Annotated in this window: 50 protein-coding genes (1 of these 50 running past the window's edge); 15 read left to right on the forward strand and 35 right to left on the reverse strand. The window is 60.4% G+C overall.

All coding sequences use genetic code 11. From position 1 onward, the window contains the following. Positions 1 to 121: 121 nt before the first annotated feature. Both EAY64_RS14750 and acpA read right to left on the reverse strand, forming a co-directional pair. A complete protein-coding gene (locus tag EAY64_RS14750; protein WP_226034211.1) occupies positions 122 to 1,537 on the reverse strand; it encodes a DHA2 family efflux MFS transporter permease subunit in 1,416 nt (471 codons plus the stop codon). A gap of 172 nt (positions 1,538 to 1,709) precedes the next feature. Further along, positions 1,710 to 3,326 carry an acid phosphatase gene (gene acpA / locus EAY64_RS14755; RefSeq protein WP_103525504.1) on the reverse strand — a complete coding sequence of 539 codons (1,617 nt, stop codon included), beginning with the start codon at positions 3,324 to 3,326 and terminating at the stop codon, positions 1,710 to 1,712. 305 nt (positions 3,327 to 3,631) lie between these two features. On the opposite strand from acpA, the gene EAY64_RS14760 reads away from it, so the two are divergent. After that, positions 3,632 to 4,783 (forward strand): cytochrome-c peroxidase, encoded by a 1,152-nt coding sequence (locus EAY64_RS14760; RefSeq protein ID WP_226034210.1) that lies wholly within the window; start codon positions 3,632 to 3,634, stop codon positions 4,781 to 4,783. Between the two features lie 10 nt (positions 4,784 to 4,793). Here the strand turns inward: EAY64_RS14760 and EAY64_RS14765 are convergent, their stop codons facing one another. From EAY64_RS14765 to ndk, 17 genes are all read right to left on the reverse strand, one after another. Then, the gene (locus EAY64_RS14765) at positions 4,794 to 5,285 is read right to left on the reverse strand and encodes a heme-degrading domain-containing protein (RefSeq protein WP_103525506.1); all 492 of its coding nucleotides are present in this window, start codon (positions 5,283 to 5,285) and stop codon (positions 4,794 to 4,796) included. Continuing rightward, positions 5,282 to 6,334: an oxidoreductase gene (locus tag EAY64_RS14770; protein WP_103525507.1), complete on the reverse strand. Its 1,053-nt coding sequence runs from the start codon at positions 6,332 to 6,334 to the stop codon at positions 5,282 to 5,284. The genes EAY64_RS14765 and EAY64_RS14770 overlap by 4 nt, the downstream gene beginning before the upstream one ends. Positions 6,335 to 6,480: 146 nt before the next feature. Beyond that, the gene (locus tag EAY64_RS14775; RefSeq protein ID WP_103525508.1) at positions 6,481 to 7,776 is read right to left on the reverse strand and encodes an adenylosuccinate synthase; all 1,296 of its coding nucleotides are present in this window, start codon (positions 7,774 to 7,776) and stop codon (positions 6,481 to 6,483) included. Positions 7,777 to 7,808: 32 nt separating this feature from the next. Next, on the reverse strand, positions 7,809 to 8,960 hold the full coding sequence (locus EAY64_RS14780; RefSeq protein WP_103525509.1) for an ATP phosphoribosyltransferase regulatory subunit: 1,152 nt from the start codon (positions 8,958 to 8,960) through the stop codon (positions 7,809 to 7,811). 111 nt (positions 8,961 to 9,071) lie between these two features. Continuing rightward, on the reverse strand, positions 9,072 to 9,941 hold the full coding sequence (hflC, locus tag EAY64_RS14785) for a protease modulator HflC (protein ID WP_309545434.1): 870 nt from the start codon (positions 9,939 to 9,941) through the stop codon (positions 9,072 to 9,074). Between the two features lie 13 nt (positions 9,942 to 9,954). Continuing rightward, on the reverse strand, positions 9,955 to 11,157 hold the full coding sequence (gene hflK, locus EAY64_RS14790) for an FtsH protease activity modulator HflK (RefSeq protein WP_103525511.1): 1,203 nt from the start codon (positions 11,155 to 11,157) through the stop codon (positions 9,955 to 9,957). Continuing rightward, positions 11,144 to 12,274, reverse strand: coding sequence for a GTPase HflX (gene hflX / locus EAY64_RS14795; RefSeq protein ID WP_103525512.1), 1,131 nt, complete (start codon positions 12,272 to 12,274; stop codon positions 11,144 to 11,146). Before hflX ends, hflK begins: the two co-directional genes overlap by 14 nt. Before the next feature lie 141 nt (positions 12,275 to 12,415). After that, positions 12,416 to 12,673, reverse strand: a complete 258-nt coding sequence (gene hfq / locus EAY64_RS14800; RefSeq protein ID WP_045844760.1) for an RNA chaperone Hfq — start codon at positions 12,671 to 12,673, stop codon at positions 12,416 to 12,418. Between the two features lie 89 nt (positions 12,674 to 12,762). Then, on the reverse strand, positions 12,763 to 14,175 hold the full coding sequence (der, locus tag EAY64_RS14805) for a ribosome biogenesis GTPase Der (protein ID WP_059287277.1): 1,413 nt from the start codon (positions 14,173 to 14,175) through the stop codon (positions 12,763 to 12,765). Between the two features lie 11 nt (positions 14,176 to 14,186). Next, a complete protein-coding gene (gene bamB, locus EAY64_RS14810) occupies positions 14,187 to 15,326 on the reverse strand; it encodes an outer membrane protein assembly factor BamB (RefSeq protein WP_103525513.1) in 1,140 nt (379 codons plus the stop codon). A 3-nt stretch (positions 15,327 to 15,329) separates the two neighbouring features. Beyond that, on the reverse strand, positions 15,330 to 15,959 hold the full coding sequence (locus tag EAY64_RS14815; protein ID WP_103525514.1) for a YfgM family protein: 630 nt from the start codon (positions 15,957 to 15,959) through the stop codon (positions 15,330 to 15,332). An 18-nt stretch (positions 15,960 to 15,977) separates the two neighbouring features. Then, positions 15,978 to 17,249, reverse strand: coding sequence for a histidine--tRNA ligase (gene hisS, locus EAY64_RS14820; RefSeq protein ID WP_103525515.1), 1,272 nt, complete (start codon positions 17,247 to 17,249; stop codon positions 15,978 to 15,980). 56 nt (positions 17,250 to 17,305) lie between these two features. Then, on the reverse strand, positions 17,306 to 18,586 hold the full coding sequence (ispG, locus tag EAY64_RS14825; RefSeq protein ID WP_103525516.1) for a flavodoxin-dependent (E)-4-hydroxy-3-methylbut-2-enyl-diphosphate synthase: 1,281 nt from the start codon (positions 18,584 to 18,586) through the stop codon (positions 17,306 to 17,308). A 14-nt stretch (positions 18,587 to 18,600) separates the two neighbouring features. Then, a complete protein-coding gene (locus EAY64_RS14830) occupies positions 18,601 to 19,554 on the reverse strand; it encodes a RodZ domain-containing protein (protein WP_103525517.1) in 954 nt (317 codons plus the stop codon). A 2-nt stretch (positions 19,555 to 19,556) separates the two neighbouring features. Beyond that, the gene (gene pilW / locus EAY64_RS14835; protein ID WP_226034209.1) at positions 19,557 to 20,300 is read right to left on the reverse strand and encodes a type IV pilus biogenesis/stability protein PilW; all 744 of its coding nucleotides are present in this window, start codon (positions 20,298 to 20,300) and stop codon (positions 19,557 to 19,559) included. Next, a complete protein-coding gene (gene rlmN, locus EAY64_RS14840) occupies positions 20,297 to 21,391 on the reverse strand; it encodes a dual-specificity RNA methyltransferase RlmN (protein ID WP_103525518.1) in 1,095 nt (364 codons plus the stop codon). Before rlmN ends, pilW begins: the two co-directional genes overlap by 4 nt. A gap of 68 nt (positions 21,392 to 21,459) precedes the next feature. Continuing rightward, entirely contained in the window at positions 21,460 to 21,885 is a 426-nt protein-coding gene (gene ndk, locus EAY64_RS14845; RefSeq protein WP_103525519.1) for a nucleoside-diphosphate kinase, read from the reverse strand. A 139-nt stretch (positions 21,886 to 22,024) separates the two neighbouring features. Between ndk and EAY64_RS14850 the strand changes: the two genes are divergently transcribed. After that, entirely contained in the window at positions 22,025 to 22,858 is an 834-nt protein-coding gene (locus EAY64_RS14850; RefSeq protein ID WP_103525520.1) for an SPOR domain-containing protein, read from the forward strand. A gap of 151 nt (positions 22,859 to 23,009) precedes the next feature. Here EAY64_RS14850 and EAY64_RS14855 read toward each other — a convergent pair whose 3' ends face one another. From EAY64_RS14855 to EAY64_RS14870, 4 genes are all read right to left on the reverse strand, one after another. After that, positions 23,010 to 24,503 carry a CoA-acylating methylmalonate-semialdehyde dehydrogenase gene (locus EAY64_RS14855; RefSeq protein WP_103525521.1) on the reverse strand — a complete coding sequence of 498 codons (1,494 nt, stop codon included), beginning with the start codon at positions 24,501 to 24,503 and terminating at the stop codon, positions 23,010 to 23,012. Between the two features lie 105 nt (positions 24,504 to 24,608). Continuing rightward, on the reverse strand, positions 24,609 to 25,406 hold the full coding sequence (iolB, locus tag EAY64_RS14860) for a 5-deoxy-glucuronate isomerase (RefSeq protein WP_103525522.1): 798 nt from the start codon (positions 25,404 to 25,406) through the stop codon (positions 24,609 to 24,611). Further along, on the reverse strand, positions 25,403 to 26,320 hold the full coding sequence (gene iolE, locus EAY64_RS14865; RefSeq protein ID WP_103525523.1) for a myo-inosose-2 dehydratase: 918 nt from the start codon (positions 26,318 to 26,320) through the stop codon (positions 25,403 to 25,405). The genes iolB and iolE overlap by 4 nt, the downstream gene beginning before the upstream one ends. A gap of 17 nt (positions 26,321 to 26,337) precedes the next feature. Continuing rightward, positions 26,338 to 28,284: a bifunctional 5-dehydro-2-deoxygluconokinase/5-dehydro-2-deoxyphosphogluconate aldolase gene (locus EAY64_RS14870; RefSeq protein ID WP_226034208.1), complete on the reverse strand. Its 1,947-nt coding sequence runs from the start codon at positions 28,282 to 28,284 to the stop codon at positions 26,338 to 26,340. 226 nt (positions 28,285 to 28,510) lie between these two features. Here EAY64_RS14870 and EAY64_RS14875 point away from each other — a divergent pair, with 226 nt between their 5' ends. After that, positions 28,511 to 29,377, forward strand: coding sequence for a MurR/RpiR family transcriptional regulator (locus tag EAY64_RS14875; protein ID WP_103525524.1), 867 nt, complete (start codon positions 28,511 to 28,513; stop codon positions 29,375 to 29,377). Here EAY64_RS14875 and EAY64_RS14880 read toward each other — a convergent pair. The 6 genes from EAY64_RS14880 to EAY64_RS14905 all read right to left on the reverse strand — a co-directional run bounded on the left by EAY64_RS14880 (position 29,307) and on the right by EAY64_RS14905 (position 37,494). Beyond that, positions 29,307 to 30,218, reverse strand: coding sequence for a DMT family transporter (locus EAY64_RS14880; protein WP_103525525.1), 912 nt, complete (start codon positions 30,216 to 30,218; stop codon positions 29,307 to 29,309). The two genes, EAY64_RS14875 and EAY64_RS14880, sit on opposite strands and share 71 nt — an antisense overlap. A gap of 167 nt (positions 30,219 to 30,385) precedes the next feature. After that, positions 30,386 to 31,411, reverse strand: coding sequence for an ABC transporter permease (locus EAY64_RS14885; protein ID WP_103525526.1), 1,026 nt, complete (start codon positions 31,409 to 31,411; stop codon positions 30,386 to 30,388). A 51-nt stretch (positions 31,412 to 31,462) separates the two neighbouring features. Further along, positions 31,463 to 33,010: a sugar ABC transporter ATP-binding protein gene (locus EAY64_RS14890; RefSeq protein WP_103525527.1), complete on the reverse strand. Its 1,548-nt coding sequence runs from the start codon at positions 33,008 to 33,010 to the stop codon at positions 31,463 to 31,465. A gap of 57 nt (positions 33,011 to 33,067) precedes the next feature. Further along, positions 33,068 to 34,006, reverse strand: a complete 939-nt coding sequence (locus EAY64_RS14895; protein WP_103525528.1) for a sugar ABC transporter substrate-binding protein — start codon at positions 34,004 to 34,006, stop codon at positions 33,068 to 33,070. A 386-nt stretch (positions 34,007 to 34,392) separates the two neighbouring features. Beyond that, positions 34,393 to 36,249: a 3D-(3,5/4)-trihydroxycyclohexane-1,2-dione acylhydrolase (decyclizing) gene (gene iolD / locus EAY64_RS14900; RefSeq protein WP_226034207.1), complete on the reverse strand. Its 1,857-nt coding sequence runs from the start codon at positions 36,247 to 36,249 to the stop codon at positions 34,393 to 34,395. Positions 36,250 to 36,438: 189 nt separating this feature from the next. Beyond that, entirely contained in the window at positions 36,439 to 37,494 is a 1,056-nt protein-coding gene (locus tag EAY64_RS14905; RefSeq protein ID WP_103525530.1) for a LacI family DNA-binding transcriptional regulator, read from the reverse strand. Positions 37,495 to 37,701: 207 nt separating this feature from the next. Here EAY64_RS14905 and EAY64_RS14910 point away from each other — a divergent pair, with 207 nt between their 5' ends. The 6 genes from EAY64_RS14910 to EAY64_RS14935 all read left to right on the forward strand — a co-directional run bounded on the left by EAY64_RS14910 (position 37,702) and on the right by EAY64_RS14935 (position 44,136). Beyond that, positions 37,702 to 38,604, forward strand: coding sequence for a sugar phosphate isomerase/epimerase family protein (locus EAY64_RS14910; RefSeq protein WP_103525531.1), 903 nt, complete (start codon positions 37,702 to 37,704; stop codon positions 38,602 to 38,604). A 30-nt stretch (positions 38,605 to 38,634) separates the two neighbouring features. Beyond that, on the forward strand, positions 38,635 to 39,459 hold the full coding sequence (locus EAY64_RS14915; RefSeq protein ID WP_103525532.1) for a TIM barrel protein: 825 nt from the start codon (positions 38,635 to 38,637) through the stop codon (positions 39,457 to 39,459). Between the two features lie 40 nt (positions 39,460 to 39,499). After that, the gene (iolG, locus tag EAY64_RS14920; RefSeq protein WP_103525533.1) at positions 39,500 to 40,507 is read left to right on the forward strand and encodes a bifunctional inositol 2-dehydrogenase/D-chiro-inositol 1-dehydrogenase; all 1,008 of its coding nucleotides are present in this window, start codon (positions 39,500 to 39,502) and stop codon (positions 40,505 to 40,507) included. A 200-nt stretch (positions 40,508 to 40,707) separates the two neighbouring features. Continuing rightward, complete coding sequence (iolG, locus tag EAY64_RS14925) at positions 40,708 to 41,694, forward strand: inositol 2-dehydrogenase (protein ID WP_103525534.1); 987 nt, start codon at positions 40,708 to 40,710, stop codon at positions 41,692 to 41,694. A 63-nt stretch (positions 41,695 to 41,757) separates the two neighbouring features. After that, positions 41,758 to 42,777, forward strand: coding sequence for a Gfo/Idh/MocA family oxidoreductase (locus EAY64_RS14930; RefSeq protein ID WP_103525535.1), 1,020 nt, complete (start codon positions 41,758 to 41,760; stop codon positions 42,775 to 42,777). 141 nt (positions 42,778 to 42,918) lie between these two features. Further along, entirely contained in the window at positions 42,919 to 44,136 is a 1,218-nt protein-coding gene (locus tag EAY64_RS14935; protein ID WP_103525536.1) for a GGDEF domain-containing protein, read from the forward strand. Positions 44,137 to 44,152: 16 nt separating this feature from the next. Here EAY64_RS14935 and scpC read toward each other — a convergent pair whose 3' ends face one another. After that, positions 44,153 to 45,664: a succinyl-CoA:acetate CoA-transferase ScpC gene (gene scpC / locus EAY64_RS14940; protein WP_103525537.1), complete on the reverse strand. Its 1,512-nt coding sequence runs from the start codon at positions 45,662 to 45,664 to the stop codon at positions 44,153 to 44,155. 496 nt (positions 45,665 to 46,160) lie between these two features. Here scpC and EAY64_RS14945 point away from each other — a divergent pair, with 496 nt between their 5' ends. The 5 genes from EAY64_RS14945 to EAY64_RS14965 all read left to right on the forward strand — a co-directional run bounded on the left by EAY64_RS14945 (position 46,161) and on the right by EAY64_RS14965 (position 53,119). Beyond that, the gene (locus EAY64_RS14945) at positions 46,161 to 46,775 is read left to right on the forward strand and encodes a TetR/AcrR family transcriptional regulator (RefSeq protein ID WP_103525538.1); all 615 of its coding nucleotides are present in this window, start codon (positions 46,161 to 46,163) and stop codon (positions 46,773 to 46,775) included. 81 nt (positions 46,776 to 46,856) lie between these two features. Next, entirely contained in the window at positions 46,857 to 48,389 is a 1,533-nt protein-coding gene (locus EAY64_RS14950) for an efflux transporter outer membrane subunit (RefSeq protein ID WP_103525539.1), read from the forward strand. Between the two features lie 48 nt (positions 48,390 to 48,437). Beyond that, positions 48,438 to 49,565: an efflux RND transporter periplasmic adaptor subunit gene (locus tag EAY64_RS14955; RefSeq protein ID WP_103525540.1), complete on the forward strand. Its 1,128-nt coding sequence runs from the start codon at positions 48,438 to 48,440 to the stop codon at positions 49,563 to 49,565. A gap of 9 nt (positions 49,566 to 49,574) precedes the next feature. Then, on the forward strand, positions 49,575 to 52,631 hold the full coding sequence (locus tag EAY64_RS14960) for an efflux RND transporter permease subunit (RefSeq protein ID WP_103525541.1): 3,057 nt from the start codon (positions 49,575 to 49,577) through the stop codon (positions 52,629 to 52,631). A 263-nt stretch (positions 52,632 to 52,894) separates the two neighbouring features. Beyond that, positions 52,895 to 53,119, forward strand: a complete 225-nt coding sequence (locus EAY64_RS14965) for a hypothetical protein (protein WP_103525542.1) — start codon at positions 52,895 to 52,897, stop codon at positions 53,117 to 53,119. Positions 53,120 to 53,243: 124 nt separating this feature from the next. Here the strand turns inward: EAY64_RS14965 and cydX are convergent, their stop codons facing one another. From cydX to cydP, 5 genes are read right to left on the reverse strand one after another with little or no spacing between them, the layout of a single operon-like run. After that, positions 53,244 to 53,348 (reverse strand): cytochrome bd-I oxidase subunit CydX, encoded by a 105-nt coding sequence (cydX, locus tag EAY64_RS14970; RefSeq protein ID WP_103525543.1) that lies wholly within the window; start codon positions 53,346 to 53,348, stop codon positions 53,244 to 53,246. Then, positions 53,348 to 53,707, reverse strand: a complete 360-nt coding sequence (locus EAY64_RS14975; protein ID WP_103525544.1) for a NifB/NifX family molybdenum-iron cluster-binding protein — start codon at positions 53,705 to 53,707, stop codon at positions 53,348 to 53,350. The genes cydX and EAY64_RS14975 overlap by 1 nt, the downstream gene beginning before the upstream one ends. A 1-nt stretch (position 53,708) precedes the next feature. Continuing rightward, the gene (gene cydB / locus EAY64_RS14980) at positions 53,709 to 54,848 is read right to left on the reverse strand and encodes a cytochrome d ubiquinol oxidase subunit II (RefSeq protein WP_199734463.1); all 1,140 of its coding nucleotides are present in this window, start codon (positions 54,846 to 54,848) and stop codon (positions 53,709 to 53,711) included. Positions 54,849 to 54,857: 9 nt separating this feature from the next. Then, positions 54,858 to 56,408, reverse strand: coding sequence for a cytochrome ubiquinol oxidase subunit I (locus tag EAY64_RS14985; RefSeq protein WP_103525546.1), 1,551 nt, complete (start codon positions 56,406 to 56,408; stop codon positions 54,858 to 54,860). Next, positions 56,398 to 56,589: a cytochrome oxidase putative small subunit CydP gene (gene cydP / locus EAY64_RS14990; RefSeq protein ID WP_103525547.1), complete on the reverse strand. Its 192-nt coding sequence runs from the start codon at positions 56,587 to 56,589 to the stop codon at positions 56,398 to 56,400. The genes EAY64_RS14985 and cydP overlap by 11 nt, the downstream gene beginning before the upstream one ends. 187 nt (positions 56,590 to 56,776) lie before the next feature. Here cydP and EAY64_RS14995 point away from each other — a divergent pair, with 187 nt between their 5' ends. Then, positions 56,777 to 57,671, forward strand: the 5' portion of a protein-coding gene (locus EAY64_RS14995) for a sigma-54 interaction domain-containing protein (RefSeq protein WP_103525548.1). The gene runs 440 nt beyond the window's last position; only the first 895 of its 1,335 coding nucleotides appear in the window; it begins with the start codon at positions 56,777 to 56,779; the stop codon falls past the right edge of the window.

The raw sequence follows: 57,671 nt of genomic DNA on the forward strand, positions 1-57,671 counted from the left end.
CAAGGGTGTGGAAGTTCGAGTCTTCTCTTGGGCACCAATTAAAAAAGCCGTTGATCTCAGATCAACGGCTTTTTTTCATTGCAGCTCAACTTGAGTTGTAGCTGACTGCTCTCCCTTGCTGTCAGCGCACGTCGGGTCTGTCTGTTGATGCCCCTGCCAATGCAGCACCAGACCTCGCATCCAGAGCCAGGAAGAAAAACACCGAGCACGAAGTCAGCAAGCCCATCACCAAGAATGACCAGGCAAAGTCACTGCCGAGCAAGGCTTGATGTCCCTGCAAGGTAGTGACCACCTGTAGCGTCATTGCCGCAACGGTCACCCCAAAACCAGCAGCCAACTGTTGCGCCACACTGGACAAGCTGGTGGCATGACTCATGCGGCTTTGTTCCACATCGGCAAAAGCAATGGCATTCAGACTGGTAAATTGCAGGGAGCGGAAAAATCCACCCAGCACAAACACCACCAGCATCAACACATGAGGGGTGTCCACCCGGAACAGACCGTATACCGCCATCGACAGCCCCACCAGCAAGGCGTTCCAGCTCAGAACCTTCTTGAAACCAAAGCGCTCCAGTACTTTGGCCACAATGGTTTTCATGAAGATAGCCCCAATAGCAGTGGAGCAGGTCAGCATGCCGGATTCGAATGGCGTATAGCCAAAACCAAGCTGCAACATCAGTGGTAGCAAGAATGGCGTGGCACCGACGCCCATCCGGATGAGAAAGCCCCCCATTACACTGGCGTGAAATGTCGGCAAGCGTAACAAGGACAGGTCCAGCAATGGATCAGCCACACGCCGGTAATGCCACAGATAGGCCAACAGCAACACTGCGCCGAACAAGCTGACCGCCAGCGATAGTTCCAATGACAACATGTGCTTGCCTTCCGTGGCCAGGCCCAGCATCAACATCGATAAGCCGATACCGGTCAGGGCGAAGCCAGTCTTGTCCAGCGGTGGCAAATGCTCTTCTTTCAGGTTCTCGATATAACGCCCCGCCAACACCATGCCGAGAATCCCAATCGGAATGTTGATGAAGAAAATCCAGCGCCAGTGGAAGTAGGTCGTGATGAAACCACCCAGCGGCGGCCCGATCACCGGGCCGAGCAAGGCCGGAATGGTGAGATAGCTCAAGGCTTTGACCAGCTCCTCCTTGCGAGTAGTGCGCAGAATGACCAGCCGTCCCACTGGCACCATCATCGCGCCGCCCATACCCTGAATGAAGCGTGCCAGTACAAACCCTGCCAGTGATCCACTAAAACCACACAGTACCGAACCTAAAACGAAAACAGCAATGGCTGAGCGGAATATCCGTCTGGCACCAAAACGGTCGGCCATCCAGCCGCTAACCGGAATGAATACCGCCAGACTGACCAGATAAGATGTCAATGCCAGCTTGAGGGCCACAGGATCGACCAGCAAATCGCGGGCAATGGCCGGCAAGGAGGTAGCGATCACGGTAGCGTCCATGTTTTCCATGAACAGGGCGGTGGCAATAATGAGCGGCGTCAGCATGCCGCTGGCCAGTTTGAACTGCATAGCATCAGTCTGCGAAGGAAGGTGTCGTTCAGTCTAGCAGCTTGACCCATGCTGTCAGAACGGATGTGAAGAAGAAGTGTTAGCAGTTGTGAAAATGGACAGCAAGAAAAGGCAGCCCACGGGCTGCCTTTATTATTCTGCATACGCTATTCAGCACATACTGAAGCAAGGCTTAATGTGCAGCCAGCTCCAGCGCATTGCTCAAGTCCCCCATGACGGCTTCGCCATTGGCCTGCAAGGCAGTATCGCGCTCGATAACACCTGGCAGCGCTGGCAAATCGAAACGGCGGCTGATGAAACGCAGGATGGATGCCGTGTCATATTGGGTATGGTCGACAAAGCCTTTGCGGGCATAGGGCGAAATGATAATGGCAGGAATGCGGCTGCCCGGCCCCCAGCGATCCCCCTTGGGGACCGGGGCATGGTCATAAATACCGCCATTTTCATCGTAGGTGACCACGATCAGCATGTTCTTCCATTGCGGGCTCTGTTGCAGCTTGGTAATCAGCTGGGCAATGTGCTCGTCACCATCCGCCACGCTGGCATAGCCAGCATGCTGGTTCAGATTGCCCTGAGGCTTGTAGAAAGCCACGGCAGGCAGCCTGCCGGCCTGAGCATCGCGCAAGAATTCAGCATCGAAATCCTTCAGGTGCGCTTGACGATAAGCTTGCTGCGTAAGCGGATCAAAGGCGGCGTAGTAGTTGAAAGGCTGGTGATGGGCCTGGAAATTAGGCTGTCCACCGTTGTAGATATTGCTACGCTGAGCCAGCGAAGCATTCCAACCGCCAGCATACCAGGCCCAGCTGATGCCCTTGGCTGTCAGGCGATCACCAATAGTGACGGCAGTCTGTGCTGGCAGCGTGGTGGCTTTGGTGGTATCGGCATACTGGCTCGGCCCCTTGGCTCCCGGTGCATTACCACTTGGCTGATACAGGGGCTGCATGGTGTTGACTGCATAGAACATGCCCTGACTGTCCTTGGGCGTCAGATTGCTGTCGTTCTTGTAGGTCGGCTTGCCATCCAGCACCGAAGCCTTGGCACCAGTAGCAGGTGTCAGACGCAGGAACTGTCCTTTGGCATCAGTATCGATGGCAGAAATCGAATCCTTGGCCGGGGAGTCTGCCGCATCGGCATTGGGATAGCTTGGCGCACAGGCACAGATCAGATACTGGTGATTCAGGAAAGAGCCGCCAAACGCCCCCATGAAGAAGTTATCTGCCAGCGTGTACTGGCGTGCCAGCTGCCACAATGCCATCTTGCTGCCATCGTAGTAGCCCATGCTCAGGCCACCCGCATCCGAATAAGCCGCAAACTTGTCATTCTTGCCGCCATTGATCTGCATCTGGTTATTATAAAAGCGATGCACCAGATCGCGGGTTACCACATCCTGCCCGACCTGCACGCCGCTGCCGTTTACCCCTGCCGGATCATCAATACGGAATGGTTTGTTGGGCCAGCCCATGGTTTGTGCCTGGCTGAGGGTGACACGCTGGCCGGCAGCAGTCAGGCCATTCCAGGTTGGCGGCAATACCGGCAAAACCGAGCCATCAAAATCCTTCTGTGGAACATAGCTGCCACGCGCGGCAGGATTGACGCCCGGGATACCGTTGGCACCCGGATACAGGCCATACAAATTATCGAAAGCACGGTTTTCAGCGAAAATAACCACAACATTCTGAATGACATCCAGCGAACCGCTGGTGACCGGAGCCTGCGGCATATTGCTGGCACAGCCGGCAAGAGCTGCCGTCAGCGCCAGGGAAAGCAAAGCGGGTTTGCAGTTGTGCATGAGAGTGTCCTTGTGCGGGTTCAGGTGATTGTGCCGGCATCGTGTTGCACGCGTATGATGGACGAATTAGACGGCCAAACCCGGGTACAAGCAAGGTGGCGCCGCCCTGCTCCTAAGACCTGCCCTTGCGTCATCAAGGGGAGATAAAACTGGCGTATGCTGCTGCCGATTCAACCTGACAGTTCTCGATCATGCCGTCTTGCCCTCCCCACCCGCCAGCTTTGCGCATAATCCTGCCGTGGCTGAGTTTGCTCTTACTGTTGACGGCTTGCCATCAGGCAGCAGCGCCTGTGGCAGCCAACACGATGGCAACGCCTGCCCTTTATGCAGACAGCCATCCACTACCGGCGAAACAACTGGAAGCATTGGGGCGGCAATTATTTCATGAACCCGCGCTCTCGGCCTCCGGCAAACAATCCTGCGCCAGTTGCCACAGCCCGGCTCACGCTTATGGCCCAGCAGATGGCAAGCCAGCCCAGTTCGGTGGTGTGGATGGCCAACAGCAGGGTAACCGCGCCGTGCCCTCCTTGCGCTATCTGCAAAACGTACCGCCATTCAGCGAACATTTCCGCGATAACGACGGCAATGACAGCGAAGATGCCGGGCCTACGGGCGGTTTTACCTGGGATGGTCGCGCCGCCAGCCTGCATGAGCAGGCCAGCCTGCCCTTGCTGTCCGCCAATGAAATGGCCAATCGCAGCCCGGAGCAGGTGATTGCGCAACTGCAGGCCAGCCCGAGTGCCAGCGCATTTGCCGCCTTGTTTGGCCGAGATATTTTTCAGGACAAGCAGGCCGCATTCAGAAAACTGGTACTGGCGCTAGAGGTGTTCCAGCAAAGTCCGGCCGAGTTTTATCCCTATAGCAGCAAATACGATGCCTGGCTGCGCGGACAGGCCACACTGAGCAAGCTGGAATTACGTGGCTTGCAGGTCTTTAACGATCCGACCAAGGGCAATTGTGCTGCCTGTCATCTCAGCCAGCGGCAGCCAGATGGCTCCTTTCCGGCCTTTAGTGATTTCGGACTGATCGCACTGGGCGTGCCACGCAATAAGGCATTGGCAGTCAACCGTGATCCTGCTTATTTTGACATGGGCCTGTGCGGGCCACTGCGGCAGGACATGCAACGTGACGCGTATTGCGGGCTGTTCCGTACGCCTTCGCTACGCAATGTCGCCAGTCGCAAGGTGTTTTTCCACAATGGCGTATTCCATGATTTACGCCAGGTGCTGGAGTTTTACGCCAGCCGCGATAGCGATCCCGCCAAATGGTATGGACATGGAAAAACAGGCCAGCGCTTCAATGACCTGCCCAGCCCTTATCACGGCAATATCAATCAGGAAGCACCTTTTGGTGGGAAGGCAGGCTCACGGGCAGCATTCAATGCCCGTGATATAGATGCCATGTTGGCTTTTCTGCAAACGCTGACTGATGCGGATGTGCTACCCGCCAGCAGATGAAGCGCAAAAGCTAGCCATCCAGTGCTGGCAAATCATCGATAGCCAGCATGCTGGCCAGCACATCGACTACCAACTGGTGATCCTGTCGTTGCGGCAGGCCGGATACCACGATGGAGCCAATGCAACCCACGCCTTGCAACCGCAAGGGGAAACCACCGCCATGCGTCGCATGCTCGGCCAGGGACAAGCCGTTTTTTTCCTGCAGATTGGTTTGTTGGCGTTGGCAATCCAAACCGATAGCCAGCGAACTGCGTTCAAATTTCTGCACCACATTATGCTTGCGGCGGGCCCAGTCCTCGTTGTTGGCACTGGCCCCGGCCATCAGCAGCTGGAAACGACGCACCTGGTTAACGGTAATGACAATGGCTAGTGCCGCGCCGCGCTGGCGAGCGGCTTCACGCAAGCGACAGCCAAGCTCCCATACGGTATCCGAATCAAACTGGCTGAACGCCAACCGTGCTTCCTGCTCGGCGATGATTTGCAAATCGTCTTCCACGCTCATGGCAATATCTCCTGCGCGCTCACGTCCCTGCCCTGTGCCGCACTGTATTCAGCACGCTCCAGCCAGTCCATGACACTGGCCGCCTGCCGAGCAGTGACCGGATTGTCCGCTTCGCCACGAATGGCCGCCGCCAGCTGGCGATAATATGTGCGATAGTCACCGGGCAGATTGGGCAGGCTTTCCGTCTGAGTCCCGCTTGCTGCCGACAGGAAAAGCTGGCCCGGCAAGGGGTCGACACCCCAGCCGGCCCCACCCGCCGCTTTGCCCAGCTTGAGGTCAGCCTCCTGTGTGTCGAGCCCGTACTTGGTGTAACTGGCCAGATCACCGTGCACGGCAAAGCGGGGAATACCGCCACTGACCAGGCAGGAGCCATGCAAGACCACATGCATTTCCGCATAACGCAGCTGCACATGGAAATAATCCGTCGCTTGCGCTGCTGGTCGTTGCTGGGCCAGATAGGCAGATACAGCCAGCGGCTGACCAAACAGCTGCAAGGCCTGGTCCAGCACATGCGGCCCCAGGTCATACCACAAACCACTGCCGGCTCCACCCTGTTCGCGCCAGCGCTGACGTACTTCTGGCCGATAGCGGTCAAAGTGCGAGACAAACTGGCTGATCTTCCCCAACCGGGCACTTGCCAGCAAGCCTTGTACAGTGAGGAAGTCGGCATCCCAGCGCCGGTTATGGAATACCGACAGCAACAGTCCCAACCGACCGGCTAGCTCATCCAGCTGCCGGGCTTGTGTCAGGGTAAGGGTAAAGGGTTTGTCCACCACCACATGCTTGCCTGCCAGCAAAGCTGCTTCGGCTTGGGAAAAATGCAGATCATTCGGAGTGGCGATCACCACCAGATCGACCGCCGCATCTTGCAGGGCCTGTTGCAGTGTCGACCACTGCCGTAGCGCTGGCCAATCTGCGCTGAGCACGTCCGCCTTGCTGCTGACCACGCCGTAAAGCTGCAAATCCGGGCAGGCGGCAATCAACGGGGCATGAAAGGTTTTACCGGCATAACCATAGCCGACCAGCACGACATTCAAAGGAGTGGGCATGCATCATCCTGGCTGTGCTATCTGCAGAAAAGCGGATAACTGCGATTGATAGGAAGGAAAGAAACAGTGATGTTAGCGCTATCATACCGAATTGCAGCCATAAAAAAACCCACCGCGAAGGGTGGGTTTTACGGGTCATGCCAGGCTTACAGGCCGTAAGGATGACGCAATACGATGGTTTCTTCGCGATCCGGACCGGTGGACACGATATCGATCGGGGCCCCGCAGACTTCCTCGATACGCTTCAGGTAAGCCTGAGCGTTAGCCGGCAAGTCTTCCCAGCGCTTGGCACCAACAGTGGAGTCGGTCCAGCCCGGCATGGTTTCATATACCGGTTCGCACTTGGTCACTGCATCGGAACCAAACGGCAGGATGTCGACTTCCTTGCCATCCAGCTTGTAGCCCACGCACAGCTTGATCTCTTCCAGGCCATCCATGACGTCCAGCTTCATCACACACAGACCGGACACGCCGTTGATCTGGATGGAACGCTTGAGCGCGGCGGCATCGAACCAGCCACAGCGACGCGGACGACCGGTAACCGAACCGAATTCGTTACCACGCTTGGCCAGGAAGGCGCCAATCTCGTTTTCCTGCTCACTCGGGAAGGGGCCGGAACCGACGCGGGTGCAGTAGCCCTTCACGATACCCAGTACATAGCTGAGCATTTGCGGCGGAACACCGGCACCCGGCGCAGCAGCGCCAGCCACACAGTTGGACGAAGTCACAAAGGGGTAAGTACCGTGGTCGATATCCAGCAGGGTGCCTTGGGCTCCTTCAAACAGGATGGGGATACCGGCCTTGTCCATGTCGTACAGGGTGCGCGACACGTCGGCCACCATCGGCTTGATGCGCTCGGCCAGCTTCATGGTATCCGCCAGGATGGCTTCGTAGCTTACCGGTTCGGCCTTCAGCAGATTGGTCAGCAGGAAATTGTAGTAATCAACATTTTCCTTCAGCTTGCTGGCAAAGCGTTCCGGATTGAACAGGTCAATCACCTTCAGTGCGCGACGCGCTACCTTGTCTTCATAGCAAGGGCCGATGCCGCGACCGGTAGTACCGATCTTGCCAGCGCCCAAAGAGGCCTCGCGTGCCTGGTCCAGAGCAACGTGATAAGGCAGGATCAGCGGGCAGCCTTCGGCAATCTTCAGGCGGGCCGAAGCATTCACACCGGCGGCTTCCAGTTCGTCGATTTCCTTGAACAGGGCCTCCGGAGACAGCACCACGCCGTTACCGATAAAGCACTCGACACCTTCGCGCAGGATGCCGGACGGAATCAGGCGCAATACGGTTTTCTTGCCATTTACCACCAGGGTATGGCCCGCATTGTGACCACCCTGGAAACGCACCACAGCACGTGCGTGGTCGGTCAGCCAGTCAACGATCTTGCCCTTGCCTTCATCACCCCATTGGGTACCGATCACGACAACATTCTTGGACATTGGAAAAACCTCTTCTTCAGTCAAACTAAAAATCAGTTAAAGGGGACGATCTGCCAGCCGTCAGCGGCCGGAATCAGTTCACGGTTGCAGCCGATGGCCTCGGCTGATTCCCCCAGATAATCAATAATCACTACCTCGCCTGCAGCGCGCAGGCGCTCGACCTCGCCCTGGGCCGCCGGCAGGTGGCGATTGGCAACACGTACACCCATGGCGCTGCCACGTTCCGGCAGGATCTGGATCAGATCGCGCAGATCCAGGCTGAAGCCGGTCGCCGGACGGGCACGGCCAAAACGACGGCCAACATTGTCATAGCGACCACCACGGGCCAGCTCCACAGCCCAGCCAGGCGCATAGGCGGCAAAGATCAGGCCGGTGTGATAGTGCGTACCACGCAGCTCGGACAGGTCAAAACTAATTGCGACTCGTCCTTCGAAGGCACGGGCGATAGCTGTCAATTGCATCAGAGCCAGCTCGACTTCCGGCAGCGAGGGCAGGCGGGTGCGGGCTTTTTCCAGCACCGATGCCGGACCGTACAGCTCGGGCAGGGCAAGGAAGGCACTGCGGTAAGGCTCGGCCAGACCGGCTACCTGTTCGGCGATGCTGGCCGCGTCCTTGTTTTGCAGCACGGCAAACAGTTCGCGCGTAGCCTGTGGCGACAGGCCGGCCGCCGTAGCCAGTCCTCGGAAGATGGCGGTATGGCCAACGTCCAGTCGCAACTGCGGCACCTTGACCTGATCCAGCGTGGACAGCATCAGTTCGATGATTTCGATATCGGCTTCGATACCGGCATAGCCGTACAACTCGGCGCCAACCTGCATCGGCTGGCGCGAGCTCATCAAGCCATTGGGGCGGGTATGCACCACACTGCCGGCATAGCACAGACGGGTCACGCCGGTACGATGGCCCAGCAGGTGAGCATCGATACGTGCTACCTGCGGGGTGATATCGGCACGCAGACCCAGTTGGTGACCAGACAGCTGGTCGTCCAGCTTGAAGGTTTTCAGGTCCAGCGCGGTATCACCTTCGGCGATAAGCGAATCGACGTATTCGATCAGCGGCGGCAGGACCAGTTCATAGCCTGCACAGCGGAATTGTTCCAGCATCGCTGCCTTGGCAGACTCCACCTGGCGGGCGGTAGCCGGCAGGATGTCTGCAATGTATTCGGGTAACAGCCAGTTACGCATATTCCGGTTTCGACAAATAAAAGGCGGGATTCATCACCCCGCCCTGTTTACGGCAAACTGGCCGGGGTGTCCGGCCAGTCATGAAAACTGATTGTAATTGCCAGGCAGTGCTTACCTGCCCTTGCTGGCCGCCGCTTGCGGGTTCTTGAAATACTTGAAGAACTCGCTGTTGGGGTCCAGCACCATCACGTCGCTCTTGTTCTTGAACGACTCTTTGTAGGCATCCATGCTGCGCCAGAAGGCATAGAACTCCGGACTGCGGCCATAAGCTTCCGCGTAAATTGCGGCGGCCTTGGCATCGCCCTCGCCCTTCCGTTGCTGCGCCTTGTTATAGGCATCAGCCAACAGCACATCGCGCTGCTTCTCCGCTTCGGCACGGATGCGCTCGGCATCGGCAGCACCTTCGCTACGCAACTGGCTGGCGACGGTACGGCGTTCCGACTGCATGCGGTCATAGACGGAGCTGCTTATTTTATCCGGAAAATCGACACGTTTTAAGCGTACGTCGAGAATTTCCACGCCTATTTTACGCGCATCTGCGTCTGCGCGCTTGCGAACCGTCTCCATCACCTGGTCGCGTTTGCCGGAAATGACATCAGCCACGGTCTTCTGACCGAACTCGGCGCGCAATCCATCGTTGATGGTCTGCTTGAGACGAGCGACAGCGGCATTCTCGGATCCCACGCTCTTGTAGAACTGTTCGACATCGACAATACGCCATTTTACATAGCTATCCACCAGCACGTTTTTCTTCTCGCGCGTATTGAACAGCTCCGGTGCTTCGGCATCGATGGTCAGAACCCGGCTATCGAAATAGCGCACATTCTGCAGCAGTGGAATCTTGAACTGGATACCCGGCTGTTTGATCACCCGCTCGACTTCGCCAAACTGGAAGACCATGGCGTATTGGCGCTGGTCAACGGTAAACAGCGACAGGCTGGCGACAAACAGAATGCCCAGCACCGCGAGCAGGATTGGCATGATTTTTTGCATTTCAGTGCTCCCCACCCAGAATGTCGCGGCTACGGCCGAAATCCCGGCCACTCTTGTTGCTCCGAGCCGGTGGCGTTACCGGAGCAGCAGCGGGAGCAGGTGCAGTGGCTGCCGGTGCTGCGCTGGCAGGCGTAGCAGCACTTGCCGCCTGGGTCAGCTTGTCCAGCGGCAGGTATAGCAGGCTGTTGCCGTTTTTCTGGTCGACAATGACCTTGCTGGTGGCACTCATTACTTGTTGCATCATGTCCAGGTAGAGGCGGTCACGCATGACCTTGGGAGCCTTGTTGTATTCAGACAACACTTGCTTGAAACGGGAGGCATCCCCTTCCGCTTGCGACACCACTTTTTGCTGATAGGCTTCTGACTCCTGCTCAAGACGCGCGGCCATGCCCTTGGCCTTGGGCACCACATCGTTGGCATAAGCCAGGCCCTCGTTGCGCAGCTTGTCCTTGTCCTGCCCCGCCTTTACGGCGTCGTCGAAGGCAGCCAGGACCTGCTCGGGCGGCTGCACGGCATTGATATTGACCTTGGCAATGCGCACACCCAGTGCGTAACGGTCCAGAATGTCCTGAATGACTTTTTGCGACTCGGCGGCGATCTGCGCGCGGCCTTCATTGAGGACGAAATCCACCTTGTTGCGGCCAACCACTTCACGGATGGCGGTTTCGGTTGCCTGCTTCACGATGTCGTTGGCATTGCGATCGGCTGCGGCATTATTGAACAGGAAGGCCTTGGGGTCCTTCACGTCGTACTGCACCGACAATTGCACATCGATGATGTTCTGATCGGCAGTCAGCATCAGCGATTCTTCCGGCACCTTGTTCTTGGCATTGCTGCGATAGCCCACTTCCACGCTACGCAGCTCGGTCAGGTTGACGATTTCCACCTTTTCAAAAGGGTAAGGTGCATGCCACTGCAAGCCGGGATCGGTCACGCGGCTGAAACTGCCCATGCGTAACACCACGCCCTGCTCCTTGGCGTCCACCACATAAAAACCGCTACCCAGCCATAGTGCGGCCAACACGCCGACAACGGCGATGGCACCACCCTTGAAGGCGGCGCGTGGTTCGGGGCTGGGCTGTTCGCCCGATGGCTTGGCGCCCAGCAGACGGGCCAGGCGCTGATTGAGATTACGGAAAATTTCGTCAAGGTCCGGCGGACCGTCACTGCCCTGACGTCCCCGATTTGGATCATTCTGCGACATATTCGTCTTGTTCTTCGTGTTGGTTATCAGGTGACTGCAAACGTTCGGCAAGTACTGTCCGCAAGAGTTCCAGCCCTTCACCGGTGAGCGCGGAGAGGCGAACCGCCTGTGCGAGCTGCTCCTGGTCACGCTCGATGCTTGCCGGGAGCTGCCGCAAATCGGTCTTGTTCCATACGATCAGTTGCGGCACACCATCGGCGCCGATTTCTGCCAGCACCTTGTTGACTTCATCTATCTGGACATCGCGTAGCGGATTGGAGGAGTCCACCACATGCAATAGCAAATCGGCCTGAATGGTTTCTTCGAGTGTGGCACGGAAAGCAGCCACCAGGGTATGCGGCAAATCGCGAATGAAACCGACAGTGTCTGAAACGATGATCGAGGTTTCAGTATTGAGAAACAACTTGCGACTGGTGGTATCCAGTGTGGCGAACAGCTGGTCGGCCGCATAACTGCGGGCCTTGGTCAGTGCGTTAAACAGCGTTGACTTGCCGGCATTGGTATAGCCGACAATCGATACCGATGCGATACCGGTGCGCTGGCGGCCGCGGCGCTGGGTATTGCGCTGTTTTTGTACCTGGGCCAGCCGCTCTTTGAGTGCCTTGACCCGATTACCCAGCAGTCGGCGGTCGGTTTCCAACTGGCTTTCACCAGGGCCACGCAGGCCGATACCACCCTTTTGCCGCTCAAGGTGCGTCCAGCCACGCACCAAGCGGGTGGCGATATGCGACAGCTGCGCCAGTTCTACCTGCAATTTGCCTTCGTGACTGCGGGCGCGCTGGGCAAAGATGTCCAGAATCAGGCTGGTGCGATCGATCACCCGGCATTGCAAGGCACGTTCCAGATTACGTTCCTGCCCTGGCGACAGCTGGTGATTGAAGATCACCACATTGGCACCGGTTGCCCGCACCATCAGGCCGACTTCTTCCACCTTGCCCTTGCCGGCAAACAAGGCAGCGTCGGGTCGCTGACGCTTGCCCTGAACAATGCCGGTGACAGTCACGTTGGCGGAGCCAACCAGTTCGACACACTCGGCCACATTTTCCTGATGGTCGGGATCACCAAAATCCAGACAGACCAGCACTGCCTGGTCTCCAATATCGGGACGATCAAACACTGTATAGACAACCGTAGATGAGGATTCCGTCGTCATGGCAGCTGCAAGCATACGCGACAGAATCATGCATGAAAAAAGGCCGACAAGCCGTGTCAGCAAGACACAGCCTGGCGGCCCGCGAGGATGCAGCGATCAGCCTGATCAGGCGTCTTGCTGATCCTGCTTCTGACCCGGATGTTCGTGCGGGATGTTAACCGGACGGGCCGGAACAACGGTAGAGATGGCATGCTTGTACACCATCTGGGTAACCGTGTTCTTCAACAGCACTACGTATTGGTCAAAAGACTCAACCTGACCCTGCAGCTTGATACCGTTCACCAGATAAATGGATACCGGCACATGTTCCTTACGCAGAATATTCAGGAACGGGTCTTGTAACATTTGCCCTTTAGAGCTCATTCGTTTTCTCCGAATCGTTGATTGTTGTATTAAATAATCTTTAAAGCCCGGCTGGTATGCTTATTTTTAGCAGAAAAAAACCCAGCCTACTATTTTTTACCACTCTTGCCCCAGCGTACTTCCTTCTCGCGTCCACGCAGCTTGGACATCGGCTTCGGTTTGGCCCGGGACTTTTCCTTGGATTCTTCAGTATCGAAGGGGTTTTCCGAGGTTTTGTACTGCACACGCAGCGGCGTGCCCTGCAGTTTGAACACCTTGCGGAAGGTATGTTCCAGATAACGCGTGTAACTGGCCGGGATCGCATCCAGCGCATTGCCATGAATCACGATGATAGGTGGATTCATGCCGCCCTGGTGAGCATAACGCATCTTGGGGCGCATCAGACCCGAGCGCGGCGGTGCCTGACGTTCCACTGCAACATTCAGTACCCGCGTCAGCTTGGGCGTAGCCAGCTTGACCATGGCTGCCTGATAGGCTTCATCGATGGATTTGAACAGGTCGGTCACACCACGGCCTTCGATGGCCGAGATGTAATGGAACTTGGCAAAATCGAGGAAGCTGATCTTGCGGGCAATTTCCCGCTTCACGGTTTCCTTTTTCTCGAAGTCCAGGTTGTCCCACTTGTTCACCGCCACCACCAAGGCGCGACCTGCTTCCAGCGCGAAACCGGCGATGGTGGCATCCTGCTCGGAGATGTCCAGCTGCGCATCCAGTACCAGCACCGCCACGTTGGCATCTTCGATGGCCTTCATGGTCTTGATGATGGAAAACTTTTCGATGGCTTCGCTGACCTTGCCACGACGCCGCACACCGGCGGTATCGATGATGGTATAGGTATGGTCATCCCGCTCGAAATCAATATAGATGCTGTCACGCGTGGTACCGGCCTGGTCAAAGGCGATGACGCGCTCTTCACCGAGAATGGCATTGACCAGCGTCGACTTGCCGACATTGGGGCGGCCGATCACGGCGAATTTGGGATGGTAACGGGCTTCTTCTTCCACTTCGTCGGGGAAGTCTTCCAGCACCATTTCCATCAGCTCGCGCACACCATCTCCATGCGCAGCGGAAATCACCAGCGGCTGGCCCAGGGCCAGTTCGTGGAATTCCGCGCTGGCGATGGCGTGACTGATGCCTTCGGCCTTGTTGACCACCAGGAAGACCGGACGGTCGATCTGGCGCAGGCGATTGGCAATGATCTTGTCCTGGGGCGTGATGCCGGTACGGCCATCCACCAGGAATACCACGGCATCGGCTTCATCCACGGCCTGCAGGGTCTGCTTGGCCATTTCGAACAGAATGCCTTCATCCACTACCGGCTCAAAGCCGCCGGTGTCGACCACCAGATACGGTTTGCCTCCCACTCGACCATGGCCGTAATGGCGGTCGCGGGTCAGGCCAGGCTGGTCGGCGACCAGGGCGTCACGGCTGCGGGTCAGCCGGTTGAAAAGGGTCGACTTGCCCACATTGGGGCGGCCGACCAGCGCTACGGTAGGTTTCATGGTTACAGCTTTTACTCAATAGACAGCAGCGACAGGCGACCATTTTGCCCCTGCACCAGGGCAGATGCACCCAGGGAGATGGGCTGGGCGGTTGCGCCTTCGCTGCCAAGTTTCACACGGCCCACCAGACTGCCGCTCTCATTGGACAGCAGGTGGCCATAGCCTTCACCATCGATCACCAGGACAAAACGTCCGAGCATGGCGGGGCCGGATACATTGCGGAATTTCAGGGCATCGGTCTTCCACAGGCTGCGACCGGTACTGCGGTCATAGGCCCAGACCGAGCCGTCTTCCGCAGTCACATACAATTTGCTGGCATCCAGCGCCACACCGCGGCTGGAGGACTGTTCGCGTGCCCACATCAGGCTGCCGCTCTTGGCATCGAAGCAGGCGACGCGCCCCTGATAGGCGACGCTGCAGACTTGCCCGCCGTCGTAGACCGGACGGCTGGTGATGTCGGTGATGCGTTCCAGTTCGGTGGCACCACGCGGGTTGGCGACCACCCCTTCCCACAGCGTGTTGCCGTTGGCCGGGCTGATGATGTCCAGCTTGCCACCTGGCAGACCCACCATGACGGCTTCGTTGCCTACTGCCTGCATCGAGCCGGTATTGCGTACCAGCAGTTGCGGCAGGGCATGGGCAATCGACCATTGCTGCTTGCCATCGGCCAGGCTGAAGCCGGTCAGGCGGCCATCATTGCTGCGCACCACCACCATGCCCGCAGCGATTTGCGGTGCTTCCAGCATCACGCTGGTGAGCGATTGTTCCCACAGCGTCTTGCCGCTGCTGCGATCCACGGCCAGCAGCGTGCCGCTTTGCGTTCCCAGCACAACGGTATCGCCGGCTACAGCCACGCCGGATGACAGCTCGCGCTTGAGCGCGACATCGGCGCTGACGCGGCCGGACAGTGCATCAACGGTGCGAAGATGCCCGGAGGGATCAGCCGACACGACGTTGCCATTGGCGTAAACCGGGGTAAAACCGCTGTCGGAGGCTGCTTGCGACAGCGTCCATTTCACATTCAAGGCCTGGATGGGCTTGATGGCCGCCAGCGGTGTGGGTTTAGCAGCGGAAGAACTTTCAAACCAGCTGGCGCAGCCGGCCAGCAAGAACGAGGAAAGAACAGCAGTAACCAGCAGTTGGCGGCGCATCAATTAACCTCCCAGTGCGTCGAGTTTGGTCTGTATGAACTGGCGGTTGGGCGATTCGCCTACCAGCTTGGCCAGGGCGGCCTTATAAGCATCACGTGCCGCGGCCTTGTCGCCCTTGGCTGCATGCACATCACCCTTTTGATCCAGGAACAGCGCATCAAATGCGCTGGGATGCGCCTGGCCCAGTTCGGCAATCGCTGCATCATAACGCTTTTGGTCCAGCTCGATGGTAGCCAGACGCAAATGAGCGACGGCCACCATGGATTCGTCCTTCACGTTTTGCACCACCCAGGACAGCTGTGCCTGGGCAGTGGCCAGATCATTCTTTTCGAACGCCACCTTGGCAGCCAGCAAGGCAGCATCTGCAGCGTAGGCTGTGGAAGAATAATCCGACTGCAGCAAGCCGGCCGAGCTTTTCACCTTGGCCAGATCCTGGCTCTGGGCTGCCTGCTCGACATCAGCAAACACCACGGCGGCCTTGCTGGCTTGTGCGTTCTGGTAATAGCCGAAAGCCTTGTAACCCAGATAAGCCACACTGATGGCCACTACTGCACCGCTGATGAGCTTGCCCCACTGTTGCCAGAAGGCCTTCATGGAGTCGATCTGTTCCTGTTCCTGCAAGTCGTACGCCATGGCGCACCCCCCCTTATATCAAGCCTTGATTGCGGCAATGGTCGAAGCTACCTGGTCCAGCGCCACCGTCTGCTGTGCTGCATCGGCACGCATCGGTTTGACGACGGCCTGACCGGCAGCCATTTCGTTTTCACCGATGATGACGGCAAACTCCGCACCGCTGCCATCGGCCTTTTTCATTTGCGACTTGAAACTGCCCTCACCCAGATGCTGGATGACCGACAGGCCGGCCGTGCGCAGTTGCTGTGCCAGCTTCATGGCATACATGGCCGCACCGGCGCCCTGCTGCACGATGTAGACATCGACGCTGCGGGCCGCCGGCAACAGGCCCTTGTCCTGCAACAGCAGCAGTACACGTTCCAGGCCCATGCCAAAACCGATGCCGGGTGCCGGCTTGCCACCCAGTTGCTCGATCAGGCCATCGTAGCGGCCGCCGGCACACACCGTGCCCTGCGCACCCAGTTCGGTGGTGACCCACTCGAATACCGACTGGTTGTAATAATCCAGCCCGCGTACCAGTCGCGGATTTTCCACGAAGTCTATGCCCAGACTGGCGATCATGGTCTTCCAGCCTTCATAGTGGGCACGCGACTGCTCGCCCAGATAATCCGACAGGCGCGGTGCCTGGTCTGCCATCTCTTGCAAGGCCGGGTTCTTGGTATCCAGCACGCGCAGCGGATTGGTGTACAGCCGGCGCTTGCCGTCTTCGTCCAGAATGTCGACAAAGCCTTCCAGGTAAGCAATCAGCGCCTCACGATGGGCTGCGCGCTCTTCGGCATTGCCCAGCGAGTTGATTTCCAGACGCACATACTGGCTCAGACCCAGGCGCTGCCACAGGTCGGCGGTCATGGCGATGATTTCGGCGTCGATATCCGGGCCGGCAAAGCCCAGTGCCTCGATACCCATCTGGTGGAACTGGCGGTAGCGGCCTTTTTGCGGCTTTTCGTGGCGGAACATCGGGCCCATGTACCACAGCTTTTGCGTGGTGTTGTACAGCAGGGTGTGTTCAACCACCGCGCGCAGGGTGCCGGCGGTGCCTTCCGGACGCAGCGTCAGGCTGTCGCCGTTGAGGCTGTCGATGAAGGTATACATTTCCTTCTCGACCACGTCGGTCACTTCGCCGATGGCGCGCACAAACAGCGGGGTAGTTTCTACGATGGGGGTGCGGATGTTCTGATAGCCATAGTCGGCGAGCAGCTTGCGCAGCACACCTTCAAAATATTCCCATTGGTAGGATTCGGCGGGCAGCACATCATTCATGCCCTTGATTGCCTGCAATTTTTGCGCCATTTATTCAGTTCTTTTTGCTATTCGATTGATCTTGTCACCGGAGCCAGCCGGTCCGCTCAGCGTTGCGGCTGAATCGGAATGATGCGGCTGCTGCTTTCACGACGCTTGCTGCTACCTTCGCCGTAGCGAGTCTGCACATAATCGTCGACCAGCGCCTTGAATTCGCCTGCGATATTGTCGCCCTTCAGCGTTACGCCCTTCTGGCCATCCACATACACCGGCGCCACCGGCACTTCACCGGTGCCAGGCAGGGAGATGCCGATATCGGCCAGCTTGCTTTCGCCCGGGCCATTGACCACGCAGCCCATCACCGCCACCTTCATGTCTTCCACACCGGGGTACTGCAAGCGCCAGATCGGCATCTGCTCGCGCAGATAGCTCTGTATCTGGTCGGCCAGTTCTTGGAAGAAGGTGCTGGTGGTGCGCCCACAGCCGGGACAGGCCGTCACCAGCGGGGTAAAGCTGCGCAAACCCATGGTTTGCAGCAGTTCCTGCGCCACGATGACTTCACGGGTGCGCGCTTCGCCCGGTTGCGGGGTCAGCGAAATGCGGATGGTGTCGCCAATGCCTTCTTGCAGCAGGATGGCCAGGGCGGCAGACGAAGCCACAATGCCCTTGCTGCCCATGCCGGCCTCGGTCAGGCCCAGATGCAGCGGGAAATCGCAACGGCTGCCCAGATCGCGGTAAACGGTGATCAGGTCCTGCACATTGCTGACCTTGCACGACAGCAGGATGTTGTCAGCGGGCAGGCCCAGTTCCATCGCCTTGTCTGCGGACTCCAGCGCCGAGACGATCAGCGCCTCGCGCATCACCAGTTCCAACGGCAAGGGCTGCGGCTTGCTGTTGTTGGCGTCCAGCATGCGCGCCAACAGTACCTGATCCAGGCTGCCCCAGTTGACGCCAATGCGTACCGGCTTGTCCAGTTCGGCCGCGGTGCGGATCATGAAGGCAAACTTGTCGTCGCCCTTGGCACCCTTGCCGACATTGCCCGGGTTGATCCGGTATTTGGCCAGTGCGCGGGCGCAGTCCGGATAGTCTTTCAGCAGGCGCTCGCCATTGAAGTGGAAGTCGCCCACCAGAGGCACATTGCAACCCATGTCATCCAGCCGTTGGCGAATTTCCGCCACCCGTGCCGCAGCTTCCGGCGAGTTCACGGTAATGCGTACCAGCTCGGAGCCGGCCTGGGACAACTGGTAAACCTGTTCAACAGTGGCGATGGCATCTGCCGTGTCGGTATTGGTCATGGACTGCACCACAACCGGCGCATCCGACCCCACCATGACATGTCCCACCCTGACCTGGCGGGTGGGACGTCGCGCGATATTCACGCTATTCATGCAAAAATCCGCATCTACTTGAGTTCAATTTTGGCGGTAGTGCCACGGATCTTGTCCGTCAGGGCGACGGGCTGTCCGTTAAAGCTGAGCTGTACCTGGGCGGCATTGCCGATTTTCAGCTGGAAAGGCGGCGTGCCGGTCAATTCCTTGCTGCTGCCTGCCTCCAGTGTGCCGTACTGCAGTTTCTTGCCGGTGCCATCAATCACCGAAACCCAAGCAGCCTGTTGTGCATTCAGCTGAATATGCCCGGTGGCGCCATCGGCGGCCGCCGCACTGGCAGGCGCTTTGCTGGCGCCCAGAGCCGCGGCTGCACTGGCCGTCACGGCCGGAGAGACTTTGGCAGCCGGCTGAGCAGAGGGCTGACTGGCAACCGCCGGTGTGGTGGCCGGTTCAGCCACCACTGCAGCCGAGGCTGCCGCCGGAGCCAGTACCGATGCCGGTGCTGATGCGGCAGGTGCTGAGGCGGCCTGCTGTGTCAGCATCGGTTGCAATGTCTGGGCGGGGGCCGGCGCAGAACCATCCTGCCGGCCAGCGAGCCATAAGGCTCCGCCAGCGACCGCCGCCACCAGCAACAGCAGTAGCAACCATTTGCCGGCCTTGCCGGTACCACCCGCCGGGGACGACACACGGGCCAGGGTTTCCGCCATGCTGGCCGGCTCGCTGGACGGGTCATGCTTCACCAGATTGACCACGTCATTGACGGCAGAAGGGAAATGCTCTTCCAGCTGCGCCATCAAGGGTTCGGCATCCACCTTGAGAAAACGGGCATAGTTTCTGACAAAACCACGTACGAACGTTGCACCCGGCAATTGCTGGAAATCATCTTTTTCGATGGCATCCAGTTGCCGGACAGACAGTTTCAGCCGTTCGGCCACTTCACCCAGACTCATGCCGGCTTGTTCGCGCGCTGCTTTCAGCGCTGCGCCAACACCCAGTCTGGTCGACTGGCCATTCGCTTCCTGTTCCATCTTCAGCTTCCGCTCAACAACAGTTGTGTTTCCTTGGAGTCCGGGTAGCGGTTTTTCAGCGCGGTGGAATATTCCGCCTCATGCGCCCGGTCTCCCCCTTTCCTGGCAATCTGTACGCCCAGCCACAAGACATCGGCCCCGAGCTGTGTATTGCCTGCGGTCTGCTGCAAGCGTCCGAAATAAAAGGACGCCAGTTTGGTATTACCCAGCTCCAGATGCAAGGCAGCCAATTCGCGCAGTGCAGGCAAATAATTGGGGGCCATCTGCAAGGCGGTCAGCAGGTAATCATTGGCCTGGGTGGTTTCACCCAGCTTGACACTGCAACGGCCCATGTTGAGATAGGCCGTTTGGGGTGTCTGGTACAGTGGGTTGGCGATGGCCTTGGCGAAGTAATCCATGGCCGCCCGCGGGCGTTCATGTTCGCACAGAAACTGGCCATAATTATTATTTGCCTCCGGACTGGAGGAATCGACCTGTAGCGCCTTGAGAAAGTTCTTCTCGGCATCGCTATCCAGATGCATCAGATTGTATACATAGGCCCGGGTCAGATAAGCACCGACAAAGCTGTCATCGGCCTTTACCGCCTCATTGGCAGACTCCAGCGCTATCGGCAGATTGCCCAGCCCGGCATATTCAACGGCCAGCTGGCTGCGGATTTCCGCCAGTTTGCGGTTGGCCGGCGCGGCGAATGCGACAAGGGAATACGCCAACAGGCACACCGCCATCCACACTCGCCACTTGCTCATTCTTCGCGCTCCTGGGCTATCTGCATCCACTTCACCTGACGACGGGTCTTGTCCATCACCTGTCCGGCTAGTTGACCACAGGCCGCGTCGATGTCGTCACCACGGGTTTTTCTTACGGTAACCACGTAACCCTGTTCCTGCAACAATTCGCGGAAAATGCGGATCGCATTATTGCTGGAGCGATCGTAACCGGAGTTCGGGAAAGGATTGAACGGAATCAGGTTGAACTTGCACGGGACGTCGCGCACCAGTTCCAGCAACTGGCGGGCATGTTCCGGTCGATCATTGATGCCGTCCAGCATGACATATTCAAAGGTAATGAAATCGCGCGGGGCCTTTTCCAGATAGCGCTGGCAGGCCGCCATCAATTCTTTCAGCGGGTATTTCTTGTTGATGGGGACGATTTCATCGCGAATGGCATCGTTCGGTGCATGCAGGCTGACAGCCAGCGCCACCGGACAAGCTTCACGCAGGCGATCCATCTGCGGCACCAGGCCGGAGGTGGACAGCGTCACACGGCGGCGGCTGAGGCCATAGCCGTGATCGTCCAGCATGATTTGCAGCGCGCTGACCACATTGTCGAAGTTGGCCAGCGGCTCGCCCATGCCCATCATCACCACATTGGACACCACCCGTTCGTTTTTCGGGGTAATGCCCATGGCCTTGTTGGCCCACCACAGCTGGCCGATGATTTCGGCGGTACTCAGGTTGCGGTTGAAACCCTGGCGACCGGTGGAGCAGAAGGTACACTCCAGCGCACAGCCCACTTGGGATGACACGCACAAGGTGCCGCGGTCGTCTTCCGGAATGAACACGGTTTCCACACCGTTGCCGGTGCCGACGTCGAGCAGCCACTTGCGGGTACCATCACTGGACGCCTGCCCGGTCATCAGCGACGGTACGCGCACCTCTGCCCGCTCGTGCAGCTTGGCACGCAGGCTTTTGGCCAGGTCGGTCATCGCGTCGAAATCGTCTTCGCCCATCTGGTGCATCCAGCGCATCACTTGCTTGGCACGGAAGGCTTTCTCTCCCATGGCGGCAAAGTGTTCGGTCAGCTGGTCCAGATTGAAGTCGAGCAGGTTGGTTTTCATGCAATCCTCGGTAAAACAGCGGCAGCCACCAGGCTGCCGCCAGATACATCCATTACGGCAACACGAGATTAACGGGAGTAAACCTCGGAAGAGGCAAAGAAATAAGCCACTTCGATTGCTGCGTTTTCAGCGCTGTCGGAACCATGCACGGCATTGGCGTCGATAGAGTCGGCGAAATCGGCGCGGATGGTGCCGGCGTCAGCCTTTTTCGGATCGGTAGCGCCCATCAGTTCGCGGTTCTTGGCGATGGCGTTTTCACCTTCCAGAGCCTGGATCATCACCGGGCCGGAAACCATGAAATCAACCAGATCCTTGAAGAAAGGACGTTCTTTGTGCACGGCGTAGAAGCCTTCGGCTTCAGCGCGGGACAGCTGTTTCAGCTTGGCCGCCACCACTTTCAGACCAGCGGATTCGAAACGGTCGTAGATCTTGCCGATAACGTTCTTGGCTACGGCATCCGGCTTAACGATGGACAGGGTACGTTCAATTGCCATAAAAATCTCCCAAATACTCCCAAATAACAGAACAAGTGGCTAAACTAGGCTCTAGCTCAGCCACTCGGGTTACGCAATTCTGAGGAACCCGATATTTTACCAGCCTTTTCAAGCCTCTGCTGCATAAAAATTCAAGGCCATGACAGAACAAAACCAACGGCAAGACCCCGGCTCTGCACCGGATGAAAAAGATCTCAACAGCAAGCTGAAAAAGCGGCTGGCGATTGCCGGTGGGCTGGTTGCCGTGGCGCTGGCGGCCATTCCCGTGCTGGACAGCATGAAAAAACCCAAAGTGGAAATGACGGCCACCACACCAGCTGGCAGCTCGGGCAAGATCGTCAACCCCAGCTCGGCGCCGGCACTGGAGCAAGCAGCAGCAGAACCCGCCGTGGAAAGCAGTGCTCCCGCAGTAGAGGCCAGCGCACCACAAACCGACGCCGGCAGCACCGCCTCGCCAGCAGCACCGACGGCAACACCACCACAGACCCCGGACATCAGCAAGACTCCGGCAGTCGCCAACAGCAAACCGGTGGCCGTGCCAGCAGCCCACCCCGCGGCCGCCAAACCTGCCAGCAAGCCTGCTCCGGCAACAGCCACCACCACTGCCCCGCAAGCGGCCACGCCGCCCGTGGCTGCGGTGACCTCCCATGCGGCACCAAGCAAGGCAGCTCCTGCCGCGCAGCCCTTACGCAGCGCCCCGGACAACGACAACAGCGTGACCCCACCGCCAGCCCCGCTAGTCAAAGCCAAGCCGGAAGGCAGCTCGCTGGGTTACAAATTGCAGCTGGGGCTGTTTTCCAGCATGGGTAATGCGGAAAAACTGGTGAAGGAATTAAAAGCCAAGGGCATAGAAGCCCACACCGAAACCCGCGTCCAGCTCGGCCCCTTCAAAACCCGCGTCGAAGCGGACGAGGCCATGGCCAAGCTGCGCAACCTTGGCTACACCCCCTTGCTGGCGCCTGCCGCGCAATAAACGCCGCCAACAGAAGCCCTGTTGCAAGTCAACGCCAGGCCCGCCGTCATGTAATGAGAGCGGGCCTGCTGCATTATGCAGAGAAAAAAACAGGCAGCCTGAGCTGCCCGGGAAGTCCCACTGTGGATGAGGGAGTAATGCTCTTGACCTGCTAGCCGAGTGTCGGCATGGCAAATTCTGCGACATGCGCACGCCCTGCCGGCCAGCGACTGGTAATGGCCTTCATGCGGGTATAAAAACGGACGCCTTCCGGACCGTGCATGTGGTGGTCGCCAAACAGCGAAGCTTTCCAGCCACCAAAGCTGTGGAAGGCCATGGGTACCGGAATCGGCACGTTGATGCCCACCATGCCCACCTGGATGCGATGGGCAAACTCACGCGCGGCCCCCCCGTCGCGGGTGAAGATGGCAGTACCGTTGCCATAAGCATGCTGGTTGATCAGCCGTACTGTCGCGTCCAGACTGTCCACCCGCACCACGGCCAGCACCGGGCCGAATATCTCTTCCTGGTAGATGGTCATGGCAGGCGTCACATGATCGAACAGCGTGCCGCCGATGAAGAACCCCTCTTCGCAGCCTGGCACCACCAGCCCACGGCCATCCACCACCAGCGCTGCCCCTTCGGCCACGCCCTGGGCGATATAGCCGCTTACCTTGTCCAGATGCTGGCGCGTCACCAGCGGGCCCATCTCGGCTTTGGGATCAGTACCGATATTGATACGTAGCTGGCGGGTGCGCTCGGCCAGCCGCGCCACCAGGGTATCGGCCACCTCGCCCACCGCCACCGCCACCGAGATGGCCATGCAGCGTTCACCAGCCGAGCCGTAGGCCGCGCCCATCAGCGCTTCGATGGTCATGTCCAGGTCTGCATCCGGCAGCACCACCATGTGGTTCTTGGCACCGCCCAGCGCTTGTACCCGCTTGCCATGCGCGGCACCGGTTTCATAGATGTAACGGGCAATCGGCGTGGAGCCGACAAAGCTGACCGCGGCTACGTCCGGATGGGTAAGCAGGCCATCCACCGCCAGCTTGTCACCTTGCAGCACATTGAACACACCATCCGGCAAACCGGCCTCTTTCAGCCATTCGGCGATCAGCAGGCTGGCCGACGGGTCACGTTCGGATGGCTTGAGGATGAAGGTATTGCCGCAGGCCAGCGCCACCGGGAACATCCACATCGGCACCATGGCCGGGAAATTGAACGGTGTGATACCGGCCACCACACCCAGTGGCTGGCGCATGGTCCAGGCATCCACCCCGGTGGCCACTTGCTCGGTGTACTCACCCTTGAGCAATTGCGGAATGCCGCAGGCAAACTCCACCACTTCCAGCCCGCGCTGTACCTCGCCCTGAGCGTCGGACTCCACCTTGCCATGCTCGCTGGAAATCACCGCTGCCAGCTCGCGCTGGCGCTCTTCCAGCATGCTTTTGAAACGGAACAGGATGCGCGAACGCTTGAGCGGCGACAGTGCCGCCCAGGCCGGGAAAGCCGCATGGGCGGCGGCTACGGCGGCTTCGACATCTTGCGCCTCAGCCAGCACCACCTGGGCCTGGCTGCGGCCCAGTGCCGGGTTGAACACGGCTGCGTGGCGTTGCGCTGCGCCAGCGGTGCGCTGGCCATTGATGAAATGCGGAATCTGCAACATGGTTTCTCCTTGCGGTGGGCAAGCCGGGGGCCTGCCTGTCGTCGGTCGGCATCAAAACGGAATCGGTGGGGATGAGAGCGGCCCGTCAGGGCGGGCCTGTCGGCTTCAGTCCGGCAGCTGCAGCAGCCACTCATGCTGCGGGTCGTTGCGGAAGCACCATTGGCGCTTGGGCCCGGCCATCACGTTGAGGTAATAGGACTGGTAGCCATAAGGCACACATACCGGGTGATAACCACGTGGCACCATCATCACGTCGTGGTTTTCCACCGCATGGGATTCGTCCAGGCTGCGGTCATCGGTATAGACACGCTGGAAGGCAAAGCCCTGCGGCGGGTCGATGCGGTGGTAGTAGGTTTCTTCCAGCACGCTTTCCGCCGGCAGATTATCCAGATCGTGCTTGTGCGGCGGGTAGCTGGAAGAATGGCCGGACGGGGTGATGACTTCCACCACCAGCAGGCCGTCGGCTGGCTCGGTTTGCGGCAGGATGTCGGTGACGTAACGGGTATTGGCCCCCTTGCCACGCACGCTGCGCTGCATGCTGGCAGGTGCAATCAGCCGCACCTCTCGCCCCGGCTGGCCGGGGGCCGAGCACAACGCCACTTCAGCCGGAGTCAGTGCAGTGATGGTGAGTGGTTCTCCCGCCGGGACATACACTGCCCACGGGGCCTGCTCGTCAAACACGCTGCTGCGCTCACCCAGGCTGTCCCAATGCTGCGTGCCCGCCGCTACCGCCACCTTGCCGGTGAGCACTACCAGACAGCATTCGCGTCCGGCCTCCTGCCAATGCTCCTGCTCGCCCACATCCAGCCGCAGAGCCCGGAAACCGACATGCTGCCAGTTGGCACGCTGCGGGGTGATGTCGGCAATCTCGCGTCCCTTGCCTGCCTTGACCAGCAAACTCATGCCACAGTCCTTTCCTGCTGATTGATGGCAGCCACCAGGCCGGACAGGGTGCGATAGCCCTTGTCGGCGTATTCGTAGCTGGGGGCCACCACCGGGTCCTGCTCGGCCTCCACCACCAGCCAGCCGGCATAGTCGTGCTCGGCCAGGGTATGCAGGATGGCCGCAAAATCGATGCAGCCATCGCCTGGCACGGTAAAGGCGCCGTTGATTACCGCCTGCAGAAAGCTCCAGTTGCCGTTCCAGGCTTGCGCCACCACTTGCGGGCGCACGTCCTTGCAATGCACATGCACCACGCGGGCAATATGCTTGCGTAGCACGGCCAGGGCATCGCCACCGGCGAAGGTGATGTGGCCGCTGTCGAACAGCAGGCCCACTTCCGGCCCGGTCACCACCATCAGCTGGTCGATGTCCTGTGCCGTTTCCACATAGGCTCCCATGTGGTGGTGGTAGGCCAGGGTGATGCCACGCGATTGCAGGTGGCGGGCAAATTCGTTCAGCCGCGCGCCATAGGCCAGCCATTGCTGCTGGCTATTGAAGCGCGGGCGCTTGTACAGCGGCTGCGGCTGGCCTTGAATGGCGCTGGCCACTTCGCCATACACCATCACCTGGCAGCCGTTGTGCACCAGCAATTGCAGATGCGGCTCTACCCGGCGGATTTCGTCTTCTACCGTGCCCTCGGCCAGCAAGCCGGAGTGCCAGCCGGAAATGCAGGCCACGCCATAGGGCTGTAGCACGGCGGCCAGCGCGGCCGGGTCACGCGGAAACTTGTTGCCCAGTTCGAAGCCCTGATAACCGATGCGCGAGCCTTCGGCCAGGATGGTGTCCAGCGTGACGTCACCGCCCAGCGAAGGCAGGTCGTCATTGCACCAGGAAATGGGGTTGATGCCGATTTTTACCTTGAATGGCTTGCTCATTATTCTCTCCCGGTGGTTCAGCGCGGCTGGCGACGGCTGCGCCAGATGTCGATCAGGGTTTCAAAATTGGCACGGGCGGCGCTGATCAGCCCGGCATCATCCAGTTCGCCGGCTAGCCAGCGTTGTGATGGCTCGTGGAACAGCGTGCGCCCCACCATGAAGCCACGGCAGCTGGTGCTGGCTGCCGCATCGGCAAAGCCCTGGCGCAGCACATCCAGCGAGGCATGCAAGCCCAGCAGCACCACGCCACGGCAATAGGGGTCGCGCTCGGCCAGCAGGGCATCCACCGCCTGCCATTGCGCGCGGCTCATCGACTCCAGCTTCCACCATTCCGGATAAATGCCCAGATTGTAGAAACGCTTGAGGGCGCGCAGCACGGTATCCGGCTGCTGCGGCAGCTTTTTCGACGGAATCACTTCCAGCAACAGCTCATGGCCACTCAGTTGCGCCGCCTCGTAAATGGCACGCACCTGAGCTTCCTGCTCCAGCCGGTTTTCCAGCGTGTCGTCCGGGTGGTACTGCACCAGGCATTTGATGATGTGTTCCTGTGGCCAGCTTTCCAGCCGCGCGGTAGCGGTGCGGCCACGGTCGAACTCCAGCGGATTGGAGCCGGGTAGCTCCACCGGACGGCCTATCCACCAGCCACGCCCGGTAGCCGCGTAGATGGCATCCTCACCGTAGCGGTCGTCCACCAGGATGCCGATATGGCCTTGCAGTTGCAGCGCGGCCTCGGTTTCGGCTACCGCCTGGACCAGCAGGTTCTTGAGGCTGGAAATGCGCGCTTCATCGACCCCGCTCTGCTGCGCCAGCTCGAAAAACTGCTTGCGATGGTCAAAGGCGAAAACACACAGATCGTCCCATTGCTTGCGCTGGATGCTGACCCGATGCAGGCGATTGAGCGTGGCATCATCACCAGGACGTAGCGGTGTTGTTTCCAGGCCGAGGAAATAATCCAGCTCGGCCGGGGTGGGCATGGCCGGCGAGCAGCCATGGCGCGATACCACCAGCGCGCCGCAGGCATTGGCACGGGTGCAGCACCAGCCGTAATCGCGGCCATTGAGCCAGCCGGACAGGAAGCCCGACAGAAAGGCATCGCCAGCCCCCAGCACATTCATCACCTCCACCTGTGCGCTCTTGACCGAGAAGGCATCCTCGATGCGCTCAGGAATGGCTGCCGGAATCACCGCGCAGCCCAGCGGCCCGCGTTTCACCACCAGTGTGGCCTGCGGGGCCAGCTGGCGCACGACAGCCAGGCTGGTGAGCAAATCGTCCGAGCCGCCGGCGATATTGATTTCTTCTTCGGTACCGACAATCAGGTCAAACAGCGGCAGTACCGACTGCAGATGGGCGGTGACGCCATCGCTGGCGATATAACGCTGTTCGCCATTGCCACGCCCGGTAATGCCCCACAGCACCGGGCGGTAATCGATGTCCAGCACGGTGCGTACATCATGCTGACGGGCCAGGGCCAGGGCCTTGCGGCTGGCAGCATTGACCTTGGCGCTGGAAAAATGGGTGCCGGTAATCAGCAGCGCCTTGCTGGAAGCGATGAAGTCTTCATCGATATCCGCTTCTTCCAGCGCCATGTCGGCGCAGTTTTCACGGTAGAACAGCAGGGGGAAGGTATCGCGGTCCTTGATGCCCAGCAGCACCAGCGCGGTCAGCCGTTCCGGGTCCACTTTCACCTGGCTGACATCGCAACCTTCCGCCGACAGGGTTTGCAGCAGGTAGCGCCCCATGTGTTCGTCGCCCACGCGGGACAGCATGGCGGACTTCAGGCCCAGCCGGGCGGTGCCGAAGGCGATATTGGCCGAGGAGCCGCCCAGATAACGGGCAAAGCTGCTGGCGTCTTCCAGCCGGGCTCCCAGTTGGCGGGCATACAGGTCGATGGCCAACCGCCCCAGACAAATCAGATCCAGCGGTCGGTCTGCAGCAAAATGGGTGGTGTTTTGCATGGTGTGCATTCTATGTCTCGTTAAGTGACTGTCCGCCGCTGCGGCCCACCTCCACCCGCCCGGGGAAGAGTGCCGTCAGCCATATCGGTTGCAGCCAGCATAAAACGCGGCCACGGCAAACGCAACATTTTTTTCGTATTTAATTTCTAATAGAAATTTATTTCCGAAATAATTTTTTCTAACTGGGTCGATTCCCACTAAAATAGGACGGTCCAGACAGCAGAAACTTCACAACATGAGCAAGGAAATGAGCGCCGACCAGCTGATGCAGCGGATTGCCGAGGAATACGAAGGCCTGAGCAAGCAGCTGAAAGTGATTGCCAAATATATCGAGGAACACCGCCAGACACTGATCCTGGAGCGGATAACCGATATCGCCCAGGCCTGCGAAGTGCAGCCATCGGCTATTGTGCGTTTTGCCCAGCGCTTTGGCTTCAGCGGTTTTTCCGACATGCAGGCGGTGTTTCGCGATGCCTTTGCCCCGGCGGCCAGCAACGTCAACAATTACCAGAAGCGCATCCGCAGCGTGATTGCCACCCAGGACACGCCGCTGAGCAACACCCAGGTGACGCAGAACTTCATTGCCGCCTGTCAGCAAGGCCTGGACGAGCTGGGTCAGACGCTGGACCCGGTTGCCATCGACAAGGCGGTGGATCTGCTGGTGAAGGCAGACAATATCTATGTGGTGGCAGTGCGACGCATGTTCCCGATTGCCAGTTATATCAGCTACGCCTTGCAGCACACGGCCAAGCGCGTGCATCTGGTATCCGGCCTGGGTGGCATGTACCACGACCAGATCCGCAGCATTCGCGAAAACGACTTGCTGATTGCCATCAGCTTTCAGCCCTATGGCAGGGAAACCCGCTACTGCGCGCGCGTGGCCGCCCAAAGCAAGGCGAAGCAGCTGGTGATTACCGACAGTCAGCTCAGCCCGCTGTCGCGCCATGCCGATGCCGTGCTGACGGTAAAGGAAGGCAGCGCCTTTGCCTTCCGTTCGCTCACCAGCACCATCAGCCTGTGTCAGGCACTATTCATTGCCCTGTCTTACCGGCTGGAACTGGTGATTGAAGAGACCCGCGACGCCGGGGCTTACGACGACTGACCAGCAAGGATGACATGATCAGCCCGGCGCCGGCCAACTGGCTGGCGCTCATGCTGCTGCCAAACCACAGCCAGGCCAGCATGGCGGTCCATACCGGCTCCAGCAGCAGAATGAAGGCCGAACGCTGCATAGTCACCCGCGCCTGTGCCCAGCCCTGCAGGAAGAAACGACCGCAGGTAGCCAGCAGGATGCTGACCAGCAGCCAGCCCCACAGCGCCGGACTCAGGCTGGCGGGCCACCGCTCCACCATCACACTGCCGGCAAAACCGGCCAGCCCCGCCAGCAATAGCTGCAAGGCAGTCAGTGACAAGGCCGGTGCGCGGGCACCGGCACGCCCGTTCAGATTGAGAAACACCGACATTGCCACGGCCGAGGCCAGAAACAGGCTATCCGCCGCGTCCAGTTGCCAGCCGCCATGCAAGGCCATGGCCGCCACCCCGAGTACCGCCAGCGGCATCGCCCACAAGGTCTGCGCCAGCAGCACCGTGCCAAACATCAATCGCGCCAGCACCGGGGCCAGCACCACCCCCAGGCTGCCGATGAAGGCGCCCACCCCCAGGTTATTGCTCAGCTGCAAGGCCAGCATCCACAGCACCATGGCCAGCGCCAGCATGGCGGCACTCCACCAGCTGGTAGCAGGCAAACGCCACGGCAATGGCTGAGCACGCAGGCGCGCTAACGCCGCCAGCACCGCACCGGCGCTGGCAAAACGCACGCCCAGAAACAGCAGTGGCGGCATGCCGCGCAAGACTTCCTTGGAACACAGCCAGCCAAAGCCGGCAATCAGGGTAACCAATACCAGGCTGGCTTCGGCCAGCCCGGGGCGCAGAGCACGATTCAAGACAACAACACCTTCCCGCCATTAATGAAAAAACGGGAAGGCTCGCCTTCCCGATCAACACCCTGCTGAGAAATTCATGTGCAAACCACAGGCTGAATACAAGCGACAGGGTGTCACTCCGGCAACAGTTTAACCGGAGTCACACCCTGCGTCGTAGCAGCTGGCAGTTAGCTGCGGCGGTTACGCTGGCGGTACTGGTCGGCCACCACCGCCACCACGATGATGATGCCTTTGACGATTTCCTGGTAATAGGCATCGATGCGCAGGAAGGTGAAACCCGAGGTCATGGTGCCCAGGATCAGCGTGCCGATGACGGTGCCGGTAATCTTGCCCAGACCGCCATTAAGCGAGGTGCCACCAATCACCGCAGCGGCAATCGCATCCAGCTCGTACATCATGCCCATGCCGGCCTGGCCGGATACCGCCCGCGCCGAGGTCACCACCCCGGCCAGCCCCGACAGCAGGCCGGCCACGGTATACACCAGGATCAGGTGTCGGTTGACATTGATGCCGGCCACACGGGCGGCAGCACGGTTGGCACCGATGGCATAGGTGTATTTGCCGTAGCGGGTGTAGCTGAGAATGATGTGGAACACCAGCGCCGTTACCAGGAAGATGATCACCGGATTGATGCCGGCACCAATGGCCGCGTAGTTATCCGACAGCATGCTGATGGGCTCACCCTGGGTGTACCACTTGGCCATGCCGCGCGCAGTCACCATCACGCCCAGAGTGGCGATGAAGGGTGGAATGGCGGTTTTGGCAATCACCGTGCCGTTGATCAGCCCGCATACCAGCCCCACCAGCAGACCGGCTGCCAGCGGTGCAATCACCGGCAGGTCGGTCAGCGTGGGAAAGACTGCGCGGGCAAAATCCGAAGTCTGCGCCAGACTGGCCGACACCATGGCGGTGAGTGCCACCACCGAGCCTGAGGACAAATCGATGCCGCCCATGATGATGATCTGGGTGACGCCGACGGCGATGATGCCGATGACCGACACCTGCAGAATCATCACGATGAGCCTTTCCTTGTTGGCGATAAAGCTCTGGCCAACAAAAATCCAGCCCAACAGTTCAAAAATCAGGGCCACGCCCAGCAGCACCATGAAGATGCGCGCTTCGGCCGGCAGTTTGAACCGGAATGCACCGGGCTTGGGAGATTTGCCCAGTGCTTGCGTATTGCTGATTGCCATGTTGTCTTCTCCTGCTGTTATTGTGCTTGCCTGCCGTAACCAACCAAGCGGTCAGCCGGCAGCCAGTGTCATGATGCTGACCTGGGTGGCATCGGCGCGGTCGACGATGCCGGTGACCCGGCCTTCATGCATCACCATGATGCGGTCACTCATGCCCAGTACCTCGGGTAGCTCCGACGAAATCATGATGACGGCCACCCCCTGCCCTGCCAGCTTGCAGATCAGCTTGTGGATTTCCGCCTTGGCCCCGACGTCGATGCCACGGGTGGGCTCGTCCAGAATGAGTATTTTCGGATTGGTCAGCAGCCAGCGGCCTATCAGCACCTTTTGCTGGTTGCCACCGGACAGGTTCTCAATCCGCTCGTCCAGATTGGGTGTCTTGACGCGCAAGGTGCCGGACATGGCTTCGCACATGGCGTCCAGTGCCTGCTGGCGGACAAAGCCGGCTTGCAGATTGTCTCCACCCAGCACCGAAATCTGCATGTTTTCCTGAATACTCAGGCTGAGAAAACAGCCGGTGTCCTTGCGGTCTTCGGTGAGAAAGGCCATGCCGTGCTGCATGGCGGTGCGCGGTGAATCGATGGTCACCGGCTGGCCATTGATACGGATCTGGCCGCTACTGGCCGGGCTGACGCCAAACAGGGTTTCCGCCACATTGCTGCGGCCGGAGCCGATCAGGCCGGCCACCCCGAGAATCTCGCCTTGGCGCAGTGAAAAAGACACATCGTGAAACACGCCATCCAGCGTGAGATGGCTCACCTCCAGCGCCACCTCGCCAATCGGCACGATGGTTTTGGGGAACATCTCGGTGATTTCACGCCCCACCATCATGCGGATCACTTCGTCGTGGCTCAGCTGTTCCACCTGCTTGCAGCCGATGAAATGGCCATCGCGGAATACCGACACCTCGTCGGCAATCTCGAACAGCTCGTTCATCTTGTGGGTGATATAGATGATGCCCTTGCCCTGTTCGCGCAGCATGCGCACGATGCGGAACAGATGGGCGACTTCGTGCTCGGTCAGCGCCGAGGTGGGTTCGTCCATGATCAGCACGTCGGAGTTGTACGATACGGCGCGGGCGATCTCCACCATCTGGCGGCTGGAAATGCTCAGACTGGCCACCTTGGCCTGCGGGTCCAGCTCGATGGAGAGCTGGGCAAACAGCTCGCGCGTCATCTGGTACATTCTGGCGTGGTCGATCAGGCCGAAGCGGTTCAGCGGCTCGCGGCGGATCCAGATGTTTTCGGCAATGCTCATGAAGGGCATCAGGTTGAGTTCCTGATGAATCATGGCGATGCCATTTTCCAAGGCATCCAGCGGCGATGTCAGCGCGATTTCGCGGCCGTGCAGGCGATAAACCCCCTGGTCCGGGGTGTAGACACCCGCCAGTATCTTCATCAGCGTGGATTTACCCGCTCCGTTTTCGCCCATCAGTGCATGCACGCTACCGGCGCGCAGGCGGAAGGACACATCATCCAGTGCCACCACGCCGGGAAAGGCCTTGCGTACACCTTGCACGTCGATCAGCAGCTGCTGGGCAGCCACCGGCGGCTGGGATAGGGCGGTAGTCAGCGGTTTTTCTGGGGCCAGGCTCAACATGGCTTGCTCCTCCTCGTCGCGGGCAACCTCCTCAGCAGAGGCCGCCCGCTGCGGCAATTAGTTGCGCGACTGGTAGTTCTTCAGATTGGCCGGGGTCACCAGCTCGAACGGCACCCAGATCATCGACGGCAGCTTCTCGCCACGGGACAGCTTGAGGGCGGTATCCACCGCGCCCTTGCCCTGGCCAGCGGCATTCTGGAACACGGTCACTTTCAGTTCGCCGTTTTTCATGGCGGTAAGCGCATCCTGGGTGGCATCCACGCCAGCCACGATGGTCTTGTCCAGCCGCTTGGCGGACTTGAGCGCCTGGATCGCACCCAGGGCCATTTCGTCGTTATTGGACACCACGGCATCAAACTGCAGACCGGCGCTGAGCCAGTTCATCATCAGGTCGCGGCCATCGGTGCGCGACCATTTGGCGGTCTGCTTTTCCACAATCCTGATGCCATTACACGGCGCCTTGGCAATCACCTCTTCCACGTCCTTGGTACGCTGGCGTGCTGCCTGGTTGGACAGATCGCCCATCATCACCACGATATTGCCCTTGCCCTTCATCAGGCGGCACACCTCTTTCATTTGCACGGTGCCGGATTCGGCCTCGTTGGAGCCGACAAAGGCCACCTTGGCCGGCAGGGTCTTGTCAGCCGGCATGCGGTTTACGTACACCAGCGGGATGCCTGCGCTCTGCGCCAGCTTGGTGATTTTCGGGGTGGCATCGGTATCCACCACATTGACGATGATGGCGTCCACTTTCTGCGCAATGAAATTCTGTACCTGGCTGAGCTGGCGGCCCACATCGTTTTGCGCATCTTCAAACTGGATGTCCACACCCTTCTGGCTGCCGGCATAGGTTTTCATGTTATTGCGCAGCACGGTGAGGAAGTTGTCGTCGAAGGCGGACATGGTCACGCCCAGTTTGGCAGCAGAGGCCGGCATGGCCAGCATGGTGAGGGAAAAGAACACTGCGGAACCAGCAAGCTTGGTGATGCGTTTCATTGATGCGTCTCCTGTCCTTATTAGTGGTTCGATCCCGAGATGCGCCGTGATCCATGTTGCAGTGCAATGCAAGGCGCATATCGTCTGGTCGTGCAGCTAAGATAAGTGAGCCCGCGCATTATTGCAAATAAAATTTCACAAAGAAAAATTAGTAGAAATATTTTTCCATTTTTACTTTTGGCAGATAGCAGACCTCAACCATCCACTACCCTGCCACTTACGCGCCACACCAGGCTATCAACTTGTTTTTAAAATGATTTACTGAAAAAAACTTGCGCATGAAAATGAAAAAGCCATGCCGCGCGGGCATGGCTACTGTCTTTCAGACCTGTGGCATTCAAAACATACTGTGAGCGCAGCACGCAGCCAATGCACCAGACGTTGCCTCAGTGGCGCTGGCGCTGGCGGGCCTCCTCATAGGCGGCACGGGCAGCCCGTACCTGCTCGCGTTCCGATACTTCCGGAATACCCACCTCCCACCAGCTGCCACCTTCCGGCGTGCATTGCGGGCCATCGATACGCAGCTGGATCAGATAACTGCGGCTGGCGGCGCGGGCGCGCACCATGGCGGCCTGCAGCTCGGCCACCGTACTGACCGTTTCCGCCTCCGCCCCCAGCGAACGGGCATTCTGGGCAAAGTCGATTTGTGGTGCACCATGCTCGCCCTGCAGGCAGTCGGCCAGCATATTGTTGAAAGGCGCACCGCCGCAGGCCTGTTGCAAACGGTTGATGCAGGCATACCCGGCATTGTCCAGCAGCAGCACGATGACCTTGTGCCCCAGCATCACCGAAGTGGCCAGCTCGTTGTTCAGCATCAGGTAACTGCCATCGCCCACCATCACGATGACTTCGCGCTCCGGCCGGGCCATTTTCACCCCCAGGCCACCGGCCACTTCGTAGCCCATGCAGGAATAGCCGTACTCCATGTGGTAGCCACCCGGCGTGCTGGTGCGCCACAACTTGTGCAGTTCGGCTGGCAGCGTACCGGCGGCGCACACCACGATGTCGCGCTCAGCCGAATCTGCCGCGGACGCCTGTACCGCACCGATGGCCTCGGCGTAAGTCGGCAGGCTGGCACGCTGGCTGCGGACGATTTCGTCCACCTGCTTGCGCCAGCCATGGCACAGCCGCTGGCTATGGGCGGTCCAGTCGGTATCGGCCTGCCAGCCAGCCAGCGCACTACTCAGCGCAGCCAGGCCGACGGCGGCATCACATTGCAGGCTGTGGCCACCCCATTTGATGGCATCAAAACCATTCACATTGATAGATAACAAGGTGGCCTGGGCATACAGCGCATGCGAGCCGGTGGTGAAGTCCTGCAAACGACTGCCCACCGCCAGCACCAGGTCGGCCTGCGCGGCCAGTTCGTTGGCCGCCGGTGAGCCGGTGACGCCGATGGAACCGGCCAGCAGCGGGTGATCCCAGGCCAGCGCACTCTTGCCCGCCTGGCTCTCGCCAACCGGAATGCCATGGCTTTCAACAAAATTTTTCAGTGCCTCCACACCGCCCGCGCTGTACAGCACCCCGCCACCACAGACGATGAGCGGACGCTTGGCCTGGCGCAGCATGCTGGCCAGTACCGCCAGCTCGGTAGGTTCGGGCTGTGGCTGACGGAAGTGGATATCACGCTCGGCAAAAAAGGATTCCGGCCAGTCGAAGGCCTGCGCCTGCACGTCTTGTGGCAGAGCCAGTGTCACCGGGCCGCACTGCGCCGGATCGGTGAGCGTGGCAATGGCGCGCGGCAAGGCGGTCAGCAACTGGGATGGCACCACGATGCGGTCGAAGTAGCGCGATACCGGGCGCAGGCAATCCACCGCAGACACCCCGCCATCCTGAAAGTCCTCCACCTGTTGCAGCACCGGGTCCGGGGCACGCGAGATAAACACATCGCCCGGCAGCAGCAGCATGGGCAGGCGATTGACATGGGCCACCGCCGCAGCGGTGACCAGATTGGTACAACCGGGGCCGATGGAGGTGCTGATGGCCATCATGCGACGGCGGAAATGGGACTTGGCATAAGCAGTGGCGGCCAGCGCCATGCCCTGTTCGTTATGGGCGCGCAAGGTGGGCAGCACATCCTGCGCGGCCTGTAGCGCCTCGCCCAAACCTGCCACATTGCCGTGGCCGAAAATGGCCCACACCCCGCCAAACAGCCGCTCGCGGCGGCCATCGGGCTGGGTGACAAACTGCGCAGCCAGATAGCGCACCAGCGCCTGGGCCACGGTGAGACGTACGGTTTTCACATCCATTCTCCAGGGAGGAAGCAGCCTGCGCCCGGCTGGGCGGAGCCGCTGGCAGGCCATCAATGATCAGGTGCTTGTCTGCCACTACGATATAAGATTACCGTCAAATTGCAAAATATTTTTCATTTTAATTTTTTTTGGAAATCAATTTCCTTCAATGCAAACCGACAGGGCAATGGCCAGACAGACTCAGCCGATCAGATAAGGCTGGGCTGACATGTTTTCTGCCAGATACAGCCGGAACTCCGCCGGACCAGCCCCGGCAGCGGCTGGCGCTTGCTCCGCCACGCTCAGCACATGCTGCAAGGCCTTGATGGCCTGGCCATCCGGGTTCTGGTCGATCACCACGTCCAGCAGGCCCTGTTGCAGATACAGGCGGTGGTCGTCCGACAATTCATGCGTCACCCAGCACACTTTGTCATGGATGGCATGGCGGCGCAGCGCCGCTTCGATGCCGGGGGAGCCGGCCCCGCTGTTGTAAATGCCGGCAATCGGCTGCCCCCGCTTGAAGGCAAGGCTGACCGCGGCATGGCAACGATCGGCATCGTCATGGGTGGCGGTGGCCACCTGGTCACACTGCAAATGGGGAAAGTCCTGCGCCAGCACTTCGGCACAGCCGCTGGCACGCTCCAGATGGCCACGATAATCCGGCCGGCTGGACAGCAACAGCACGCGCCCCGACTGGCGGCACAAGCGCCCCAGCAACAGGCCGGCTGTGCGCCCGGCAGCATGGTTGTCGATGCCGACATAGCGTGCCTGCGGCAGGCCAGCCACATTGCTCACCACCAGCGCCACTTGCTCGCCACGCAGGATGGCCGCTTGCAAGGCCAGCTGCACTGCCGGGGTATCCGGTGCCGCCACAATCAGCCCCTGCCGGCGGTAGGGCCGTGGGCGCAGGGCGCGCAGCAAGCTGGCGTCGTCCTTTTCCCCCAGTGTCTGCTGATGCACCACCACCCGCTGGTCCAGCATGGGCAGTGCCGCTTGCAATGCCTGGCGCAGGCGCTGGAAAAATGGCGAGCGGTTGTCCGGCAACAGGATGTCGATATGGATCAGCCCGTGGCGGGTATCCGGCAACAAGCGCGGCACCGCCAGTTCACGCGCGGCGGCCACCACCTTGGCGCGGGACTGGGCCGATACGCTGCCACGCTCGTTCAACACGCGGTCCACCGTGGCCACGCTCACCCCGGCGGCGGCGGCAATTTCAATAAAGCGGGCGGTTTTCTTGCGACGTGCGGGTGCTGTCATGGCGAGCCTTCCGGTGTTACCGCGAGCAGGGCAATCGGCCCACATTGACGATTTATCGTCAAAACAGCAACTGAAAAGCTGTTGTCCATCCCCTAGAGTCAGTCCCGGCACACCAGCCTGCAACCCTTTTGCCACAAGGCATCAAGCGCCTGGCATGGTGTGCACTGCAACATCAGCCGGGCCACACGACAAGAACTGGAGGACGACATGAAAATTGCGCTGGACCCCTATATGCACCGGCAGCTCAGCCTGCCGGAACTGTGCCGCAAGACGGCAGAGCTGGGTTACCGCCACATCGAACTATCCCCGCGCGCCGACCTGCTGCAATGGTGGGCCATGCCGCGTGCCAATGGCGCACGACTGGCTGGATTCAAGCAGGCCATGCGCGAACATGGCGTGAGCCTGGCCACGCTGCAACCGATGTACCGCTGGTCCAGCCCGTTTGAAGATGAACGGCAGGCGGCAATGAAATACTGGAAGCGCGCCATCGACATTGCCGTGGAGCTGGAATGCGACACGCTGATTTCGGAATTTGGCCGGGGCGCAGCACCAGAACGGTCGCTGGGCATGGGTGCCGGCATCAACACGCCGGAGCAATGCGAGGCGGCATTCTGGCGTTCGATGGACGAACTGCTGCCGATTTTCGAGCGCGAAGGCCTGCAGCTGTCGATCGAGCCGCATCCGGAAGACTGGATCGAAACCTTCCAGCCGGCCTTGGACATCGTGCAGGTAATCGGCTCGCCCAATGTAAAGCTGTCCTATATCGCGCCGCATACCTTCTATTACGGCGAGGACATGGCCGCCATGCTGCGCGCCGCCGCGCCAGTGCTGGCCCATGTGCGGGTGGCCGACACCTTCAATCACAAGGCCTCCTCCGGCCTGCGCTACATCGTCAACCCGCCCGGCGCCAATGTGCGTGTGCACCAGCATCTGGATATCGGCCAGGGTGAAATCGACTGGGATGTGTTCTTCGCCACCCTGGCCGAAATCGGCTTTGACGGCGTGCTGTCTTCCTGCGTGTTTGCCTGGGAAGAACGCGCCGACGAATCGTCGCGCTTCATGCTGCGCGAAATGCAGCGCTATCTGGATAAGCACGCCCAACAAAAGTAAGCCGCCCCTCTCATTCGCAGAAAGACCACCATGCACCACAACATCCGTTTTGCTATCAACCGCATCAGCGCGCCGCGCCTGTCCTTTCCCGACTATCTGGCCATGTGTCAGCGCCTGGGCGTGTCCGACATTGAAATCCGCAACGACCTGAACGGCGTGGAAATCAGCAATGGCACGCCGGCCACCCAACTGCGCGCTGCCGCCGCCGAAGCAGGCATCACCATCCGCAGCATCAATGCGCTCTACCCGTTTGATGTATTCGATGCCGACCTGCAACAGCGCGCGCTGCAACTGGCCAGCTATGCCCGCGACTGTGGTGCCCAGGCGCTGGTGATGTGTCCGCTCAACAGCCGTGACGATGCCCGCACCGCCAGCCAGCGCCAGCAGGATCTCATCCATGCGCTCAAGCAGCTCAAGCCGATTCTGGACGACCACGGCATCACCGGCTTGGTAGAGCCGCTGGGCTTCGAGGAATGTGCGCTGCGTAGCAAGTCCGAAGCCGTCACCGCCATTTATGCCGCCGCTGGTGAGCGCCATTTCCGCCTGGTGCACGACACCTTCCACCACCATCTGGCTGGCGAGGACATTTTCTTTCCGGAACTGACCGGGCTGGTACACATCTCCGGCGTGGAATCCACCACCCTGGCCAGCACGGATATGCGCGACGGCCACCGCGTGCTGGTGGGCAGTGCCGACCGGCTGGGCAATATCCCGCAGCTGAAAGAGCTGCTGGCACGCGGTTATCAGGGCCTGGTGTCGTTTGAGCCATTTGCCAACGACATCATGGAAGCGCCGGATAGCGAAACCCTGCTGCGTAACAGCATGGATTACATCCGCCAGCAACTCGCCAGCTAAACCCGCACACCACACAACAAGCAAAACCAAGGAGACAAACATGACTTTAGCCATTGGCGTTATCGGCACGGGAGCCATCGGGCAGGACCACATCCGCCGCCTCAGCCAGACCCTGTCCGGCGCAAAAGTAGTGGCCGTCCACGACATCAACCCGCTGCAAGCTGAGGCCGCAGTAAAGCAATACCAGCTGGCCGCCAGCGTGCACGACAACGGCCAGGCACTGATTCGCGACCCGGCAGTGGAGGCCGTGCTGGTGACCTCATGGGGCCCCAGCCATGAAGAATTCGTGCTGGATGCCATTGCCGCCGGCAAGCCGGTGTTCTGCGAAAAGCCGCTGGCGGTCAGCGCCGCAGGCTGCATGCATATCGTCCAGGCCGAGCGTGCCCACGGCAAACGGCTGGTGCAAGTGGGTTTCATGCGGCCCTATGACGCCGGTTACCGTGCGCTCAAACAGGTACTGCAGGAGGGACGCATCGGCGCACCGCTGATGCTGCACTGCGCCCACCGCAACCCCTCCGTGGGCGAGGGCTACACCACGCCGATGGCGATTACCGACACGCTGATTCACGAGCTGGACGTGCTGCGCTGGCTGCTGGATGAAGACTATGTGTCGGCGCAGGTGGTCTTTCCGCGCAAGAGCAGCCACGCCCTGCCCCAGCTGGCCGACCCGCAGATCGTGCTGCTGGAAACCCGCAGCGGGGTGCGCATCGATGTGGAAATCTTCGTCAACTGCCAGTACGGCTACGACATCCAGTGCCAGATTGTCGGTGAAACCGGCATTGCCAGCCTGCCCGAGCCGTCCAGCGTACCGCTGCGCAGCGCAGCCAGTTATTCCACCGCCATCCTCACCGACTGGAAACAGCGCTTCATCGCCGCCTACGACGTGGAACTGCAAGCCTTCATCGACGGCGTGCAGGCCGGCTCCCTCACCGGCCCCTCGGCCTGGGATGGCTATGCCGCTGCCGTGGCTGCCGATGCCTGCGTACTGGCACAACAAAATGGCGCAGTGGTGGAAATCAGCATGCCGCCACGCCCGGACTTTTACTGAAGGGACAGTTTTCTGCTGCAGCACGCTTCCTCGGACTTGCCACGGTGGCCATCGGCTACTGTGGCTTTTTTTCTTTTTGCACTTCAGAAAATAAAATTTCCGAATAAATATTTTTCAGAAATTTTTTTCTAACATATACTGCTCAGCAAGCACACCAACCAGCGGCACGGTTGGCCAATAACACGCATGAGGAGACAGCAATGACCGCAGTAGCCCTGTTCGGTGCCGGCCGTATCGGCAAGATCCACGCCGCCAACCTGGCCGCCCAGCCTGGCGCACGCCTGAAGTATGTCGTCGATACCCACCAGCCCTCGGCACAGGCATTGGCAGCACAATATGGTGCCAGCGTGAGCGATATCGACAGTGCTCTGGCCGACCCGGAAGTAGGCGCGGTAGTGATTGCCTCCAGTACCGATACCCATGCCGACCTCATCCTGCGCGCCGCCGCCCGTGGCAAGGCCATTTTTTGTGAGAAACCGGTAGACCTGACGCTGGAACGCGCCCGCCAGTGTGCCGCAGCGGTGAAAGAAGCCGGCGTGGCCTGCCTGATCGGCTTTCAGCGCCGCTACGACCCCACCTTTGCCGCGGTAAAAGCGCGCATCGAGGCCGGTGAAATCGGCCAGCCGGAAGTATTGGTAGTCACCAGCCGCGACCCCGGCGCACCGCCGGTGGACTACATCAAGCGCTCCGGCGGCATCTTCAAGGACATGCTGATTCACGACTTCGACATCTGCCGCTGGATTCTGGCCGATGAAGCCGTCAGCGTGCAGGCCAGCGCCAGCGTGCTGACCGACCCGGCCATTGGCGAGGCCGGCGATGCCGACACCACCGCCGTGACCATCCGTACCCGCTCTGGCCGCCTGTGCCAGATCAACACCAGCCGCCGTGCCGCCTATGGCTACGACCAGCGCTTTGAAGTGCTGGGCAGCCTGGGCATGTTGCAGGCGGGCAATCACCGCCCGACCGAAGTCACCGCCTATGGTGGTCAGCAGGTCAGCACCGACCTGCCGGAACACTTTTTCCTGGAACGCTACCGTGCCGCCTATGCGCTGGAAATGGCGCACTTCTTTGAGGTGGTGCTGCACGGCGTCACCCCGCGCACCACGGTGGAAGATGGTGTCAAGGCGCTGGAACTGGCCGATGCCGCCAGCCGCTCCTGGCAGGAAAACCGCCTGATCACCCTGTAAGCCTTCCCGTCACGACAACCATGCAAGCCCGCCGCCAAAGCTGCCGGTGGGCAGGGAGAAGTCATGTCTGAACTGAATATCGGCATTGTAGGCCTGGGTCGGCTGGGCCGGCGTCATGCGCTCAATCTGCGCGATCGTATTCGTGGAGCGCAGCTGGTGGCCGCCTGCTCACCGCTGGATGAAGAGCTGGGCTGGGCGGCAGAACAGCTGCCTGGCGTCCACCGCCACCACACGCTGGAGGCCATGCTGGCCGAGCCTGATGTACAAGCGGTATTTCTGGTCACCCCCACTGCGCTGCATGCCGAGCAGATCATCGCCTGCTTGCGCGCCGGCAAGCATGTGTTTTGCGAAAAACCGCTGGCGCTGAATGTGGAGGATTGCCAGAAAGTAGAGGCAGTAGCGGCTGACTACCCGCAACTCAAGGCGATGGTGGGTTTTGTACGCCGCTTTGACGCCAGCTATCAGGATGCGGCAGAAAAGCTGCAGCAAGGCCTGGTGGGCCAAGCCTATCTATTGCGCTCGCAAACCTGCGATCTGAACGACGAGAACGGTTTTTTTGTGAAGTTTGCCCCCAGCAGCGGCGGCATTTTCATGGATTGCAGCATTCACGATATCGACCTGGCGCGCTGGTTGCTGGGCTCGCCCAAGCCCTTGCGCGCCTGGGCCACGGGCACCAATGCGCTGCATCCGGCGCTGGCCGATTGTGGCGACGTGGATAACGGCGTGGCCATGCTGGAATTTGCCGATGGCAAGCTGGCCTGCTTCTATGCCTCGCGCACCCAGGCACATGGCCACGAAACCCTGACCGAAATCTTTGCCAGTGCCGGCCGGCTGAGTGTGGGTGCCAATCCGCGCGCCAACCGGGTGGACATCAGCGATGCCCACGGCGTGCGCAATGAATGCGTGCAGGATTTCTACCAGCGCTTTGCCGAGGCCTTTGTCAGCGAGGCCCAGCATTTTGTCGATGCCGTACGGCACGATCAGCCTTTAGCGCTCAGTCTGGCCGACGCCACCGAAGCCACCCGCATTGGCCTCGCCATCACCCAGGCGCTGCGCAGCAAACAGGTGGTGGAGCTGTGCTGAGTGACCGCAATCAGCCGGAAAACGGATAACAAGTGGTTTCACCATGTCCGCTTGCGCGCCATAGGTGAAAACCCTGTTGCCATCTACACAATAAACGATCAAGCTCGCTCCCTGTCCTAACCACCCATTGCGGGAGCGATCTTGGAAATTCTCCCCGGCCTGGCGCTGGATCCAAGCACACTGATCTTTTCCATCGGTGCCCTGGCACTGATGTTATCCACCATTTCCTGGAGCATGGCCCTGGCCAATCAGCGCCAGTCACTGGGGCTGGGTGCCTGGGCAACGGGTACGGCCAGTGTCGGCATTGCCTTTGTGCTGTTTTTCCTGCGCGGCCATGTCAGCTGGTTTCTCAGCTTTCTGGTGGCCAACAGTCTGGTTCTGCTGGGTTCGTCCTGCTGCCTGCTGGCTCATGCCCGCTTGCACGGTTTTCGCCCACCTCGGCGGCTGGGGCTGGCCAGCAATCTGTTCGGCATGAGTGGCGTCCTGCTGGTGTACTACCTGAATTTGCCACGCCACATTGCCGTATTCACCCTCAGCCTGGCACTGGCCGTGCAATTGGGCATTGCCGCAACGCACACCTTGCGTCATGCCCATCGTCCGCGTGGGACTGCAGTATGGCTGGCCTGTGCCATGTTGCTGACCCTCGCCAGCGCCTATGGCATGCGGGCACTGGTCAGCCTGACGGCGCAAGCTGACAGCGTGGCCTTGCAGGCGCATGCCATGCCACAGATTGGTGCCTTGCTCACCGGTGCCGTGGGCCTGGTGGGAGCCACGATTGCCTTTTTCGCCATGGTGCATGAGCGGCAGCAGCGGGAAACGCTGGAGCAAACCCGTCGCGACGGCATTACCGGCCTGTATACCCGGACAGCCTTCCTGCAACTGGCGCAGCAGCTGATCGCCCAGGAAAATGGCAGGCCCTACGCGGTCATCATGCTCGATCTGGACCACTTCAAACAGGTAAATGATCGCTTCGGCCATGCCAATGGCGACATGGCACTGAGCCAGGCCGGCCGCATCATGGCCGGCGTCATGCGCCCTGCCGATCTTGCTGCCCGCTATGGTGGTGAAGAATTCTGCATGCTGCTGCCACAGACCGATGCCGGAGGCGCGGCACAGATGGCCGAAGCCCTGCGCCGTAAGTTGGCCAGCAGACCGCTACAGCTGCGCCAGGGCCAGCAGTTGCAGCTGACGCTGTCTGCCGGCCATGCGGTGTGGCAGCAGGGAGAAACCCTGGATCGCGTCATCGAACGCGCCGACCAGGCGCTGTACCGCGCCAAGGCGGCAGGCCGTAACCAGGTCTGCGCGGCAGAGCCGCCCCAGCATGCGCCCCAGCGACAATACGCCCCGCCCACCGCCTGACCCCTCCCTTCACAAACTAGGGCTGCATGCTGCCCTGCTCCAGCAGCCGCTGATGCCAGGACAATGCCTCGCCCAAGAGGTGCGGGGTATGCTTGCCCTTGCTGTCGCGACAGGCGCGGTCAAAGTAGTCCTGCAGCAGCGGGCGGTAGTCCGGATGGGCACAATTGGCAATCACCGCACGGGCGCGCTGCTTGGGCGACAGGCCACGCAAGTCGGCCAGCCCCTGTTCGGTAACGATGATGCAGACATCGTGCTCGGTATGGTCGACATGGCTGACCATGGGCACGATGCAGGAAATCGCCCCGTTCTTGGCCGTGCTGGGAGTGACAAAGCAGGACAGGAAACCGTTGCGGGCAAAATCGCCAGAACCGCCAATGCCGTTGATGATGGACGTGCCCGCCACATGGGTGGAATTGACGTTGCCGTACAGGTCGGCCTCCACCATGCCGTTGATGCCGATACACCCCAGGCGGCGCACCAGCTCGGCATGATTGGAAATTTCCTGCGGTCGCAGCACGATGCGCTCGCGGTAGTGCGCGATATTGCGGGCAAACTCCTGCACACCCTCCGGACTGAGCGACAAGGCAGTAGCCGAGGCCATGCGGATGGTGTCGGTGCGGATCAAATCCAGCATGCCGTCCTGAATCACCTCGGTAAACGCAGTCAGATTGCTAAAGCCGCCATCACGCAGCCCGCCCAGCACCGCATTGGCGATATTGCCCACGCCGGATTGCAGGGGTAACAGGTTTTCCGGCAGGCGCCCCAGCTTGATTTCCTGCTTGAGGAATTCCACCAGATGGCCGGCAATGCGCTGGCTGGTTTCGTCCGGAGCACTAAAGCGGCCCAGCCGGTCCGGAGCATGGGTTTCCACCACTGCCACCACCTTGGCCGGGTCCACCCGCAGATAAGGCTCACCGATGCGGTCGCCGGCTTGCGTCAGGGGAATGGGCTGGCGATTGGGCGGCAGCGCGGTGCCGTAATAGATGTCATGCATGCCATCCAGCCCCATGGGCTGGGTGCTGTTGACTTCCAGAATCACCTTGTCGGCCAGGTCCAGCCAGGTTTTGTTATTGCCAATGGATGTAGAAGGAATCAGCCGGCCATCCGGCAGAATGCCGGCCACTTCCACCACGGCCACGTCGATCTTGCCGAGGAAGCCAAACCAGGTGTACTGCGCCACCTGGCCCAGATGCACATCCATGTATTCGATTTCGCCACGGTTGATGCGCGAACGCAGCTCCGGGTCGGACTGGTAGGGCAGGCGGAAGTCGATGCCACCAGCCTTGGCCAGTGCACCATCCAGCTCCGGTGCGGTGGAAGCACCGGTCAACACGCGCAAGGCAAACTTTTCGCCCCGCCCTTGTGCCGCTTCAATCAGGCCAGCCAGTGCCAACGGCACCGCCTTGGGATAGCCCGAGCCGGTAAACCCGCTCATGCCCACGGTCATGCCCGGCTGAATATGTGCGGCGGCATTTTCTGCCGACATGATTTTCCCTGCCAGGGCGGCATGGTGGATACGTCTTTCCAATTGTTTATCCCTTGCAATTTGCGGCCTGTTGGCGGCCTGCTGTTTTATCGAGCGTTGCTCCGGCCTGTCCCGGCCAGATTCATGCTGCCGGCCGACGTACATCCTTACCTTTACGTCAGGCCACCAGACCCGCTACTTAAGCAGCTTCCACGACGCCACCGCAGACTAATCACGACAAGCATGATCTACATCAAAACCTGTTTGTCCGGGCATGTTATAGGGTAAGCTTCGTTTTGCGCCAAACAACAATGACATTTGAATAAATAATATCCAAGTGACAGTCATTTGAAATTAACCAGCCGAAACACCCTGCCTTGCAGCATCCCTCACTTTGCCCTGCCTGAATGAGCAGCCTGCCCGCCCAAGCCTGCGCATGTGTCAAATTTGCCTCAGATCACCCGGAATACCAGCCTGTGCAAAATAATCCGCTGCCCAAGCTGGCAAACCCCATGGAATATTGTTAGATTGCCATTTCTTGGTAACTTAACCAAAAACCATGACAGCAAGCCAACAATCCGCCGCGCCCTGCTCGGCCGCCAGTTGCAAGGACATCCGCACCAAGCTGATCGATGCCGCGCTGGACGTCCTGCTGCAAGACGGGATACTGGGCTTCAGCCAGAGCAAGGTGGCCAAGCAGGCCGGATTGCGCCAGAGCCACCTGACCTACTACTTCCCCACGCGTAACGATCTGCTCACCGTGGTGGTGGAGCATGGCTGCCTGTTGGTGATCAATGCCCAGGGCTGCCATGACACCGCGCCCATGCCCACGCTGGAGGAGTTTCGCCAGGCCATGTGCAACAACATCTGCGACAGTCGCATTGCCCGGCTGATGGTGGCGGTCACCGTGGCGGCAGAGGTCGACCCCAAGCTCAAGGACTGGATCAGCGACTTCGACCGCCGCATGCTGAACAACAAGAAAGAAGCCTTCAAGCGGCTGGGCGTGCACGCCAGTGACGACGAAATGGCGCTGTTTCACAGCACCATCGCCGGTATCGCCATACGCAATCTGAACAGCAGTGGCCCGCAGGATAGCGAAGAAGCCCGCCAGCGCTTTCTGTACGCCTTCGACCGGCTGATCAAAGCGTCACATCCGATAGCAACATCAGAATAATCCGAAGAATCAACTAGCCCACAAGGCAGGACAATGCAAAGCCGCCACCATGGCGGCGCAGGTCAAGAACAGGAGTACAGGATGCATCCGAAGCACTCACCGGGCCGCCCACCGGCAACCGCGGCTTTAACCCTCCCCCGGGCAGCGCTACCGCTGCTGCTCGGCCTGGCATTGTCGGGCTGCACCCTGACGCCGCCCACCACCACACCGCAACTGGTAGATGGACAGAGCCGCAGCTATGGCAGCAGCCCACTGGCCGAACACACGGTTGCCAGCCAGCAGGCTGGTGATGCCGGCATCGCGCAGCACCTGGCCCTGGGCCAGCAACTGCAGCCGGAATGGTGGCAGCTGTTCCGCTCGCCCGCCCTCGACCAGCTGATTCGCGAAGCCTTGCGCAACAATCCCAGCCTGGCCGCCGCGCGGGCCGCACTGCGTCAGGCGCAGGAAAACTACAATGCCGCTGCCGGTACGCTGGAATACCCCTCGGTCAGCGGCCAACTGGGCGGCAGCCGCCAGCGGCAGCTGCTCTCCGGCAGCACCCCCAGCGACTACAACGTGCTGAGCGCCGGGCTCAATGTGTCCTACACGCTGGACCTGTTCGGAGCCAACCGCCAGCAATTGCAGGGACTGATGGCCGCCAGCGACTACCAACGCTACCAGTTGGAAGCCACCTACCAGACCCTGATTTTCAATGTGGTCACCACCGCCATCCAGGAAGCCTCGCAACGCGCCCAGTTGCAAGCCACGCGGGAAATGCTGGCGGCCGCCGAACAGCAGCTGCGCATCGTGGAAAAACAGGCCGCACTGGGAGCCGTGGCACGCAGCGAGGTGTTGTCTCAGTCCACGCTGCTAGCACAAACCCGCGCCCAGTTGCCGCCACTGGAAAAGGCGCTGGATCTCACCCGCAACCAGCTGGCGGTTTATGTCGGCCAGCTGCCATCGGCCGGCGGGCTGCCGGAATTCACCCTGGACAGCCTGCATCTGCCGGCCGAACTACCGGTATCGCTGCCGTCCGAACTGGTGCGCCAGCGGCCAGACATCCGTGCCAGCGAAGCCTTGCTGCAGCAGGCGGGTGCCCAGGTCGGCGTGGCCACGGCCAACCAGTATCCGCAAATCAGCCTGACTGGCAGCTTTACCCGCGAACGCTTGTTTGTGGGTCCGGCCACCGCCGGGCTGAGTCTGTGGAGCCTGGGTGCCAGTGTCAGCCAGTCGCTGTTTGACGGCGGCGCGCTACGCGCCAAAAAGCGTTCGGCCGAGGCAGCTTTCGAGCAAGCCCAGGCCCAGTACCGGGACACCGTGCTCAAGGGCTTCCAGAACGTGGCAGACAGCCTGCGCGCCGTCAGTGCCGATGCCAGCACCCTGCAAGCCCAGGCCGATGCCGAGGCACAGGCCCGCGAAACACTGCAGCTGACCCAGCAACGCTTCCGTCTGGGAGCCGTCAGCCAGCTAAACCTGCTGGACGCGCAGCGCAGCTGGCAACAGGCCCGCATCAATCTGGTCAGCGCCAGCGCCAGCCGCTATGCCGATACCGCCGCGCTGTTCCTGGCGCTGGGTGGCGGCTGGTGGAACCGCAGCGACGACATCGCCAACCCTGCCGCCCAGGCCAAGCCCTGATCGCGACTGGTAAACAACACGCAATCTAGAGAAAACAAGGAAAGCAATATGACCAAGCGAATGTTCATCATGCTGGGAGGCATAGTGCTGCTGGTAGTGGTACTGGGGCTGGGCTTCTTCATGCATATCCGTACCCTGATGGCCAATGCACCCAAGCCGCAAGCGCAGACTGTCAGCACCATCATCGCCCAGAAAACCAGCTGGCAGCCGCAGCTCAAGTCGGTCGGCACCCTCAGTGCAGTGCATGGCGTGGATATCAGCAGTGAAGTGGCCGGCCTGGTACGCAGCGTGAACTTTCAGTCCGGCCAGGATGTGAAGGCTGGCGATGTGCTGGTTCAGCTGAATGCCGACTCCGATCTGGCTCAGCAACATGCGCTGGAAGCCGCTGCCGAACTGGCCGCCATCACGCTCAAGCGCGATCAGGCCCAGCTGGCGGTACAAGGCGTATCACAGGCGCAGGTGGATAACGACGCGGCCGACCTGAAAAGCAAGAAGGCACAAGTGGCACAACAAGCTGCCCTGGTGGCCAAGAAAACCATTCGTGCGCCGTTTGCCGGCCGCGTGGGCATCACCAGCGTCAATCCCGGCCAGTACCTGAATGCCGGTGACAAGATTGTCACCCTGCAGCAGATCGACCCCATCCATGTCGACTTCAACCTGCCGCAAAGCCAGCTGGCTGCCGTCAGCGTGGGCCAGAAGGTGGTAATCAGGACCGACGGCACCGCCGACAAGACCTTTAGCGGCAATGTAAACGCCATCAATCCCAAGATCGACACCAGCACGCGCAATGTGCAGGTACAGGCGCTGATCGCCAACCCGGCACGCAAGCTGCTGCCTGGCATGTTTGCCACGGCCAACCTGGACACCGGACGCGAACTGCCCTACCTGACCCTGCCGCAGACTGCCATTACCTATAACGCCTACGGTTCCACCGTGTTCGTGGTGAAGGCAGCCGGCAAGGAAGCCTCGGCCGCCGCTGGCAGCCTGGTGGTGAAACAGGTATTTGTCACCACCGGTCCGACCCGAGGTGACCAGGTAGCCATTCTCAGCGGGGTCAGCGAAGGCGACCAGGTGGTCACCACCGGTCAGGTCAAGCTGAAGAACGGCACGGCAGTCACGGTGGACAATACCGTGCAACCGGCCAACAACCCCAATCCGACCCCGCAGGAACACTAAGGCCCAGCCATGAACTTTACCGACATCTTCATTCGCCGGCCGGTGCTGGCGACGACGGTAAGCCTGCTGCTCGTCGTGCTGGGTTTGCGCTCCTTGTTCGGCTTGCCGATCAACCAGTACCCGCAGACCCAGAACGCCGTCGTCACCGTGTCCACCACCTATTACGGTGCGGACGCCAAGACCATGGCCGGCTTCATCACCCAGCCGCTGGAGGGCGCCATCGCCCAGGCACAGGGTATCGACTACCTGTCATCCAGCAGCAATAGCGGCGTTTCCACCATTACCGCCACCTTGCGGCTGAACTACGACGCCAACCGCGCGCTGACCGAGATCAACACCCAGGTCAACTCGGTGAAGAACCAGCTGCCGTCGCAAGCGCAGCAGCCGGTACTGACGGTGCAGACCGGGCAGACCACGGACGCCATGTATATCGGCTTCTATAGCAAGACCCTGCCCACCAACAACGTCACCGACTTCCTCAACCGCGTGGTCAAGCCCAAGCTGGACTCCATCCCCGGCGTGCAGACGGCCGAGCTGCTGGGTGCGCGTCAGTTCGCCCTGCGTGCCTGGCTGGATGCCGACAAGATGGCCGCCCACGGCATTACCGCCACCGATGTCAACAGCGCACTGGCCAGCAATAACGTGCTGGCGGCTGTCGGTACCAGCAAGGGGCAGATGGTGAGCATTCCGCTGACCGCCGCCACCGACCTGCACAGTGTGGACGAGTTCAAGAAGCTGGCAGTCAAGCAAAGTGGCGATACCATCGTGCGGCTGGAGGACATCGCCACGGTGACGTTGGGCTCGGAAAACTACGACTTCAACGTGGCCTTCAGTGGCGAGCGCTCGGTATTCATCGGTATCAAGGTGGCACCTGAGGCCAATATCCTGGATGTGGCCAAGAGCGTGCGTACTGCCTTCCCCGGCATCCAGCAGCAATTGCCGTCCGGCCTGACCGGCCAGATCGTCTACGACTCCACCGACTTCATCAACACCTCGATTCACGAAGTGGTGAAGACGCTGGTGGAAGCGCTGGTGATCGTGACCGTGGTGATCTTCTTCTTCCTTGGCAGCTTCCGCGCCGTGCTGGTGCCGGTGATCGCCATGCCGCTGTCACTGATCGGCACCTTCTTCATGATGCTGATGCTGGGCTACTCCATCAACCTGCTCACCCTGCTGGCGCTGGTGCTGGCCATCGGCCTGGTGGTGGACGATGCCATCATCGTGGTGGAAAACGTCGACCGCCACATGAAGGAAGGCAAATCGCCCTATGATTCGGCCATCATCGCTGCCCGCGAACTGGGCAGTCCGATTCTGGCGATGACCGTGGTGCTGGTGGCGGTGTATGTGCCCATCGGCTTCCAGGGCGGCCTGACCGGTGCGCTGTTTACCGAGTTTGCCTTCACCCTGGCCTCGGCCGTGACGGTATCCGGCATCGTGGCACTGACGCTGTCGCCGATGATGTGCTCGCGCTTCTTCCGCCCGGAACAAGACGAAGGCCGGCTGGTGAAGGCCATCGACCACACCTTCGACAAGGTACAAAACGGCTACCGCCGCCTGCTGCACAGCCTGCTGGAGACCTGGCCGGTACTGGTGGTAATGGCCTTTATCCTGCTGGCCCTGCTGGGCCTGATGACCAAGATGTCGCAATCGGAACTGGCACCGGAAGAGGACCAGGGCATCGTGCTGGGCCAGATTGTCGGTGCTCCCACTGCCAACGCCGACCAGATGCAGACTTATGCGCAGCAAATGTATGCCATCAGCAAGAGCATGCCGGAGTACGCGCAGATGTTCCAGATCACCGGCACCCCCACCATCAATGCCGGTATCGGTGGCGTGCTGTTCAAGCCCTGGGAAGAGCGCGGCCGCAGTGCGCATGAAATCCAGCAGGACTTGCAGGCACGCTGGAGCAAGATTGCCGGTGCCCGGGTAGCGGCCTTCCAGTTCCCGCCGCTGCCGGGTTCGTCCGGCCTGCCGGTGCAGTTTGTCATCAAGACCACCGAGCCGTTCGAGAACCTCAACGAGGTATCGCAACAGCTGCTGGACAAGGCGCGCAGCTCGGGCAAGTTCTACTTTGCCGACGTGGACCTGAAGATCGACGCACCGCAAACCACCGTGGTGATCGACCGTGACAAGGCCAGTGCGCTGGGCATGACGCAACAGGATGTGGCCAATGCGATGAGTGCGGCCATGGGTGGCGGTTACGTCAATTACTTCTCCATCGACGGCCGCTCCTACAAGGTGATTCCGCAACTGCTGCAGAAAGACCGTCTCAATCCGTCGCAGCTGCTGAACTACTACATCCGTACACCGAATGCCGGGGTGATTCCGCTGTCCACCGTGGCACATCTGAAGTCGGAAGTGGTGCCGGAATCCATCACCCGCTTCCAGCAGCAGAACTCGGCCACCCTGTCCGGGGTATCCGGCCAGGCGCAGGGTGAAGTGCTGAAGTATCTGGAAGACACGCTGAAGGAAATCGCTCCCAGCGGCTACACGGTGGATTACGCCGGCCAGTCGCGCCAGTTCAGCCAGGAATCCGGTGGCTTTGCCCTCACCATGCTGTTTGCCGTCATCATCGTGTTCCTGACGCTGGCGGCGCTGTTCGAAAGCTTCCGCGATCCGGTGGTGATTCTGGTATCGGTGCCGCTGGCGCTGTTCGGGGCGATGATCTTCATCTTCCTCGGCTTCTCCTCCATCAATATCTACACCGAGGTGGGACTGGTGACGCTGATGGGCCTGATCAGCAAGCACGGCATCCTGATCGTGGAGGTTGCCAACGACCTGCGCGCCAAGGGTGCCAGCAAGCGTGAAGCCATCGAAGGTGCGGCGGTAGTGCGCTTGCGCCCCATCCTGATGACCACCGCCGCCATGGTGTTTGGCGTGGTACCGCTGGTGATCGCCTCCGGTGCTGGTGCTGCCGGCCGCCATGCCATGGGCCTGGTGATTTTCAGCGGCCTGTCCATCGGCACGCTGTTCACCTTGTTCGTGGTGCCTGCCATGTATATGGCACTGGCGTCGGAACATCACGGCGAGCAGGCTGCCGTGGCCAAGACGGAAACCGTCGGCTAAGCCGCAGCGCGCTCCCTCCACAAGCCCGGCCCTGCCGGGCTTTTTTCATGGCGGCAGGCACAGAATGCAGCTTTCTTGACCTAGACGAAAACTTTGCTCGCATTTGCCACCTATGCTGACGGCAAATGCAGGCACAGGACGCGCCATGCTGCACATGGCGCCATGCGAATACCTAACGCATCGACCAGCAACGCCCTACCGGGCGCCCGGCCCTGTGACTGCTTTCCATCTTTGCATGACATCCCCCAACAGGAGATAAAACAATGGACAAGGCAATCAAGGCTGCTATGGAAGGCCTGCTGCGCGTCGCCACCGGTGAAATCCAGCATATCCGCCGCGCCAACTGTCCGGTCAACGGTTCCGAAGACCGCCAGGATGACTGCCCGGCCTGCCAGGCTATCCAGCGCGCAGAAAAGCTGCTGAAACCGCAATGGGCCGACAAGGCGCAAGTACTGGAAACCGTCATCCGCCGGCTGGATATCGGCTGAGCCAGCGGCAAGGTCGCCTTGGCGGCCATCCGGCATGCAACAGGGGCTGTGTCCATGGCGGACCACAGCCCCTCTTCCTTTTGGGCCAGCGCCTCAGCAGCTGGCCTCGACAGCGCAGTGCAGCTTAATGCAGCGCCTGGCGCTCTTCCTCATGCTCGCCCCACAGGGCATTCAGAATGCCCAGCGACACGGCAAAGCCGATACCCAATACCCATGCGAAATACCACATCATGTTCTCCCGGTAATTGATTGACAGCGGCCCTTGCCTGGCAGGTAAGGTGTGGCACGACTGCCGGCTATGCACAGCGCCGCCGCGGCCTGCAGCTCGCTTTCCATGGTGAGCGACAGCATGATGCCAAGCTGCTGCAGCCGTCGCGCCAGCGGCCGCCCGGCACTGGCTGCCAGCACGACATCCACCTCGCGCAGCGGGTGATCCGCCAAGTCACCACCCCGGCACAGCAGCTGCGCCGGACTCAGCAGCAGGCTGTGCCAGCGGCCATCGGCACTATCCAGCAGCCAGAAATGCGTGCACTTGCCGGCGTGGCTGCTCACCGTGCGCCGGTTCTGGCTGGCAATGGCGATTTTCATCTCAGTAGGCACTGTGATTGTTCTCCCGCACATAGGCTGCCGTCACCTTGCCGCCCATCACCTTATACGCCCAGCGGGTATAGAGGATGATCAGCGGCATGAAGATCAGCGTGGCCACCAGCATCAGCTCCAGCGTCAACTGGCTGGAGACGCTGTCCCACACCGTCAGGCTGGACGACAGGCTGCTGGACGAGGGCATCACGAAGGGGAACATGCTGATGCCAGCGGTGCCAATCACCCCGGCCAGCGCCAGGGCCGAAGCCCAGAAGGCGGCAAAACTGCGCCCGCCGCTCAGCAGCAGCATGGCGGCGATGCCCGCCAGATAAGCGCTCAGCGGCAACAATATGGTGAGCGGCCAGCGCTGGTAATTGCCCAGCCAGGCTCCAGCGACGCGGCTGACGGTTTTGGCCAGCGGGTCGGGCAGCGCATCCGGCTGTACGGCCGAAGTAATCACATAGCCATCAATGCCCAGTGCCAGCCAGATGCCGGCCAGGGTAAAGCCGCCCAGCCACAGCAGGCCCATCACCTTGACCCAGCGCTGTGCGCGCTGCTGGATCTCCCCTTCGGTGCGGTGTGCCAGATATACCCCGCCGTGAAAGGTGATCATGGCACTGGATACCACGCCACACAGCAAGGCAAACGGGTTGAGCAGGCCCCAGAAGCTGCCGTCGTAAGTGGACAGCAGATTGTTGTCGAAATGAAAGGGCACGCCTTGCAGCAGATTGCCAAAGGCCACGCCAAAAATCAGCGGCGGAATGGTGCCACCGACAAACAGGCCCCAGTCCCATACCGAACGCCAGGTCGGGTTGTCTATCTTGCTGCGGTAATCAAAGCCCACCGGGCGGAAAAACAGCGCCCACAACACCAGCAGCATGGCCCAGTAAAAACCGGAAAACGCCGTGGCATACACCAGCGGCCAGGCGGCGAAAATGGCCCCGCCACCGGTGATGAACCACACCTGGTTGCCATCCCAGTGCGGGCCGACGGTGTTGATCACCACCCGCCGTTCGGTATCGTTCTTGCCGACAAAGGGCAGCAGCGTGCCCACGCCCATGTCGTGACCATCCATGATGGCAAAACCGACCAGCAACACGCCGACCAGCAACCACCAGATCACCTTCAGACTTGCATAATCCAGCATGATTGTTCCTTAGTGAGCGGTTTCATTGTCGTAGCGGCCCGTGCCCAGACTGCCCGGCCCCTGACGGGCAAAGCGCACCATCAGCATCATTTCCACCACCAAGAGCACGGTATAGAAACCGACAAAACCGGCCAGCGAACCGTACAACGACTCCACTGACAGCGTGGACACCGACAGCCGGGTGGGCAGTACGCCGTAAATGGTCCACGGCTGACGGCCGTATTCGGCCACCACCCAGCCCAGCTCGCAGGACAGCCAGGGCAGCGGCAAGCAGTACAAGGCCAGCTTGAGCAGGCGCGGACGGTGCTGGAAATTGCCCTTGAGCGAGGCCCAGAAAGCCCAGCCAAACAGCAGCAGCATCGCCATGCCCATGCCCACCATCAGGCGGAAGGACCAGAACATCGGTGCCACTCGCGGAATGGTGTCGCGCGCGGCGGCGGCTATCATCTTCGGCGTGGCATGGGCCACGTCGGCGGTGTATTTCTTCAGCAGCAGGCCAAAGCCCAGATCCTGCTTGTGTGCCTCCAGCACCGCTTTGGCAGCACTGTTCTGGCGGTCGCGCCGCACGGTTTCCAGCGCCTGTACCGCCAGCATGCCGGACTGAATGCGCAGACGGTTCTGCGCCATGATTTCGTGGATGCCGGGGATTTCCTTGCTGAGCGAACGGGTGCCGATCAGCCCCATCACCCAGGGGATACTCAGCTGCCAGTCGTTCTCCATGCGTGTTTCATTGGGCCAGGCCAGCAGATTGAACGAGGCCGGTGCCGCCTCGGTATGCCACATGGCCTCGATGGCGGCCAGCTTGGTCTGCTGCGCCTCGCCCACGGTGTAACCGGACTCGTCGCCCAGCACGATCACCGAGCAGATACTGGCAAAACCGAAGGCTGCGGCAATACGGAAGCTCTTTCGGGCAAACTCCACATTGCGCCCGCGCAGCAGATACCAGCTGGAAATCGACAGCACAAACATCGCCCCGGTGACATAACCCGCGCTCACCGTGTGCACGAACTTGGCCTGGGCATCCGGGTTAAGCAGCAGCGCGGCAAAGTCGGTCATTTCCATGCGCATGGTCTGGTAGCTGAACTCCGCGCCCACCGGATTCTGCATCCAGCCATTGGCAATCAATATCCACAGCGCCGACAGATTGGTGCCAATGGCCATCAGGATGGTCACCAGCAAATGCTGCTTGCGCGACAGCCGCTCCCAGCCAAAAAAGAACAGGCCTATCATGGTGGATTCCAGGAAAAAGGCCATCAGCCCCTCGATGGCCAGCGGCGTGCCAAAGATGTCTCCCACATAGTGCGAGTAATAGGCCCAGTTGGTACCGAACTGGAATTCCATGGTGATGCCGGTGGTCACCCCCAGTGCGAAATTGATACCGAACAGCTTGCCCCAGAAGCGGGTCATGTCCTGATAGACCTGCTTGCCGGTCATCAGCCACACGGCTTCCATGATCACCAGCATCCACACCATGCCGATGGTCAGCGGCACGAACAGGAAGTGGTAAAGCGCCGTCACGGCGAACTGCAGTCGTGATAAATCGACGACGTTATCTAACATTGTTTTTCTCCAGGTGTTGGCTGGCCATCCCCGCCTCCCGCATGCCATCGGCCATGGCGGCGGCATCGACATGGACGCGGTAGGGCGCGACCAAGGCTTTCCAGATGATCAGCAACAGCACGATCTTGATGCCGATGATCCAGGCCAGTTCACGGCCCAGCTTGCGTGGTGGTTTTTTCATTGCAGGCTCTCGGTTGGCAGTACGACAACGCATGTGGCCGCCCGCACAGCCGGGACAGGCAGGGTGGGCCACCGCGTTTGACCATGCTGTTTGCAAATGCCATGCCAGGCTGCACGGCCTGGTTTCAGGGGGATTTGTGGCTGTTTTCCGGCTATCATGTCATTTTTGACATGTCAGAAAACGCACTATGTCACCCCTGTCGAATGAAGCCAGCCTGGACACCATCAGCCGCATGCTGGACGAGCTGAGCGAGCCGCGCATCGTCATTACCGAACACTTTGAAATCCTGCATGCCAACCAGGCCTACCGCGCCGCCTACGGTGCCGAAGCGCCGGGCCGCCACTGCTATGAGGTGTCACACGGCTATCAACGCCCCTGTGATGAAGAAGGCGAGTCCTGCCCGCTGCGCATGACGCTGGCCAGCGGCCAGCCGGAACGGGTGCTGCACATTCACCGCACGGCGCATGGCGATGAGCATGTGGATGTGGAGCTGATGCCGCTGGCGGATATCAGCGGCCATCGCCACCTGTTCATTGAAAAGATGAAGCCGCTGCAGCTGGCCAGCAGTCAGGCGGCGGCCGACAAGATGGTGGGACGCAGCGCAGTGTTTCGCCGCATGCTGCTGCTGGCGCAAAGAGCGGCCCCTTCCCGTGCGGCGGTGCTGTTGATCGGCGAATCCGGTACCGGCAAGGAAGGATTGGCACATGCCATCCACGACAGCGGCGGTGCTGCGCAACGGCCGTTTATTGCGGTGGATTGCGCCAGCCTGAGTGAAACCCTGCTGGAAAGCGAGCTGTTCGGCTATGAAAAAGGGGCGTTTACCGGGGCCAACCAGCGCAAGCAGGGTCTGGTGGAAGCCGCCCATGGCGGCACGCTGTTTCTGGATGAAATTGGCGACCTGCCGCTGTCACAGCAGGTCAAGCTATTACGCTTGCTGGAGTCCGGCAGCTTTCGCCGCGTGGGCGGCATCAACAGCATTCCCGCCAGCTTTCGGCTGATTGCCGCCACCCACCGCAATCTTGCAGCCATGGTCGAGGCCGGCAGCTTCCGCGCCGATCTCTACTACCGGCTGGCCGTGTTCC

Source organism: Aquitalea palustris (assembly GCF_003693445.1).
In the GTDB taxonomy this organism is placed as follows: domain Bacteria; phylum Pseudomonadota; class Gammaproteobacteria; order Burkholderiales; family Chromobacteriaceae; genus Aquitalea; species Aquitalea palustris.

What these genes read in the sequence shown, in the direction of transcription:
- EAY64_RS14850 (WP_103525520.1), top strand. Translation starts at nt 22,025, where the DNA reads ATGACAGAACAAAACCAACGGCAAGACCCCGGCTCTGCACCGGATGAA.
- ispG (WP_103525516.1), bottom strand. Translation starts at nt 18,586, where the DNA reads ATGAATAGCGTGAATATCGCGCGACGTCCCACCCGCCAGGTCAGGGTG.
- cydX (WP_103525543.1), bottom strand. Translation starts at nt 53,348, where the DNA reads ATGTGGTATTTCGCATGGGTATTGGGTATCGGCTTTGCCGTGTCGCTG.
- EAY64_RS14815 (WP_103525514.1), bottom strand. Translation starts at nt 15,959, where the DNA reads ATGGCGTACGACTTGCAGGAACAGGAACAGATCGACTCCATGAAGGCC.
- EAY64_RS14960 (WP_103525541.1), top strand. Translation starts at nt 49,575, where the DNA reads ATGAACTTTACCGACATCTTCATTCGCCGGCCGGTGCTGGCGACGACG.
- hflC (WP_309545434.1), bottom strand. Translation starts at nt 9,941, where the DNA reads ATGCCAATCCTGCTCGCGGTGCTGGGCATTCTGTTTGTCGCCAGCCTG.
- EAY64_RS14750 (WP_226034211.1), bottom strand. Translation starts at nt 1,537, where the DNA reads ATGCAGTTCAAACTGGCCAGCGGCATGCTGACGCCGCTCATTATTGCC.
- EAY64_RS14775 (WP_103525508.1), bottom strand. Translation starts at nt 7,776, where the DNA reads ATGTCCAAGAATGTTGTCGTGATCGGTACCCAATGGGGTGATGAAGGC.
- der (WP_059287277.1), bottom strand. Translation starts at nt 14,175, where the DNA reads ATGAAACCTACCGTAGCGCTGGTCGGCCGCCCCAATGTGGGCAAGTCG.
- EAY64_RS14765 (WP_103525506.1), bottom strand. Translation starts at nt 5,285, where the DNA reads ATGAGCGTGGAAGACGATTTGCAAATCATCGCCGAGCAGGAAGCACGG.
- iolB (WP_103525522.1), bottom strand. Translation starts at nt 25,406, where the DNA reads ATGAGTTTGCTGGTCAAGGCAGGCAAGGGACGCGAGATTGCCGACATC.
- EAY64_RS14930 (WP_103525535.1), top strand. Translation starts at nt 41,758, where the DNA reads ATGTCTGAACTGAATATCGGCATTGTAGGCCTGGGTCGGCTGGGCCGG.
- iolG (WP_103525533.1), top strand. Translation starts at nt 39,500, where the DNA reads ATGACTTTAGCCATTGGCGTTATCGGCACGGGAGCCATCGGGCAGGAC.
- EAY64_RS14760 (WP_226034210.1), top strand. Translation starts at nt 3,632, where the DNA reads ATGGCAACGCCTGCCCTTTATGCAGACAGCCATCCACTACCGGCGAAA.
- EAY64_RS14965 (WP_103525542.1), top strand. Translation starts at nt 52,895, where the DNA reads ATGGACAAGGCAATCAAGGCTGCTATGGAAGGCCTGCTGCGCGTCGCC.
- EAY64_RS14780 (WP_103525509.1), bottom strand. Translation starts at nt 8,960, where the DNA reads ATGCGTAACTGGCTGTTACCCGAATACATTGCAGACATCCTGCCGGCT.
- cydP (WP_103525547.1), bottom strand. Translation starts at nt 56,589, where the DNA reads ATGAAAAAACCACCACGCAAGCTGGGCCGTGAACTGGCCTGGATCATC.
- hisS (WP_103525515.1), bottom strand. Translation starts at nt 17,249, where the DNA reads ATGGCGCAAAAATTGCAGGCAATCAAGGGCATGAATGATGTGCTGCCC.
- EAY64_RS14870 (WP_226034208.1), bottom strand. Translation starts at nt 28,284, where the DNA reads ATGCACACCATGCAAAACACCACCCATTTTGCTGCAGACCGACCGCTG.
- EAY64_RS14830 (WP_103525517.1), bottom strand. Translation starts at nt 19,554, where the DNA reads ATGGAACAGGAAGCGAATGGCCAGTCGACCAGACTGGGTGTTGGCGCA.
- EAY64_RS14945 (WP_103525538.1), top strand. Translation starts at nt 46,161, where the DNA reads ATGACAGCAAGCCAACAATCCGCCGCGCCCTGCTCGGCCGCCAGTTGC.
- ndk (WP_103525519.1), bottom strand. Translation starts at nt 21,885, where the DNA reads ATGGCAATTGAACGTACCCTGTCCATCGTTAAGCCGGATGCCGTAGCC.
- hflK (WP_103525511.1), bottom strand. Translation starts at nt 11,157, where the DNA reads ATGTCGCAGAATGATCCAAATCGGGGACGTCAGGGCAGTGACGGTCCG.
- EAY64_RS14855 (WP_103525521.1), bottom strand. Translation starts at nt 24,503, where the DNA reads ATGTTGCAGATTCCGCATTTCATCAATGGCCAGCGCACCGCTGGCGCA.
- rlmN (WP_103525518.1), bottom strand. Translation starts at nt 21,391, where the DNA reads ATGAAAACCAACCTGCTCGACTTCAATCTGGACCAGCTGACCGAACAC.
- EAY64_RS14985 (WP_103525546.1), bottom strand. Translation starts at nt 56,408, where the DNA reads ATGTTAGATAACGTCGTCGATTTATCACGACTGCAGTTCGCCGTGACG.
- hfq (WP_045844760.1), bottom strand. Translation starts at nt 12,673, where the DNA reads ATGAGCTCTAAAGGGCAAATGTTACAAGACCCGTTCCTGAATATTCTG.
- EAY64_RS14875 (WP_103525524.1), top strand. Translation starts at nt 28,511, where the DNA reads ATGAGCAAGGAAATGAGCGCCGACCAGCTGATGCAGCGGATTGCCGAG.
- EAY64_RS14895 (WP_103525528.1), bottom strand. Translation starts at nt 34,006, where the DNA reads ATGAAACGCATCACCAAGCTTGCTGGTTCCGCAGTGTTCTTTTCCCTC.
- pilW (WP_226034209.1), bottom strand. Translation starts at nt 20,300, where the DNA reads ATGAGCAAGTGGCGAGTGTGGATGGCGGTGTGCCTGTTGGCGTATTCC.
- bamB (WP_103525513.1), bottom strand. Translation starts at nt 15,326, where the DNA reads ATGCGCCGCCAACTGCTGGTTACTGCTGTTCTTTCCTCGTTCTTGCTG.
- EAY64_RS14955 (WP_103525540.1), top strand. Translation starts at nt 48,438, where the DNA reads ATGACCAAGCGAATGTTCATCATGCTGGGAGGCATAGTGCTGCTGGTA.
- EAY64_RS14770 (WP_103525507.1), bottom strand. Translation starts at nt 6,334, where the DNA reads ATGCCCACTCCTTTGAATGTCGTGCTGGTCGGCTATGGTTATGCCGGT.
- EAY64_RS14905 (WP_103525530.1), bottom strand. Translation starts at nt 37,494, where the DNA reads ATGACAGCACCCGCACGTCGCAAGAAAACCGCCCGCTTTATTGAAATT.
- iolE (WP_103525523.1), bottom strand. Translation starts at nt 26,320, where the DNA reads ATGAGCAAGCCATTCAAGGTAAAAATCGGCATCAACCCCATTTCCTGG.
- EAY64_RS14910 (WP_103525531.1), top strand. Translation starts at nt 37,702, where the DNA reads ATGAAAATTGCGCTGGACCCCTATATGCACCGGCAGCTCAGCCTGCCG.
- cydB (WP_199734463.1), bottom strand. Translation starts at nt 54,848, where the DNA reads ATGCTGGATTATGCAAGTCTGAAGGTGATCTGGTGGTTGCTGGTCGGC.
- EAY64_RS14975 (WP_103525544.1), bottom strand. Translation starts at nt 53,707, where the DNA reads ATGAAAATCGCCATTGCCAGCCAGAACCGGCGCACGGTGAGCAGCCAC.
- EAY64_RS14950 (WP_103525539.1), top strand. Translation starts at nt 46,857, where the DNA reads ATGCATCCGAAGCACTCACCGGGCCGCCCACCGGCAACCGCGGCTTTA.
- iolG (WP_103525534.1), top strand. Translation starts at nt 40,708, where the DNA reads ATGACCGCAGTAGCCCTGTTCGGTGCCGGCCGTATCGGCAAGATCCAC.
- EAY64_RS14885 (WP_103525526.1), bottom strand. Translation starts at nt 31,411, where the DNA reads ATGGCAATCAGCAATACGCAAGCACTGGGCAAATCTCCCAAGCCCGGT.
- EAY64_RS14915 (WP_103525532.1), top strand. Translation starts at nt 38,635, where the DNA reads ATGCACCACAACATCCGTTTTGCTATCAACCGCATCAGCGCGCCGCGC.
- EAY64_RS14890 (WP_103525527.1), bottom strand. Translation starts at nt 33,010, where the DNA reads ATGTTGAGCCTGGCCCCAGAAAAACCGCTGACTACCGCCCTATCCCAG.
- acpA (WP_103525504.1), bottom strand. Translation starts at nt 3,326, where the DNA reads ATGCACAACTGCAAACCCGCTTTGCTTTCCCTGGCGCTGACGGCAGCT.